General features: G+C 62.2%; 58 protein-coding genes, 1 tRNA gene and 2 pseudogenes (2 of these 61 only partly in view). 39 read left to right on the top strand and 22 right to left on the bottom strand.

Annotation, left to right across the window (positions count from 1 at the left end):
- The 5 genes from AC1RQ5_RS04865 to AC1RQ5_RS04885 all read left to right on the top strand — a co-directional run.
- Positions 1-626: the 3' portion of a helix-turn-helix transcriptional regulator gene (locus tag AC1RQ5_RS04865; RefSeq protein WP_493197322.1), read on the top strand. It extends 313 nt beyond the left edge of the window; only the last 626 of its 939 coding nucleotides appear in the window; its start codon lies off the left edge, out of view; the stop codon is at positions 624-626.
- Between the two features lie 83 nt (positions 627-709).
- Positions 710-2,929, top strand: coding sequence for a TonB-dependent receptor (locus tag AC1RQ5_RS04870; RefSeq protein ID WP_493197324.1), 2,220 nt, complete (start codon positions 710-712; stop codon positions 2,927-2,929).
- Positions 2,930-2,951: 22 nt separating this feature from the next.
- Positions 2,952-3,347 carry a hypothetical protein gene (locus AC1RQ5_RS04875; protein ID WP_493197326.1) on the top strand — a complete coding sequence of 132 codons (396 nt, stop codon included), beginning with the start codon at positions 2,952-2,954 and terminating at the stop codon, positions 3,345-3,347.
- Between the two features lie 82 nt (positions 3,348-3,429).
- Entirely contained in the window at positions 3,430-3,639 is a 210-nt protein-coding gene (locus AC1RQ5_RS04880) for a hypothetical protein (RefSeq protein WP_493197327.1), read from the top strand.
- A 71-nt stretch (positions 3,640-3,710) separates the two neighbouring features.
- Complete coding sequence (locus AC1RQ5_RS04885) at positions 3,711-4,253, top strand: methylated-DNA--[protein]-cysteine S-methyltransferase (protein WP_493197329.1); 543 nt, start codon at positions 3,711-3,713, stop codon at positions 4,251-4,253.
- Here the strand turns inward: AC1RQ5_RS04885 and AC1RQ5_RS04890 are convergent.
- The 3 genes from AC1RQ5_RS04890 to AC1RQ5_RS04900 form a co-directional block, all read right to left on the bottom strand.
- Positions 4,250-4,867 (bottom strand): glutathione S-transferase family protein, encoded by a 618-nt coding sequence (locus AC1RQ5_RS04890; RefSeq protein ID WP_493197331.1) that lies wholly within the window; start codon positions 4,865-4,867, stop codon positions 4,250-4,252. The two genes, AC1RQ5_RS04885 and AC1RQ5_RS04890, sit on opposite strands and share 4 nt — an antisense overlap.
- A gap of 133 nt (positions 4,868-5,000) precedes the next feature.
- Complete coding sequence (locus tag AC1RQ5_RS04895) at positions 5,001-5,843, bottom strand: fumarylacetoacetate hydrolase family protein (protein ID WP_493197333.1); 843 nt, start codon at positions 5,841-5,843, stop codon at positions 5,001-5,003.
- A gap of 117 nt (positions 5,844-5,960) precedes the next feature.
- On the bottom strand, positions 5,961-6,809 hold the full coding sequence (locus tag AC1RQ5_RS04900) for an MBL fold metallo-hydrolase (protein WP_493197335.1): 849 nt from the start codon (positions 6,807-6,809) through the stop codon (positions 5,961-5,963).
- Between the two features lie 124 nt (positions 6,810-6,933).
- Here AC1RQ5_RS04900 and AC1RQ5_RS04905 point away from each other — a divergent pair, with 124 nt between their 5' ends.
- Complete coding sequence (locus AC1RQ5_RS04905; protein ID WP_398483047.1) at positions 6,934-7,347, top strand: DUF3775 domain-containing protein; 414 nt, start codon at positions 6,934-6,936, stop codon at positions 7,345-7,347.
- Between the two features lie 122 nt (positions 7,348-7,469).
- Here AC1RQ5_RS04905 and AC1RQ5_RS04910 read toward each other — a convergent pair whose 3' ends face one another.
- The gene (locus AC1RQ5_RS04910) at positions 7,470-8,252 is read right to left on the bottom strand and encodes an SDR family oxidoreductase (protein ID WP_493197337.1); all 783 of its coding nucleotides are present in this window, start codon (positions 8,250-8,252) and stop codon (positions 7,470-7,472) included.
- Between the two features lie 109 nt (positions 8,253-8,361).
- Positions 8,362-8,871, bottom strand: coding sequence for a CvpA family protein (locus tag AC1RQ5_RS04915; RefSeq protein ID WP_493197339.1), 510 nt, complete (start codon positions 8,869-8,871; stop codon positions 8,362-8,364).
- A gap of 121 nt (positions 8,872-8,992) precedes the next feature.
- Between AC1RQ5_RS04915 and AC1RQ5_RS04920 the strand changes: the two genes are divergently transcribed.
- Positions 8,993-9,754, top strand: a complete 762-nt coding sequence (locus tag AC1RQ5_RS04920) for an SDR family NAD(P)-dependent oxidoreductase (protein WP_493197341.1) — start codon at positions 8,993-8,995, stop codon at positions 9,752-9,754.
- A 195-nt stretch (positions 9,755-9,949) separates the two neighbouring features.
- Positions 9,950-10,026: transfer RNA gene (locus AC1RQ5_RS04925), tRNA-Met, on the top strand.
- Positions 10,027-10,205: 179 nt separating this feature from the next.
- Here the strand turns inward: AC1RQ5_RS04925 and AC1RQ5_RS04930 are convergent.
- Positions 10,206-10,745: a GNAT family N-acetyltransferase gene (locus AC1RQ5_RS04930; RefSeq protein WP_493197343.1), complete on the bottom strand. Its 540-nt coding sequence runs from the start codon at positions 10,743-10,745 to the stop codon at positions 10,206-10,208.
- A gap of 143 nt (positions 10,746-10,888) precedes the next feature.
- Here AC1RQ5_RS04930 and AC1RQ5_RS04935 point away from each other — a divergent pair, with 143 nt between their 5' ends.
- The 5 genes from AC1RQ5_RS04935 to fabI all read left to right on the top strand — a co-directional run bounded on the left by AC1RQ5_RS04935 (position 10,889) and on the right by fabI (position 17,270).
- On the top strand, positions 10,889-11,980 hold the full coding sequence (locus tag AC1RQ5_RS04935; RefSeq protein WP_493197345.1) for an AI-2E family transporter: 1,092 nt from the start codon (positions 10,889-10,891) through the stop codon (positions 11,978-11,980).
- A 64-nt stretch (positions 11,981-12,044) separates the two neighbouring features.
- On the top strand, positions 12,045-14,264 hold the full coding sequence (locus AC1RQ5_RS04940) for a DUF3141 domain-containing protein (RefSeq protein ID WP_493203312.1): 2,220 nt from the start codon (positions 12,045-12,047) through the stop codon (positions 14,262-14,264).
- Positions 14,265-14,299: 35 nt separating this feature from the next.
- Positions 14,300-15,262 (top strand): phosphate acetyltransferase, encoded by a 963-nt coding sequence (locus AC1RQ5_RS04945; RefSeq protein ID WP_493197347.1) that lies wholly within the window; start codon positions 14,300-14,302, stop codon positions 15,260-15,262.
- A 5-nt stretch (positions 15,263-15,267) separates the two neighbouring features.
- Positions 15,268-16,482 carry an acetate/propionate family kinase gene (locus AC1RQ5_RS04950; RefSeq protein ID WP_493197349.1) on the top strand — a complete coding sequence of 405 codons (1,215 nt, stop codon included), beginning with the start codon at positions 15,268-15,270 and terminating at the stop codon, positions 16,480-16,482.
- On the top strand, positions 16,479-17,270 hold the full coding sequence (gene fabI, locus AC1RQ5_RS04955) for an enoyl-ACP reductase FabI (RefSeq protein WP_493197351.1): 792 nt from the start codon (positions 16,479-16,481) through the stop codon (positions 17,268-17,270). Before AC1RQ5_RS04950 ends, fabI begins: the two co-directional genes overlap by 4 nt.
- A gap of 15 nt (positions 17,271-17,285) precedes the next feature.
- Here fabI and AC1RQ5_RS04960 read toward each other — a convergent pair whose 3' ends face one another.
- Positions 17,286-17,936 (bottom strand): 3-oxoacid CoA-transferase subunit B, encoded by a 651-nt coding sequence (locus AC1RQ5_RS04960; protein ID WP_493197353.1) that lies wholly within the window; start codon positions 17,934-17,936, stop codon positions 17,286-17,288.
- A gap of 3 nt (positions 17,937-17,939) precedes the next feature.
- A complete protein-coding gene (locus AC1RQ5_RS04965) occupies positions 17,940-18,587 on the bottom strand; it encodes a CoA transferase subunit A (RefSeq protein WP_493203314.1) in 648 nt (215 codons plus the stop codon).
- Between the two features lie 139 nt (positions 18,588-18,726).
- On the opposite strand from AC1RQ5_RS04965, the gene AC1RQ5_RS04970 reads away from it, so the two are divergent.
- Positions 18,727-19,185: a potassium channel family protein gene (locus AC1RQ5_RS04970; protein WP_493197355.1), complete on the top strand. Its 459-nt coding sequence runs from the start codon at positions 18,727-18,729 to the stop codon at positions 19,183-19,185.
- Here the strand turns inward: AC1RQ5_RS04970 and AC1RQ5_RS04975 are convergent.
- On the bottom strand, positions 19,163-19,846 hold the full coding sequence (locus tag AC1RQ5_RS04975; protein ID WP_493197357.1) for a helix-turn-helix domain-containing protein: 684 nt from the start codon (positions 19,844-19,846) through the stop codon (positions 19,163-19,165). The genes AC1RQ5_RS04970 and AC1RQ5_RS04975 overlap by 23 nt on opposite strands.
- 258 nt (positions 19,847-20,104) lie before the next feature.
- On the opposite strand from AC1RQ5_RS04975, the gene AC1RQ5_RS04980 reads away from it, so the two are divergent.
- Positions 20,105-20,740: a response regulator transcription factor gene (locus tag AC1RQ5_RS04980; RefSeq protein WP_493197359.1), complete on the top strand. Its 636-nt coding sequence runs from the start codon at positions 20,105-20,107 to the stop codon at positions 20,738-20,740.
- 9 nt (positions 20,741-20,749) lie between these two features.
- Here AC1RQ5_RS04980 and AC1RQ5_RS04985 read toward each other — a convergent pair whose 3' ends face one another.
- Positions 20,750-21,352 carry an invasion associated locus B family protein gene (locus AC1RQ5_RS04985; RefSeq protein ID WP_493197361.1) on the bottom strand — a complete coding sequence of 201 codons (603 nt, stop codon included), beginning with the start codon at positions 21,350-21,352 and terminating at the stop codon, positions 20,750-20,752.
- A 23-nt stretch (positions 21,353-21,375) separates the two neighbouring features.
- Complete coding sequence (locus tag AC1RQ5_RS04990) at positions 21,376-22,284, bottom strand: alpha/beta hydrolase family protein (RefSeq protein WP_493197363.1); 909 nt, start codon at positions 22,282-22,284, stop codon at positions 21,376-21,378.
- On the opposite strand from AC1RQ5_RS04990, the gene AC1RQ5_RS04995 reads away from it, so the two are divergent.
- Both AC1RQ5_RS04995 and AC1RQ5_RS05000 read left to right on the top strand, forming a co-directional pair.
- The gene (locus tag AC1RQ5_RS04995; RefSeq protein WP_493197365.1) at positions 22,260-23,063 is read left to right on the top strand and encodes a YoaK family protein; all 804 of its coding nucleotides are present in this window, start codon (positions 22,260-22,262) and stop codon (positions 23,061-23,063) included. The two genes, AC1RQ5_RS04990 and AC1RQ5_RS04995, sit on opposite strands and share 25 nt — an antisense overlap.
- A gap of 15 nt (positions 23,064-23,078) precedes the next feature.
- A pseudogene (locus AC1RQ5_RS05000) lies at positions 23,079-24,166 on the top strand (SulP family inorganic anion transporter); the annotation flags it as partial.
- A gap of 1 nt (position 24,167) precedes the next feature.
- On the opposite strand, the pseudogene AC1RQ5_RS05005 reads toward AC1RQ5_RS05000, so the two are convergent.
- From AC1RQ5_RS05005 to AC1RQ5_RS05015, 3 genes and pseudogenes are all read right to left on the bottom strand, one after another.
- Positions 24,168-24,530: pseudogene (locus tag AC1RQ5_RS05005) on the bottom strand (sorbosone dehydrogenase family protein); the annotation flags it as partial.
- Positions 24,531-24,904: 374 nt separating this feature from the next.
- Positions 24,905-25,873 (bottom strand): tripartite tricarboxylate transporter substrate-binding protein, encoded by a 969-nt coding sequence (locus tag AC1RQ5_RS05010; protein ID WP_493197367.1) that lies wholly within the window; start codon positions 25,871-25,873, stop codon positions 24,905-24,907.
- Positions 25,874-25,949: 76 nt separating this feature from the next.
- Complete coding sequence (locus AC1RQ5_RS05015) at positions 25,950-27,023, bottom strand: tartrate dehydrogenase (RefSeq protein ID WP_493197369.1); 1,074 nt, start codon at positions 27,021-27,023, stop codon at positions 25,950-25,952.
- A gap of 197 nt (positions 27,024-27,220) precedes the next feature.
- On the opposite strand from AC1RQ5_RS05015, the gene AC1RQ5_RS05020 reads away from it, so the two are divergent.
- From AC1RQ5_RS05020 to AC1RQ5_RS05045, 6 genes are all read left to right on the top strand, one after another.
- Entirely contained in the window at positions 27,221-28,126 is a 906-nt protein-coding gene (locus tag AC1RQ5_RS05020) for a LysR family transcriptional regulator (RefSeq protein ID WP_493197371.1), read from the top strand.
- A gap of 58 nt (positions 28,127-28,184) precedes the next feature.
- On the top strand, positions 28,185-28,379 hold the full coding sequence (locus tag AC1RQ5_RS05025) for a twin transmembrane helix small protein (protein ID WP_398482722.1): 195 nt from the start codon (positions 28,185-28,187) through the stop codon (positions 28,377-28,379).
- A gap of 122 nt (positions 28,380-28,501) precedes the next feature.
- Positions 28,502-29,074, top strand: a complete 573-nt coding sequence (locus AC1RQ5_RS05030; RefSeq protein WP_493197373.1) for a cob(I)yrinic acid a,c-diamide adenosyltransferase — start codon at positions 28,502-28,504, stop codon at positions 29,072-29,074.
- 141 nt (positions 29,075-29,215) lie between these two features.
- Positions 29,216-29,965, top strand: a complete 750-nt coding sequence (locus AC1RQ5_RS05035) for an electron transfer flavoprotein subunit beta/FixA family protein (protein WP_398482727.1) — start codon at positions 29,216-29,218, stop codon at positions 29,963-29,965.
- Complete coding sequence (locus tag AC1RQ5_RS05040) at positions 29,965-30,897, top strand: electron transfer flavoprotein subunit alpha/FixB family protein (RefSeq protein WP_493197375.1); 933 nt, start codon at positions 29,965-29,967, stop codon at positions 30,895-30,897. The genes AC1RQ5_RS05035 and AC1RQ5_RS05040 overlap by 1 nt, the downstream gene beginning before the upstream one ends.
- 254 nt (positions 30,898-31,151) lie before the next feature.
- The gene (locus AC1RQ5_RS05045; RefSeq protein WP_398482731.1) at positions 31,152-32,033 is read left to right on the top strand and encodes a 3-hydroxybutyryl-CoA dehydrogenase; all 882 of its coding nucleotides are present in this window, start codon (positions 31,152-31,154) and stop codon (positions 32,031-32,033) included.
- Between the two features lie 104 nt (positions 32,034-32,137).
- Here the strand turns inward: AC1RQ5_RS05045 and AC1RQ5_RS05050 are convergent, their stop codons facing one another.
- Positions 32,138-32,533, bottom strand: a complete 396-nt coding sequence (locus AC1RQ5_RS05050; protein WP_493197377.1) for a rhodanese-like domain-containing protein — start codon at positions 32,531-32,533, stop codon at positions 32,138-32,140.
- 65 nt (positions 32,534-32,598) lie between these two features.
- Between AC1RQ5_RS05050 and ftrA the strand changes: the two genes are divergently transcribed.
- Positions 32,599-33,594: a transcriptional regulator FtrA gene (gene ftrA, locus AC1RQ5_RS05055; RefSeq protein ID WP_493203315.1), complete on the top strand. Its 996-nt coding sequence runs from the start codon at positions 32,599-32,601 to the stop codon at positions 33,592-33,594.
- Between the two features lie 116 nt (positions 33,595-33,710).
- Here the strand turns inward: ftrA and AC1RQ5_RS05060 are convergent, their stop codons facing one another.
- Entirely contained in the window at positions 33,711-34,094 is a 384-nt protein-coding gene (locus tag AC1RQ5_RS05060) for a tautomerase family protein (protein ID WP_398482737.1), read from the bottom strand.
- Positions 34,095-34,203: 109 nt separating this feature from the next.
- On the opposite strand from AC1RQ5_RS05060, the gene AC1RQ5_RS05065 reads away from it, so the two are divergent.
- The 3 genes from AC1RQ5_RS05065 (at position 34,204) to AC1RQ5_RS05075 (ending at position 35,937) form a co-directional block, all read left to right on the top strand.
- Positions 34,204-35,055 carry a LysR family transcriptional regulator gene (locus AC1RQ5_RS05065; protein ID WP_493197379.1) on the top strand — a complete coding sequence of 284 codons (852 nt, stop codon included), beginning with the start codon at positions 34,204-34,206 and terminating at the stop codon, positions 35,053-35,055.
- A 297-nt stretch (positions 35,056-35,352) separates the two neighbouring features.
- Positions 35,353-35,679, top strand: a complete 327-nt coding sequence (locus AC1RQ5_RS05070; RefSeq protein WP_493197381.1) for a hypothetical protein — start codon at positions 35,353-35,355, stop codon at positions 35,677-35,679.
- A gap of 63 nt (positions 35,680-35,742) precedes the next feature.
- A complete protein-coding gene (locus AC1RQ5_RS05075) occupies positions 35,743-35,937 on the top strand; it encodes a putative motility protein (protein ID WP_398482743.1) in 195 nt (64 codons plus the stop codon).
- A 4-nt stretch (positions 35,938-35,941) separates the two neighbouring features.
- On the opposite strand, the gene AC1RQ5_RS05080 is transcribed toward AC1RQ5_RS05075, so the two are convergent.
- The gene (locus AC1RQ5_RS05080; RefSeq protein ID WP_493197383.1) at positions 35,942-36,925 is read right to left on the bottom strand and encodes an AraC family transcriptional regulator; all 984 of its coding nucleotides are present in this window, start codon (positions 36,923-36,925) and stop codon (positions 35,942-35,944) included.
- Between the two features lie 69 nt (positions 36,926-36,994).
- On the opposite strand from AC1RQ5_RS05080, the gene AC1RQ5_RS05085 reads away from it, so the two are divergent.
- Complete coding sequence (locus AC1RQ5_RS05085) at positions 36,995-38,206, top strand: MFS transporter (protein ID WP_493197385.1); 1,212 nt, start codon at positions 36,995-36,997, stop codon at positions 38,204-38,206.
- A 39-nt stretch (positions 38,207-38,245) separates the two neighbouring features.
- Here the strand turns inward: AC1RQ5_RS05085 and AC1RQ5_RS05090 are convergent, their stop codons facing one another.
- Positions 38,246-38,605: a DUF1428 domain-containing protein gene (locus AC1RQ5_RS05090; protein ID WP_398482749.1), complete on the bottom strand. Its 360-nt coding sequence runs from the start codon at positions 38,603-38,605 to the stop codon at positions 38,246-38,248.
- Positions 38,606-38,804: 199 nt separating this feature from the next.
- Positions 38,805-39,512 carry a thiol:disulfide interchange protein TlpA gene (gene tlpA / locus AC1RQ5_RS05095; protein WP_493197387.1) on the bottom strand — a complete coding sequence of 236 codons (708 nt, stop codon included), beginning with the start codon at positions 39,510-39,512 and terminating at the stop codon, positions 38,805-38,807.
- Between the two features lie 104 nt (positions 39,513-39,616).
- Between tlpA and argH the strand changes: the two genes are divergently transcribed.
- The 4 genes from argH to AC1RQ5_RS05115 all read left to right on the top strand — a co-directional run bounded on the left by argH (position 39,617) and on the right by AC1RQ5_RS05115 (position 45,622).
- Positions 39,617-41,062, top strand: a complete 1,446-nt coding sequence (argH, locus tag AC1RQ5_RS05100; RefSeq protein ID WP_493197389.1) for an argininosuccinate lyase — start codon at positions 39,617-39,619, stop codon at positions 41,060-41,062.
- A gap of 190 nt (positions 41,063-41,252) precedes the next feature.
- Entirely contained in the window at positions 41,253-41,537 is a 285-nt protein-coding gene (gene lptM / locus AC1RQ5_RS05105) for an LPS translocon maturation chaperone LptM (protein WP_398482755.1), read from the top strand.
- Positions 41,538-41,543: 6 nt separating this feature from the next.
- Complete coding sequence (gene lysA, locus AC1RQ5_RS05110) at positions 41,544-42,809, top strand: diaminopimelate decarboxylase (protein WP_493197391.1); 1,266 nt, start codon at positions 41,544-41,546, stop codon at positions 42,807-42,809.
- A gap of 242 nt (positions 42,810-43,051) precedes the next feature.
- Positions 43,052-45,622, top strand: a complete 2,571-nt coding sequence (locus AC1RQ5_RS05115; protein WP_493197393.1) for a TIGR02302 family protein — start codon at positions 43,052-43,054, stop codon at positions 45,620-45,622.
- A gap of 787 nt (positions 45,623-46,409) precedes the next feature.
- Here AC1RQ5_RS05115 and recQ read toward each other — a convergent pair.
- Positions 46,410-48,266, bottom strand: coding sequence for a DNA helicase RecQ (recQ, locus tag AC1RQ5_RS05120; RefSeq protein ID WP_493197395.1), 1,857 nt, complete (start codon positions 48,264-48,266; stop codon positions 46,410-46,412).
- A 155-nt stretch (positions 48,267-48,421) separates the two neighbouring features.
- On the opposite strand from recQ, the gene AC1RQ5_RS05125 reads away from it, so the two are divergent.
- The 4 genes from AC1RQ5_RS05125 (at position 48,422) to AC1RQ5_RS05140 (ending at position 50,923) form a co-directional block, all read left to right on the top strand.
- A complete protein-coding gene (locus AC1RQ5_RS05125) occupies positions 48,422-48,745 on the top strand; it encodes a hypothetical protein (protein ID WP_398483371.1) in 324 nt (107 codons plus the stop codon).
- A 285-nt stretch (positions 48,746-49,030) separates the two neighbouring features.
- Positions 49,031-49,375 (top strand): RidA family protein, encoded by a 345-nt coding sequence (locus tag AC1RQ5_RS05130; protein ID WP_398483369.1) that lies wholly within the window; start codon positions 49,031-49,033, stop codon positions 49,373-49,375.
- A gap of 3 nt (positions 49,376-49,378) precedes the next feature.
- Positions 49,379-50,194 (top strand): beta-keto acid cleavage family enzyme, encoded by an 816-nt coding sequence (locus AC1RQ5_RS05135; RefSeq protein WP_493197398.1) that lies wholly within the window; start codon positions 49,379-49,381, stop codon positions 50,192-50,194.
- A gap of 123 nt (positions 50,195-50,317) precedes the next feature.
- A complete protein-coding gene (locus AC1RQ5_RS05140) occupies positions 50,318-50,923 on the top strand; it encodes an NUDIX hydrolase (RefSeq protein WP_398483365.1) in 606 nt (201 codons plus the stop codon).
- An 87-nt stretch (positions 50,924-51,010) separates the two neighbouring features.
- On the opposite strand, the gene AC1RQ5_RS05145 is transcribed toward AC1RQ5_RS05140, so the two are convergent.
- Together AC1RQ5_RS05145 and AC1RQ5_RS05150 are read right to left on the bottom strand one after the other, a co-directional pair.
- Positions 51,011-52,093 carry a methyl-accepting chemotaxis protein gene (locus AC1RQ5_RS05145; RefSeq protein ID WP_493197400.1) on the bottom strand — a complete coding sequence of 361 codons (1,083 nt, stop codon included), beginning with the start codon at positions 52,091-52,093 and terminating at the stop codon, positions 51,011-51,013.
- A gap of 92 nt (positions 52,094-52,185) precedes the next feature.
- Positions 52,186-52,581 carry a response regulator gene (locus tag AC1RQ5_RS05150; RefSeq protein ID WP_398483361.1) on the bottom strand — a complete coding sequence of 132 codons (396 nt, stop codon included), beginning with the start codon at positions 52,579-52,581 and terminating at the stop codon, positions 52,186-52,188.
- Between the two features lie 165 nt (positions 52,582-52,746).
- On the opposite strand from AC1RQ5_RS05150, the gene AC1RQ5_RS05155 reads away from it, so the two are divergent.
- The 3 genes from AC1RQ5_RS05155 to htpG form a co-directional block, all read left to right on the top strand.
- Positions 52,747-53,163, top strand: a complete 417-nt coding sequence (locus tag AC1RQ5_RS05155; RefSeq protein WP_493197403.1) for a hypothetical protein — start codon at positions 52,747-52,749, stop codon at positions 53,161-53,163.
- Positions 53,164-53,269: 106 nt separating this feature from the next.
- Complete coding sequence (locus tag AC1RQ5_RS05160) at positions 53,270-53,476, top strand: hypothetical protein (RefSeq protein WP_398483357.1); 207 nt, start codon at positions 53,270-53,272, stop codon at positions 53,474-53,476.
- A 112-nt stretch (positions 53,477-53,588) separates the two neighbouring features.
- Positions 53,589-54,827, top strand: the 5' portion of a protein-coding gene (htpG, locus tag AC1RQ5_RS05165) for a molecular chaperone HtpG (protein ID WP_493197405.1). It continues 630 nt past the right edge of the window; 1,239 of the gene's 1,869 nt are visible here — the first part of the coding sequence; it begins with the start codon at positions 53,589-53,591; its stop codon lies beyond the right edge, outside the window.

Genomic DNA, 54,827 nt, shown 5'->3' on the forward strand with positions numbered 1-54,827 from the left:
TGCCGAGCCATCCCGTACGGACTGTCGAGCTCGTGGTCACGCCGGACTGGTTCGAGGCTGTTGAAGGCCGCTTCGGCAGCAACAGCGCGTTCGACGCGATGCGGGCTGCGACCCGCAAAGCGATCACCACCCAGCGGCGTGCGCTGGATCCGCGGCTGCGCGAGCTTGCGCTGTCGATCCAGTATCCGCCCGGCCATGGTGTCGCCGCCGCGCTCTATTTCGAAAGTCGTGCGCTGGATCTGCTGGCCGTGCTGATGAGCGATTTCGGTGCGCGCTATGTCGAGACTTCGCATGGCCATCGACGGTCGTCGCTCGATCGCATGATGGCGGTGCGCGATCTGATCGATCAGGCGCCTGGCGCCGAACACACCATCCATGGTCTCGCGCACACATTCGGTATCAGTGCCAGCAAGCTGAAGCAGGATTTCTCGGCGAGCTTCGGCATCGGGATCGGCCGCTATATCACGGAACGTCGCCTGCAATTCGGGCGCGAACTGATCGAAAGTCACGCGCTCTCCATTGCCGAGGCGGCCTATCGCGCCGGCTATGCGCATCCCGCGAATTTCACTGCGGCTTTCAAGCGTCACTTCGGCCATCCCCCAAGCGCCGTTCGACGGCTCTCATAGATGTTTTGTCCGATCTCATAAGCGGCCATCGGCATGCCGGCCGCAAAACGGCTTATGAAAATGGCGCGAATGTGGGGGATCTGATGCGCCGTAAATCACTCTTGGCTCTGTCATTGTCGATCATTGCTCATCCGGCTTGCGCGCAGCAGGCGGTTCAACTCGACGAAATCACGGTCACCGCGCAAAAACGTCCCGAGGCTGCATTCGATGTTCCGATGAGCATCGACGTGTGGTCGGGCGAGCGTATGGCCGACAACCAGCTGACGCGTACCGATCAGGTGCTGAACCAGACGCCGAACGTGCAGATGGGCACGCTCTCCGGCAGTCTCTACACCAATTTCACGGCCATCCGCGGCGTCGGCTCGGCACTGATCGACACCGATCCATCGGTCGGCCTGTATATCGACGGCGTCTCGGCCGGCACATCGCAGTCCTATCGCAGCACGCTGCTCGATGTGGCGCGGATAGAGATCCTGCGCGGCCCGCAGGGCACGCTTTACGGGCGCAACAATCTCGCCGGCTCCATCAATGTGATCTCCAATGTGCCGGATCCGTCGCGCCGTACTGGCGAAATCGGTCTGGAATACGGGCGGTTCAACACCGCGCGCATGTTCGGCGTCTTCAACACGCCGGCGGGCAACAATGGCTGGGCCGTGCGCGGCGCCTTCTCCGGCTCCCGCAATGACGGCTTCACGCCGAACGTCGCCGTCGGGCGCGACGTCAATTCGCTCGAGGATGTCGCCGGCCGCCTCAGTGTCAGTGGTCCCGTCAATGACGTCGTCGATTTCCTCGGCAGTATCGAGCACGAGCATCAGCGCACATTCGACGGCGCGTGGATGACCAATGCCGATTTCAATGCCGGTCGCCGCAGCGTCGATATCCTCAGCCCAGTGAACGGTACCGTCAAGACGACCACGGGCCGCGCCCAGTTCACTGCGCGGCTGGACAATGGCGACCGCCTGGTGTCGCTCACCGGCTTCCGCTCCAATGATCTCGATTTCAACGGCACGCCGTTCCCGCGCGGCTATTTCGCTGCCAATGATGCGCTGTTCCAGTCCTTCGGAATTGCGGGATTCCAGTATCGCGCCAACAACCCATTCAATGGCAGCTATCGCCAGGCCTCGCAGGAGCTGCGCTACGAATCCGATCGGTCCGACCGGGTGCAATGGGTTGCCGGCCTCTATGCCGAGCGCAGCGAAGGCGCGCGCACCTATGGCATCGTCAACACCTTCAATCCCGGCGGCTTTCTGACGGGCAACAGCGTTGCCTTGTCGTCGAAGGGCGTGACCGACACCACCGTCGTGGCCGGCTTCGCCGATGCCACGGTCGCCATCACCGATCACTGGAAGATCTTCGGCGGCGCGCGCGTGGGCTATGACCACAAGGACTTCAACTACAACTTCAGTTCCGACAACGCATCCTTCAACACGCTGTTTGCGCCGGTCGTGGCGGGCTTCGCGCCGGGCTATCAGGCCAGTATCTCGGCGCCCTATGTCACGCCGCGGATCGGGGCGATCTATGACGTCACCGACAAGCTCAATCTCTATGTCAGTGCCAGCCGCGGCTATAAGTCTGCCGGCTTCAATGCGGGTTTCGTGGCACCGGGCGACGAGAAGCCGTTCGAGCCGGAAGCGCTCTGGAGCTATGAGGGCGGCTTCAAGGGCAAATTCTTCGGCGACCGTCTGGCATTGAACGGTGCGGTGTTCTTCATGGACTGGAAGAACCAGCAGGTGCAGACATTCAATGTCGCCACCCTGTCGTCGCCGATCCAGAATGCCGCCAGGAGCCGCTCTTACGGCGCCGAGCTCGATGCGCGCGTGAAGCTCGACGAGCATTGGTCACTGCTCGCCTCGGCCGGCTATGCCGATGCCAGTTATGTGGACTTCCGCAATGCGCTTGCCACCGGTGTGGCCGGCGTCATCGATGCCAGCGGCAAGGAGCAGCAATATATCTCGAAATTCACCGGCTCGTTCGGCATCGGCTATGCGTGGAATGTCGGCATCGACAATCTCGTCGGCAATGCCGATATCACCTGGCAGTATCGCTCCGGTTTCTGGTTCGATGTCGCCAACAGCCTGCGCCAGCCCGGCTACGGCCTGCTCAATGCGCGGATCGGCGTCGAGAACGAGCACTATGCGGCACATATCTGGGGCACCAATCTCACCGATCAGCGCTATCGCGTCAGCGCCACCGATGTCGGCGCCGGCCCGCTCGTCGCTGTCGGCGTGCCGCTGATGGTGGGCGCGACGGTGAAGTTCAAATTCTCCGACCAGGTTGCGGCGGCAGCACTGCCGCGCAAATGACGCAGGCGTCCGGAGTGACCCGATGAGCGATCCCGATCTGATCGATGCCAGCCGCGACCCGATCGTCATGGTCGCGGCGCTTCCGGCGGGGGCAGTCGATCGCGTTTCGCGCTATCACGCTGCTCTGGAATGGCTGATCGCGCGCGGAACGCCCTTCGTCATGATCACGCGTGCGGACGACACTGGGGGCCACGAGAGCCGTGAGGACCAGACAACGCGGACGATCTGGTTCAAGGCCCATGTCGCGACCCTCGCCCGCGTCTGCCGTGGCTTCGTCTATATCGAGCCCGATCCTGCAAAGCGCATACTTTGGGAAAGCCGCGCGAAGGCGATGGCCACGGCGTTTCCGGTTCCCATGGCGATCGCTGCGGACGAGCGTCAAGCCATTGCCTTGGCAGAGGAATTCATCGCGCTCTGACTGCGTCGTGCGGAAGCCGCTTGGCGTTTGCGCCAATGTTGTCTAATCCGTTGCCATCATTTCACTGACGCGGAACACCGACATGTCCAGCAAGCCACAAGACCGCCCCGCTTTGCCGCTCAAGGGCTATAGCCTGATGGACTACCAGCCGGATCCGACCGTGGTGGGCATCGCCTTCGAGACCGAGGACGGGCCCTATATGTTCGTCGCGACCAAGGAAATTCTGGACGCGCTCGGCCAGGCTTTCATTCACAAGGCGGCTGCGATGCCGTCGCGCGAACCACAGGGTTAAGTCCGAAAACGGGTGGCGAATCCGGGCTTTCGGACACACATTGATGCTTCGATCGATGTGAGGAGGCTGTGATGGCCGACATCCAGTTTGCACTTTTCGACACCGCCATCGGCCGTTGCGGCATCGCCTGGGCCGATCGCGGGATCGTCGCGATCCAATTGCCGCTGCCGAGCGAGGCACAGACGCGCGGGCGATTGAAACAGCGCTATCAGGCGCTCATTGAAGCGCCGCCGCCAGCCGTGGTGCAGGTGGCGATCGATCGGATGGTCGCGCTGATGGCGGGCCAACAGGTCGATCTCGCCGATATCGATCTCGATCTATCTGACAGTCCCGATTTCAATCGCGAGGTCTATGCCATCGCCCGCGAGATTCCGCCCGGCAAAACCTTGACCTATGGCGATATCGCCAAACGACTCGGCGGCGTCGAGTTGTCGCGCAATGTGGGGCAGGCGATGGGGCAGAATCCGTGCCCGATCATCGTGCCCTGCCATCGCGTGCTCGCAGCGGGCGGCAAGCCCGGCGGCTTTTCGGCCAATGGCGGTGTCGAGACCAAGCTTAAAATGCTGGCCATCGAGGGCGCGTATGTGAATTACACGCCCTCGCTGTTCGATTAGCCCTTCGGCGGCACGGACACCTTCACCGATTCCCGCTGCAGCATGCGTTCGTGAAACGCATCGAGCTTCGGAAATGCCTTGCGCCAGCCGCAATCCGCGAAGCGGAAGTCCAGATAGCCAAGGATACACACCAGCGAGATCTGTGCGGCGTCGAGCGGGCGGGTGAGAATGTCCGGATGGTTCTCGAACTGGCCGAGGCCGACCCAGGCGCGGTCCCACTGATCGTCGTACCAGCCCTGCCAGAAGAATTCTTTCGGCCGCACGCCCATTTCATAGCGGCACAGCAGCAGCGCGTCGGTCATGCTCTGGATGAGCGTATGCTCCGTCTTCACCTTCCATCGCGCCGGGCCTGAGGCCGGGACGAGTTTGCCGCCGCCGGCGAGCTCGTCGAGATATTCGGTGATGTTGTAGCTGTCGACGATCACCTGGCCGCTATCGAGGATCAGCGCCGGCAGTTTGCGGACGGGGCTGATGTCATGGGCATAGGCTTCGTTCTTCTGCGTCGGCGCCACGGTTGCCGGCACGAGTTCGATCTTGTCGATCAGCCCGAGTTCGATGGCCGCGATGCGCACCTTGCGTGCGAAAGGCGAACCCGGAGAAAAAGTAAGCTTCATGTTAGGTCCTTCTAATCATTATTATCCAACGTCATTGCGAGGAGCGTAGCGACGAAGCAATCCAGTTCTTTCTTTATCTTCTTCTGGATTGCTTCGCTGCGCTCGCAATGACGGTTGAGAGTGTTGTGCGCTCTTAAGCCGCCACGACCTTCTGTTTCTGCTCACCCAGGCCTTCGATGCCGAGGGTCATGACGTCGCCGACTTCGAGGAATTTCGGCGGCTTCATGCCAAGGCCGACGCCGGGCGGGGTGCCCGTGGTGATGATGTCGCCGGGCATCAGGGTCATCATGCCGGAGAGATAGGACACGATCTGCGGCACGTTGAAGATCATGGTCGCTGTCGAGCCGGTCTGGCAGCGCTTGCCATTGACGTCGAGCCACATGCTCAGCTTGTGCACGTCGGCAACTTCGTCGGTCGTCGCGATCCACGGACCGAGCGGGCCGAACGTGTCGTGCGACTTGCCCTTGGTCCACTGGCCGCCGCGCTCGATCTGGAAGAAGCGTTCGGAGACGTCGTTGCAGACGGCATAGCCGGCGACATGCTTCAGCGCATCGGCTTCCGACACATATTTCGCCTTGGTCCCGATGATGATCGCGAGTTCGACTTCCCAGTCGAGCTTGGTGGAGCCGCGCGGCTTTTCGACATCGTCATTGGGGCCACACAGCGAGTTCAGCGCCTTCATGAAGACGATCGGTTCGGACGGGATCGGCATGTTCGACTCAGCGGCATGGTCCGCATAATTCAGGCCGATGGCGATGAATTTCGGCTTGCCGCCGACGGGCGAACCGTAGCGCTGGTTGCCGGAAACTTCAGGGAGGGAGGCCGGATCGATAGCTTTGAGCTTGGCAAGATTGTCGGGCGAGAAGGCGTCGTCGGCGAGATCGGCGATCTTGCCGGAGAGGTCGCGCAGCTTGCCGTTGTTGTCGATCAGTCCCGGCTTCTCGCTGCCGAACGCGCCGTATCTTACGAGTTTCATTGTCGTCTCCCTGGAGCCTTTATTTGGCGGGTGAAGTTGTGGAACACCGCGGAATTAAATTCAACCTGGATTGGGCTCTGGACCGTCGTAGGGCGGATGACGCTGCGCTCATCCGCCCTACGGCAGCGCATCAAAACGCCAGGCATCGCCGTCGCTTTTGATGCGGCCGGCGCCGTAATGGCCACCGATCACCAGCGTCGGCGTATCGGCAAAACGCGCGAATAGTTCACGGCGTGAGCGTGTGGATTGCGCTGGATCGGAATCCGCCGTCGAGGCCCAATCGGGATGCGCCATCTGCACGGGATGATGCGCGGCATCGCCGGTGAGCAGAGCTTCCTCCCCGTCGGATCTGATATGCACGCTCATATGGCCGGGGCTGTGACCCGGTGTCGGAATCAATGTGATTTCATTGGCGACATCGGCATCGGCTGCGATGAGATCGACCAAGCCCGCATCGACCACGGGTTTGATGGAGTCGTTGAACACAGCGATGTGATCCGGGCGCTCGCTATGGTCTTTCCAGTAATTGTATTCGTCGCGTCCAAACAGATAGCGCGCGTTCGGGAAGGTCGGCACCCACTGCCCTTCCACCAGCCGCGTATTCCAGCCGACATGGTCCACATGCAGATGCGTGCAGAGAACCGTGTCGATGCTGTCAGGCGCGAAGCCCGCTTCAGCGAGGTGGCGCAGGAACGGCGTATTGAGATGATTCCAGGTCGGCACCGAGCGGCCTTCCTTGTCATTGCCGAGGCAGGTGTCGACAATGATGCGCCGCGTTGGTGTTTCCACCACCAGCGCATGGATCGACATTTTCAACCGGCCCTCTTCATTGGCAAAATCGGGGATCAGCCAGGGCAGCGCTTTCACCTCGTCGGGACCGGCCTGCGGAAGGATGAAGCGCGTGCTGCCCGTCATCCGGCTCTCGGTAATTTGCGTGATCCTGACCTTGCCGACCGTCCATTGCATGCGTCGTTCACTCCCGTGTTCTTATTGCGGCGGAGCATGCGGGATGTTGCGCTGCGGGCGCAATGGATCATCTCGCAATGCTGCGCGTTGGTGCCGGTACAACAGGTTTTCCGAGGAGCGCATGATGCCAGAACTCGCCATTTCATCCGACAAGGTCGGCTTCCTGATCGAGAAGGCCCGGCAGTTCGACGCCAAGGATATCGAGGTCGATACCGACGAGGGCTCCAATGGGGCCGACGACAAGATGATCGACGTGCTGGAGGATGACGGCAGCGATCCCGTCGTCAAGGAGATCTCCGGCTTCATCGCCGCCTTGAGCGAGGATGAGAAGGTCGATCTCGTGGCTCTGATGCGGCTTGGCCGCGGTGATGGAACCATCGAGGAATGGGCTGATCTGCGCCGCGAGGCTGCGGAGGGCAATAATGGGCGAACCGCGCGCTATCTGCTGGGCGAGCCGCTGCTTGGCGATCTCTTGGCCGAAGGGCTCGAGGAATTCGGGATCGAATGGGCGGATGAGCGCACGACGCCGGTGAATTAACTCCACCCTCATCCTGAGGAGCGGCCCTTGGGCCGCGTCTCGAAGGATGGCCGCAAGCTCTGAGAGCTTGCGGCTCATGGTTCGAGACGGCGCGTCGCGCCTCCTCACCATGAGGGACGGAGTTACATCGTGCCGGGGAACGCGCCGCCATCGAGCAGGATGTTCTGGCCGGTGATGAAGCCCGACTTCGCGCCGCACAGCCATGCACAGGCCTGGCCGAATTCGTCGGCTTCGCCGAAACGGCCGGCCGGATTTTCGCTGGCGCGCTGCGTCAGGATTTCCTCCACCGACTTGCCGCTGTTCTTGGCCTGACCCGCCGCAACGCCGCGGATGCGATCAGTGTTGAACGGGCCCGGCAGCAGGCCATTGATCGTGACATTGTTGCGCACGGTCTTGCGCGACAGGCCGGCGACAAAGCCGGTGAGGCCCGAGCGCGCGCCGTTGGAGAGGCCGAGCACATCGATCGGGGCCTTCACGGCGGCCGAGGTGATGTTGACGATACGGCCGAACTTGCGCTCGATCATGCCGTCCACCGTGGCCTTGATCAGCTCGATCGGCGTCAGCATGTTGGCGTCGATGGCCTTGATCCAGTCGTCACGATTCCAGTTGCGGAAATCGCCGGGCGGCGGGCCGCCGGCATTGTTGACGAGAATGTCGATGATGCCGGCCGCTTTCAGCGCGGCTTCGCGGCCTTCCGGCGTGGTGATGTCGCCCACCACCTCGATGATCTCGACGCCCGGATTGGCCTTGCGCACTTCCGCTGCAGCGGCGGCCAGAACTTCGGCGCCGCGTGCAGTCATGGTGACATGCACGCCTTCGGCGGCAAGCGCTGCGGCGCAACCAAGGCCGAGGCCCTTGCTCGATGCGCACACCAATGCGCGGCGGCCTTTGATTCCAAGATCCACGATATCACTCCCAAAAGGTTGGCTGACGGATGATGCGCACTCTAGCGGTTCCGATTGCATCTGATAAGCGGCGCGGACATGCAAGGCGAGCAGGGGAGCTGCGCCTGCGTCATGGCTCATGCGCGCGCTTCAGCTGCTCGAACCGCGCGGTGACATCCGCGGGTAGCGAGCGAATGCCGGTCTGGCCGATCCGCGACAGCATCGGGCGCAATTGCGACCCGGTGAGATAGGGCGGCTGCAGATGCGCCGGCACCAGCTGATCGAAGATCAGCACCAGGGTCACCGCGATCAGGCCGACACGGATCGCGCCGAGCGCAGCGCCGCCGAGCCTGTCACCGATGCCGATATGCGTGCCGATCAGATCATTGATGGCCAGGCGCAGCAGCGAGCCCAGCACGATGCCTGCGATCAGGAAGATCGCGAAGAAGATCAACGAGTGCTGCACCTGCGAGGTGGCCGCCGGTGCCTGCGGCAGGATCAGGCCGGTGATCCACACGGCGATCGGTGCCGCGACGAGATAGCCGAGAATGGTGATGCCGCTGCGCAGCAATCCTGCGCGGAAGCCGAGCACCATGACGATGATCAGCGCCATGGCGACGACGACGTCGAAACTGTTCATCGCATGCTCACGTCAGGCGGCAATTCCGCAGCAAAGAAATCGGGGTCGGCGCGCAGGTTTTGCGATCGCGGCAAGGTTGGGTATCACTGGGCCAACAGAACAGCCGCAGCAGGGAACGAATATGTCCGCGATCTTCGACGTCAGCAAGGAAGTCATCCTCATCACCGGCGCCTCGCAGGGGCTCGGCCGCCAGTTTGCGCGCGTGCTGTCGGCCCATGGTGCGGCGGTGGTGCTGGCGGCGCGGCAGACCGGGAAGCTTGAAGCCCTGCAGAAGGAGATCACGGACAAAGGCGGCCGTGCCTTTGCTGTCGCGATGGATGTCACCGACAACGCCTCGATCGCAAAAGCCTTCGACGCGGCCGAGCAGGCGCTCGGCCCCGTGACCGTGCTGATCAATAATGCCGGCATCGCGGTGGAGAAGATGGCCATCGAGCAGACCGAAGCCGATTGGGATTCGGTCATCGGTGCCAATCTCAAGGGCGCCTATTTCGCGGCGACGGAAGCGGCCCGGCGCATGATCGCACACAAGGTCGAAGGCAATATCGTCAATGTCGCCTCGGTGCTCGGTTTCGGCCTGACCAAGGCGGTGTCGCCTTATGCGATCTCCAAGGCCGGCATCGTGCAGGCGACCAGGGCGCTGGCGCTGGAACTCGCGGCGCACCGGATCCGCGTCAATGCGCTGGCGCCGGGCTATATCGACACCGAGATCAATCACGCGGCCTGGGACACGCCGGTGGGCGAAAAGCTGGTCAAGCGTATCGCCCAGCGCCGGGTCGGGCACGAGAGCGATCTCGACGGCGCCATCCTGCTGCTGGCCTCCGGCGCCTCGCGCTACATGACCGGTAGCACGGTGACCGTGGATGGCGGATTTCTGCTGAGCTGACGGCGGTTACGGACAATTTTCCCCACCCGTCATAAAAACGCAAAAAGATGCCTCCGGCCCCTTCCCAAAGCCGGCGGGCATTGATAGATACCCCTCATGCCGCGGCATTGCCCGGCAGTCTCTCAGGAACCTTTGGTCTGGGATTTGCTCGCGCCCTTGGCGTCGGCATCCAGGACATGTTCCCGAAAGGTTTGGCGCGGGGTGGAGCAGCCCGGTAGCTCGTCAGGCTCATAACCTGAAGGTCATAGGTTCAAATCCTATCCCCGCAACCAAACATCTAATTGATTTTGCAAATAAAAACAGGCGGCTCCTTTTTGGAGCGGCTTTCTCATTTTTTCGAATCGCCACCCGGTCGCCACGGACATTGAGTGAATGTTCTGATCAAGCGGCATATGCTACGGGAACTACGAAGCGCATACCAACACTTATGCGATCCCCGTAATGCTTCTGATCAGCCAAGCGCGTCGCTGCGGGAGAGTTCGAGCGCCAAACTGACGATTCTGACATCCTTTTGCGGAACCGCCCTGAAGCCGAACTTTGTGAAGATGCTTCGCATCGCACTGTTTTCCGGAAGCACCTCTGCGGTGAATTCTTTCAGTCCGGCGGTTTGCCCCAGCGTGATGAGATGCCGCATCAAAATTGAGCCTATGCCGCGTCCCTGCCAGTCATCGACGACCATAAATGCCATTTCGGCTCTTGCTGGCTCGGACACAATATAGCGGCAGCCGCCGACGAGGACGTTCCGGTCTTCTTCGTCGACGCGTGCGATCAGCGCGACATGTGTTTCGAAATCAACGTCCATGAAGAACGTACGCTCTGCCTCAGAGAAATGACGCTTCATTACAAAAAAGCGTCGCTGAAGCGATTGGGCGCTGGCTTGACCGATCGCTGCCAGCATGTCCGGCTCGTCCTCGCGGCGAAGCGCGCTGACATGCACTGGCGTGCCATCGCGTAACCGGTCACACGCGGCATATTTGGCGATATCGGACATCGGAGCTCCGCTGGCGTGACTTTGCGGCCGAGAAGTTCGGCACCGAGCAGACCGCACCGCCCGGCAGTAGTCTTGATCTGGATCAAGACTGTCGCGGAACGCGGCGCCAACGCTTGCACAACTAAGCAGAGCAAGGCGTGTCCGTGAGAGCTCTCCGTCGCGTTCTATCGGCAGACGATGTCACCCGGCTTGTAGTGCGGCTGGGATTGCTCGCGTTGCTGTTGATTTGGACATTCATCGTGATCCGCTCCTTCGTGCCCATTCTGGCTTGGAGCGGCGTTCTTGCGGTTGCATTCTATCCCGCGTTCAAATGGTTGGCCAAACGACTTGGAAATCGTCCAAGGACAGCGGCAGCAGTTCTGACGATCGTCAATCTCGCGATCATCATCGGGCCTGCCACATGGCTGGGCCTGAGCGCCCTGGATGGAATCCGACAACTCGCCAGCGATCTCACGACGGGCGACTTCGTTATTCCGTCGCCGCCGGAACGGATCAAAGAGTGGCGCCTCGTCGGACCGCGACTGTTCGAGATCTGGAGCAGGGCATCCAGTAATATCGGTGCGGTGCTCCGCGAGGTTGCGCCGTATCTGAAGCCGCTGGCGGGGACGATGCTCGCGCTTGCAGGCAGCGCCGGTGTCGGGACGCTCAAATTTCTCTTCTCGGTGCTGATCGCCGGCTTTCTGTTTCCCTACGGACCCCAATTGATCGCGAATGGGCAGCGGCTTCTGTCACTCGTCGTACATGAGCAGAGCGCGCATTTGCTGGACCTGGCAGGGGCGACGATCCGAGCCGTCTCGCAGGGCGTGATCGGCATCGCGGTTGTGCAGGCGTTGCTGGCCGGGATCGGCTTTAATATGGCCGGCATTCCAAGTGCTGGCCTTCTGGCTTTCGCGGTCATGCTACTGACCATCATCCAGATCGGTGCGATCATTGTTCTTTTGCCAGCCATCATCTGGATCTGGACGGACAAGGATTTCGCCACGGCGTTGCTGTTGACCATCTTCTTTGTCGTTGTCGGGATACTCGACAATATTCTGAAGCCGCTGGTGATGGGACGCGGGCTTACGACGCCGACACTGGTCATCTTTATCGGCGTCATCGGCGGAACACTGGCGCACGGCATTGTCGGACTGTTCATCGGACCGATTGTTCTATCGGTGGCTTGGGAGCTGGTCGCGGCATGGATGCGCAAGGATGAAGCCGGGATGGCGCCCGAACCGATCGCCGATCCTTGATGTAGATCAACGATGCCCGTCACCGGAATTCTTGAATGGGAATGCGCGACGAAGAGGTCGGAACATGCCGGTGGAGTTTTCAAGCCTGCCCGGAGGCCCGATATCCGGGTTGGTTGCCTCAGCGGTGGAATACATGATCGATACCGGGCAGCGAAGTGTGCTGTTCCTCGACGTCATGCGCCAGCGCGGCGATCAGTATTGCGAACATGTCACGCAGACGGCGCCTCATGTCCTGCAGTATGCGGCAGAACTGATCATCGATGGGCGAGGTCTCGATGATCCCGTCAATTATGCGCTGGTTCGCATTGTTCCGCCTGATGGTACCCTGATCGACCAGGAGCGGCGCCCCTTTATCGTCGTTGATCCGCGCGCTGGTCATGGTCCGGGGATCGGCGGCTTCAAGGCCGACAGCGAGATCGGCGTAGCGATGAAAGCGGGGCATTGCTGCTATTTCATCGGCTTTCTGCCCGAACCGGTGCGGGGCCAGACGATCGAGCGCATCGCTCGCGCGGAGGCGCTGTTTATCGAGAAAGTGATCAGCTTGCACCCCGACGCTGATGGCAGGCCCTGTGTCATCGGAAATTGTCAGGCCGGCTGGGCGGTGATGATCCTGGCATCGCTTCGGCCCGAACTGTTCGGGCCTCTTATCATCGCCGGCGCGCCACTCGCCTATTGGGAAGGCGTGCACGGAAGGTATCCGATGCGCTATTCGGGCGGGTTGATGGGTGGAAGCTGGCTCACCGCGATGACAAGCGATCTCGGCGCCGGAAAATTTGATGGCGCCTGGCTGGTGCAGAATTTCGAGAACCAGAACCCGTCAAATACGCTTTGGACCAAGCAGTACAATGTCTATTCCAAGATCGATACCGAAGCGGAACGCTATCTCGAATTCGAGCGCTGGTGGGGTGGGCATGTCAATCTGAATGCCGAGGAGATTCAGTTCATCGTTGATGAGCTTTTCATCGGCAACAATCTCGCCGCAGGCCGGATCAAGATGTCGGACGGCCGGAAGGTGGATCTGCGTCAGATCAAGTCGCCGATTGTGGTGTTCTGCTCCGAAGGAGACAATGTCACGCCGCCGCAGCAGGCGCTGAATTGGATTCTCGAATGCTATGCCGATGTGGGCGAGATGAGGGCGTATGGGCAGACGATCGTCTATACTGTCCATAAGAGCATCGGCCATCTCGGCATTTTCGTTTCCAGCGGCGTTGCCAAGAAGGAACATGCAGAATTCTCCAGCAACATAGACCTCATTGATGTGCTGCCGCCGGGCCTCTACGAGGCGACGTTCGAGGCCAAAGGAGAGACGACCGCCAGCGCCGATCTTGTGGCCGGCCAGTGGATGATGCGCTGCGAGGCGCGAACTCTCGATGACATCAGAGCGATGGGCGGCAATTCGCCGGAGGATGAGCGCCGCTTCGCGGCGGCCAAGCGCGTTTCGGAAATCAATCTCGCGGCATATCGTAAATACGTCCAGCCCTGGCTCAAACACGCGGTGGCGCCGCAGATGGCGGAGGCGATGAGTCATTTGCATCCTCTGCGCCTGCAATATGAGGCCTTCAGCAGCAGAAATCCCTGGATGAGCGCAGTGAAGGCCGCCGCGGAGCGCGTCAATCTGCGTCGCACTCCGGCTGCGAGTGACAATCCATTTCTCGTGTTTCAAGAGCAGATGGGAAAGCAGGTCGTACATGCGCTGGATAGCTGGCGTGACCAGCAGGAGGCGCTCAGCGAAGCCATGTTTCTCAATATCTATGGCTCGCCGGCGCTGCAGGCCATGGTCGGTATCGACCCGCAATCCGAGTCGTCGAGTCAACGGGCGATGTCGGATGAGCATCGCGCCATGCTCGACAGCAGGATTGATGAACTCAAGTCAAAAATCGCCGAAGGCGGCCTGCGCGAAGCTACCTTGCGTGCGCTGCTCTATGTCGGGTCCGAGCGCGGCATGGTCGATGAACGAAGCATCGAGGCGCTGCGGCAAGTGAGGCGCGATCACGAGGTCGAGCGATTGTCGCTGCCTGAATTCAAGACGCTTGTTCGCGAGCAATTCTTCATGCTGCTGCTTGATCCTGAAGCGGCGCTGGCGGCGATACCGAAGCTATTGCCCGCGGACGGCGATCGCATGCGGTCGGTGTTTGCCGCGATGCGCCAAGTGCTTTCCGCGAGCGGTGAGATTTCCGGCGAACGTGCAGCGAGGCTGGAGCGGGTCGCGAAGCTGTTTGGCGCGGAAGGCGAGATTCCGGTGTCGAATATCACGCCGTTCGATCCGAAAGCGAGGGCCTCGTGACGCGGTCTATGTCAACGGGCAGTGGGAGCAACAACATGTCAGCTGATGCGAGCCAAGTGCGATCCTCCGGCAAATATGACCGCCTGATCGCGGCGGCCAAGGCCGTGCCGCCGGTTCAGACGGTCGTCGTCCATCCTTGCGACGAACCCTCGCTGCGCGGCGCCGTCGATAGTGCGGCGGCCGGCATCATCGTGCCGACCTTGATCGGTCCCGCGCAGAAGATCAGGGACACCGCGAGCAAGGGCGGTCTCGACATCGCCGGCTTCGAGATCGTTGATGCCGCGCATAGCGACGATGCCGCCGTCAGGGGCGTCGAGCTGATCCACGCCGCCAGAGCTGAAATGCTCATGAAGGGCAGTTTGCATACTGATGAACTGATGCGCGCCGTGACGGCGAAAGTCGGCGGCTTGCGCACGGATCGGCGCATCAGCCACGTCTTCGTGATGGACGTCCCGGCCTATGCGGAGACCGTCTTTGTTACTGATGCCGCGATCAACATTTTCCCGGATCTTGCAGCGAAGCGGGACATCATTCAGAATGCCATCGATCTCTACAATTTGGCCGGGTTCGGTCAGTCGCCGCGGGTGGCAATCCTCTCGGCAGTGGAGACGGTCACGGCCATGATCCCCTCGACCATCGAGGCAGCGGCGCTGTGCAAGATGGCGGATCGCGGGCAGATTACGGGAGGGGTACTCGATGGCCCGCTGGCATTCGACAATGCCATCGATGTCGAGGCCGCCCGGATCAAGGGCATCAAGTCCGAGGTTGCGGGGCGTGCGCAGATCCTCGTCGTTCCCGATCTAGAATCCGGCAACATGCTGGCGAAGAATCTTGCTTACTTCGCCAAGGCGGACGGCGCCGGTATCGTGCTCGGCGCCCGAGTGCCGATCGTGCTGACATCACGCGCAGATACTGCGCGCGCCCGCATGGCGTCTTGTGCGATCGCGTCGCTTTACGCGCATGCAAGGCGCCAGCAGGCGCCAAAAGTGGCGGCGTGACGGCCATGGATACAGTCCTCGTCGTCAATGCAGGCTCGTCCAGCGTCAAGTTCCAGGTCTTCTCGGTCGAGGGAGAGGGCGCCCTGCAACGGCGCATTAAGGGACAGATCGATGGAATCGGCAGTCGCCCGCGGTTGCGTGCAAGCGGTCAGAGTGGTGACCCGATGGCGGATCGCGCCTATCCGATCGAGGCCGTGGCCGATGTACCGGCGGCAATGACGGTCGCCGGTGCATGGCTGCGTAACGAACTCAACATCAATCCGGTCGCCGTCGGTCACCGGGTCGTCCATGGTGGGCCGGATCATGCACAGCCAGTCTTGATCGATCATGGGGTCGTGGCGAGGCTGGAAAGATACGTGTCGCTGGCGCCGCTGCACCAGCCACACAATTTGGCGCCGGTCAAAACGATTTTGAACAACTTTCCCGACCTTCCACAGGTCGCCTGTTTCGACACGGCCTTTCACCGTGAACACGATGCGTTGGCGGATCACTACGCCATTCCGCATCAACTTCATGCCGAGGGTATCAGGCGCTACGGCTTCCACGGCCTGTCCTATGAATACATCGCCAGGCGGTTGCCGCAAGTCGCGCCGGAGGTCGCTGGTGGTCGGGTGATCGTCGCGCATCTCGGCAGCGGCGCCTCCATGTGCGCCATCAGCGACGGAAAGAGCGTCGAGAGCACGATGGGCTTCACGGCGCTGGACGGCCTCGCTATGGGCACGCGCGCCGGGCAACTCGATCCCGGTGTGGTGCTCTACCTCATCGCGGAAAAAGGCATGTCGGTCTCGAAAGTCCAGGATTTCCTCTATCGCGACTGCGGCCTTAAGGGCCTTTCGGGGATCAGCAATGATATGCGCGAGCTCCAGACCAGCGAGGATCCGCACGCGGCATTTGCCGTAGAGTATTTTGTCTACCGAATTGGTCTCCATGCCGGCATGCTGGCTGCCGCGCTCCAGGGGCTCGACGCATTCGTATTCACGGCTGGGATAGGTGAGAATTCGGCGACGATCCGCGCTCGTATCGCGGCGCACCTCGCGTGGCTCGGCGTCACGCTGGATCCCGATGCCAACGCAGCGCATGCCAGTAGGATATCGGCGGCCGACAGCCGCGTTCCGGTCTATGTCATTCCGACCGATGAAGAACTGATGATCGCGCAGCATACACTGGCGCTGCTGGTGAACGCAAAGACCTCCGGCCAGAAGCGCGAGAGGGTGTCATGACCATCCCGTTGTTTCCCGAAGCCAGCGTCGCATTGAAGGGCAAGAAGGGGCTTGTGGTCGGAATTGCGAACGATCAGTCCATCGCATGGGGCTGCGCCAAGGCGTTCCGTGCGCTCGGTGCTGAAGTGGCTGTCACTTATCTCAACGATAAAGCCAGGAAGCATGTCGAGCCGCTGGCTAAGGCACTGGAGTCGCCCATCTTCATGCCTCTCGACGTGATGGCCGAGGGTGAGACGGAGAAGGTGTTCGAACAGATCGGCAGGGAATGGGGGCGTCTCGATTTCATGCTGCATTCCATCGCCTTCTCGCCGAGAGACACATTGCAAGGACGGGTGGTCGATGTGGATCGCGACGGATTCCAGAAGACCATGAATGTGTCGTGCTGGTCGTTGATGCGCATGGCGCATCTAGCAGAGCCGCTCATGATGAATGGCGGAACAATCTTCACCATGACCTATTACGGCAGCCAGATGGTGGTGAAGAACTACAATGTCATGGGCGTTGCCAAGGCGGCGCTGGAAGCTGCGGTGCGCTACATCGCGGCAGAACTCGGTCCCAAAGGCATCCGTGTCCATGCAATTTCGCCGGGTCCGCTGGCGACTCGCGCCGCATCCGGCATTCCCGAATTCGATGAACTTATGGACAAGGCCCAGTTGGAGGCGCCGGCACGCACCCTCGTGAGCATCGATGATGTCGGGCGAGCGACAGCATTCCTCGCGCTCGACGGCGCCAAACTGATGACCGGCGGTGTGCTCTATGTCGATGGCGGCTATCACATTATCGATTGATGAAGCGGGCCGACCTCATAGACACATCACCGGGACCTGATCCGGGATCACCAGTTCCGCCTCGGTCACTGCCAGGACTTCGGCAATGGTAACGCCCGGAGCGGTTTCCTGCAGCATTGCGCGGCCACCCGGAAATGCGATAACCGCCAGTTCTGTGACGACGAGATCGATCGGCCGTGCCGATGTCAGCGGTAAATTGCATCGGACGACGATTTTCGACTTCCCCTTGGCGGCATGCTGCATGGCGACGATGACGCGCTTGGCGCCGCTGACGAGATCCATGGCGCCTCCCATCCCCGGCACCATCTTGCCCGGGATCATCCAGTTTGCCACGCGTCCGGAGGAATCGACCTGGAGGCCGCCAAGCACAGTAAGATCGACATGACCGCCGCGGATCAGGCCGAACGATGTTGCGCTGTCGAAGGTCGCGGCGCCGGGTAGGGCGCTGATCGGCTTGCCGCCTGCATCGGTGAGTAGCGGATGCGCTATGCCTTGCTCGGGGATCGGTCCAGTGCCTATCAGGCCGTTCTCGGATTGGAAATAGACGTGCAACCCTACCGGCACGTAACTCGTGACCAAGGTTGGAATGCCAATGCCGAGATTGACAAGATTGCCCGGTCGGAGCTCCTTCGCTACCCGGCGGGCGATGACGGTCTGCGCGTCCATGATTCACCCATTCGCGACGAGATAATCTACCAAAGGTCCAGGCGTCATTACGTGGTCTGGAGCGATGACACCGACCGGCACGATATGCTCGGCTGTGACGATCACAGTGTCGGCTGCCATTGCCATCACCGGATTGAAGTTGCGAGCAGTCAGAGCGTAGGACAGGTTGCCGGCGTAGTCGGCAAGGAAAGCCTGAACTAGCGCAAAATCAGCACGCAAGGCGGTCTCAAGCAGATAAGTTTTGCCGCCGACATCGATCGTCTGCTTGCCTTCCGCAACAAGCGTCCCGACGCCGGTCGGGGTGAGAACACCGCCTAGTCCGTGTCCCCCGGCGCGAATACGTTCGGCAAAAGTGCCTTGAGGCACGAGATCGACAACGATCTGATTGCCGAGCATCTGTTGCTGGACCTTCCCGTTAAGTCCGATATGGGTCGCGATCATCCGCGCGACCTGCGCCCCCTCGAACAATTTTCCGACGCCTTTCCCAGGCGTGGCCGCATCATTGCTGATGAGGCACAGATGCGACTTCTTCTGCCGCACCAGTTCATCGAGCAAGCGTTCCGGCGTGCCGACACCCATGAAGCCGCCGACCATGACGCTGGCGCCGGTCGGGATCAGTGCGATGGCCTCGGCGAGGGAAACAGCCTTCATCCTCAAGCTCCGATCAACGGCAATGAAGAAGCAGATATGTTGCGGCGTGATCCGCGTGCTCCCTTGATCTGGGTCAAGCTCCTCGGGCAATTTGCTTATGGAGATGGCGAGGATCTCTGATCGCAGACGAGGCAGAACGATGGCGCTTCAGTTTCTGGTTGGGTCGCTACTGACCGTGATCACGATCATCATCCATGCACTGGTGACGGTTGGAGCGGTGGGCATTGCGCGAACTGCAGGATTGCAGCACACGCTGCGGCCGAAGCTCCATCTCATGATGGTGATGGTCGTGGTGGCGGCTGTCTTGATGATTGCTCATACCCTGGAAGTGATGACTTGGGCCGTGACCTTCGCGATCGTCGGCGCCGCGCCGCATGGCAGCGATCTGCTCTATTTCGCTTTCGTGAATTATACCACGCTCGGCTACGGTGACATCGTGCCGGTGCCGGCCTGGCGGCTGATCGGGCCGATGACCGCCATGAACGGCGTACTGATGTTCGGCTGGTCAGCCGCGGTACTGTTCGAGGTATTGCGCAAGACGCTGGATCATCTCGCCGCCATCGGTGCGCCCGGCTTTAGCTTGGCAGATCGAATCTAGCGAGGCGGACACGATCCAGCAGCACGATCTGACGCTGCGTGGTACCTTTAAAGCCCAGAGCGCCGAGGGCCTGCAGCCGGGACAACACGCGCGAAACTGTCTCGAGCGTTAAGCCGAGATAGTCAGCGATATCGCGTCGGGACATGGGCAGCGCAAGAATCCCGGTCGGGGTGAGGCGCTTATCCATTTCGAGGAGGAATGCGGCGACACGCTCTAGAGATGTCTTGCGGCCGAGCAGGAGCATGTGGTCTTCGGCGTGCTGCAGATTGCTGGTTGTCATGCTGAGCAGATTGCGCGCGACCATCGCGTCGCTCTCAGCCACAATCTCTAAACTTTGTCTCTTAATGAGTCGAACCGTGGTGTCCACGATCGCTTCGGCAGTGAAGCGATGCTCTGCACCGTTCTCCAGTCCAAAAATATCGCCGGCGAGGTGAAATGCCCCGATCTGTCGGCGGCCGTCGGCAAGTAGCTTATGGCTGCGGACCGCGCCAGACTTTACTTGATAGATATATTCTGCCGGCTCTTTCTCACCATAAATCTCCGATCGTTTCTTGTAGGTGAACTCATTTAAGCTAACGAGCGGATGTGTGGTACTATCCAGACCAAGCGCGTGAAGCGCGTTTGGACGGGATGGCGGGTTCATTGTTGAACGAGAGAACATGGACCAATCCCCCATCGTTACCCGACAATCTTCGGCGATGTTCTGCACTGCAATGTAGAGCGAGGCGATGATATTTCTCGCGCCAAGGTAGATTTAAAGGTAGAATGACGATGTCGGCCATTGTCTCAAGGTACATAGCACCAAGGTACAACATAACTCGGCATAATCGGAGAGACGCGCGTCACAGCCCACGAGCGTTCGTTTCGATGTCGCTGCCGTAAGTGAAATCGCTATCGATCATTGGGAGTTCTAAATCTCATGAGCGTCGTCCATGTTGTTGATGACGATGTTTCTTATCGCAATGCGATTCAGCGGCGGCTGAAAGTGGAGGGATATGATGTCGTCGTCTACGAATCGGCGGCGCAGTTGCTGGATTGCCTTCCAGATTTGGCTATACCCGGCTGCATATTGCTAGACGTGCAAATGCCTGGATTCACTGGACCGGAGCTGCACAGTATCTTAATTGAGCGGGGATTTAACATACCGGTCATATTCGTTTCTGCACATATGGAGTCTGCAACCATCGTGAAGGCAATCAAGTCTGGTGCAGAAGACTTTCTGATCAAGCCAGTGACGTCGAGGCAATTAATCGATGCGATCGCACGCGCCCTATCACGTCAAGAAATGGAAAACGTGCGCCAAAGCGAGCGCGCGTCGTTTCGCAAGCGCGTGGCGTCTCTTACGCCGCGAGAGTGGCAGGTGTTCGATTCTATGGTGCGTGGCAAAATGAACAAACAGATTGCTTACGATCTGGGAACGACTGAGCGCACCATCAAAGCGCATCGCCATAAAGTGATGGAGAAGATGCAGGCCGCTTCGTTCGCCGATTTGGTTTCCAGCGCAGAACGCGTCGGCATGAGGACGACAGCGAGTCGTAATTCTTGCGCAGATTAATTTCGGCAGTTATTCGTCGATATCCTGCTTGTAGGTCTGAGAGGGAGGTCCGTCATATGTTGTCGCGAAAGATGCGAGCGGTACTGACGTGGTCAGCAGCAGTAGGCTCGAATCCGTGAAGCGGAGCTGCAGGATGCGGCCCGTCTGTAAGTCGCTCATAAGGGATGGTGAGGCGATAGCACCTGCGATGCAGGCATTGGCCATGCACCACGTATAAGGCAGCCGATGAGGTCCGCTTCGGTCGATGATAAGCTCGACCTGATTTGGCAGATACATTCCGACGGGAGAGAAGATCTGCATTCGCTTGACCGTATCGCCTTCGCGCTCGATCACATCGAGCCGCACAGCCATTTGTCCTGTTGGAAAGGTGCCGGTGATCGAGGTGCGGCATAGCGTCGTTGCGCCGCCCGGGCTGAAGCAGAGCTTTGTCCATTTGCCAAAGGTGACGTCCGTCACGTCGCGCTGGCCGCGTGGTTTCATGATGTCACCTGACGGGGCGAAGTTTGGAGTTTGCGCTGCGGCCGAATGGCTGAAGAGGGCGGCCATCAGCAGCGCATGTGGCAGCAGACCTGCGTAATTGCGGTGCAGGCTGTGGGGGGATGGGGATGTCATGGGCACTCCAGCGATTGACGCACCTATTTTCGGTCATTCAGGAAGCGCGACACCAGCGGCGACCAGATCGGAATGGCCTCCGGCGAGCCGATGAAGAAGTGCCCCTCGTTGCCGAATGGCGGTAACAAGTAATATTCGGCGTTGCCTCCTGCCTCCGTGAAGGCCGTATGCATGCGCCGCGAGAGCATCGGGCCGAAGAACGTATCGTTCTCGATATAGATCCACAGCATCGGAATCCGCGACGTGCGGCCGAACTCGGCCGTGGCCTCGACGAGCCGATCAGGCGCACAGTTATTGTTGGGCTTGCCGTCGACCCGGCCGCCGCGCCCCGCTGCGAACGTGATGATCGCCTTCACCGGCGCTGGATTGACGCTTGACAAGGCGATCGACGCCCAGCCGCCCGCGGATTGACCGATGACGATCACGTCGTTTGGTAAGGTTCTCTTCTCGGTCGTGAAATAATCGATGATCCAAAGATTGACCTTGGCGATGGCAAGGCCTGCGTCGCTAAAATTAGGATTTCTGCATGCGCCAATTTTGGAAAAGAACGGTCCGTAGACACCGCGTTCGGGAATGTCGATAGCCGATGCACCGTAGCCGCTTCCAACCGGCGCCACTACCAGATAGCCGCGCCTGGCAAACCACTTAGCTGCGTCGCGAAATTCGACGAGCGGAAAGAAGCCTCGGTCCGTCGGGTTGAGCGCAACGCCGTGTGTCATGATGGCTAGCGGGAAGGGACCATTGCCGACGGGGTGGACCACATAGGCGAGCATCGGCAAGGGCAAAGGTAAGGCCCAGACCTGCTCTTGAATCCGCAGATCACCTACTTGAGCAGGCGCCTCGGCGGCTAAAGTGACGACACGTAGCAACACCGCCGCTGCGATCACGTAGCAGAATGCGCTTATGCGTGCACTGGCCCGAAGTTGAAGCATTTGTGGAGTTGAGGGCCACTGCGTCGAAAACGATTGATTCAGATCAACAGGTCGATGCCGAAGCGGCGTTTTCTGTTCCGATGTGGGTGAGGATCCATGAAGCGAGTATCGACGATCCGCCGATGCGTCGTGAAGAGACCCTGTCGGCGGCGCTGCTGCTGGGCTTCGCCGGCGGTTATCTCGATGCCTATACCTGGATCAGTCACGGTATTTTGGCGAATGCGCAGACGGCCAATCTGGTTTTCTTATGGGTGAATGCAACGGCCGGGAAGTGGAAGGAGGCCTTTCACTTCGTACCGTCCCTTTTTGCTTTCATGGTCGGCGTGGTGATCGCCGCGTATCTGCGGCGTGCCGCTGGCCCTCGTGCGGGGCCGATCGGCATTCTCATCGAGATCGCCGTTCTCATTCTTGTCGGCGTGCTGCACAACCGGTTGCCCGATGTCGCAGGTACGCTCGGTGTGTCCATGGTCGCTGCAGTACAGACATCGCTGTTCACCAAAGTGGAGGGCGCAAACTACAGCTCTGTGATGATCACTGGCAATCTTCGTCAGTCGATCGAAGGAGCGGTGGCGCTTATCGCGGGAGATTCGGAGGTCGGCCTGCTGCGGAAATCATGCATCTTCATTGCGGTTTGCGCCACCTTCGGCACAGGCGCGGCGGTCGGCGCCTTCGTCACCGAGAGAACGTCGTGGCTGACACTGGCCGTCCCTGTCGCGGTGCTGTCGCTGGCTCTCGCGCGTTGTGGATGGTTTCGCAGCGGTTCTGCGGGCGCGAATTGATCGGAGGAAGCGGGCGTGAGCTGGCAATCGATCTTTCCTCCGGCAAAGTGGCTCGCCGGATACCGCTCCGGGTGGTTGCGCCACGATATGGTTGCAGGCGTCACGCTTGCTGCCTACGCGGTCCCGGTGTCACTTGCTTACGCGGCGTTGGCAGGGTTGCCGCCACAGGTCGGGATCTACGGCTATTTACTGGGCGGGATCGGATACGCGCTTTTGGGATCGTCGCGGCAGCTAGCTGTCGGACCGACATCCGCAATTTCACTGATGATCGTGGCAACAGTCAGCGGCCTCGCTGCCGGTGACGCTATGCGCTACGCGCAGATAGCTAGCGTTGCAGCCCTGGCGGTGGCCTGCCTTTGTGTGATCTGCTGGACGCTGCGGCTGAGCATGCTGGTGCGTCTTATCAGCGACACCATTCTTGTTGGCTTTAAGGCCGGTGCTGGACTCACCATTATGATGTCGCAACTGCCGGGTCTGTTCGGTTTGGCGGGCGGCGGCCGCAATTTCTTCGATCGCCTCCTGACGCTTATCGGACAACTCGGTCACATCCACTGGATCGTGCTGGCGGTCGGGCTCGTTGCGTTGCTGCTGCTCCAGACCGAGCGCCTGCTGCCCGGCCGCCCGGTCGGCCTTGTCGTGGTTGTACTTTCAGTCGTCGCCGCAACCATGCTCGGCCTTCCGACGCTCGGCGTTCCTGTCACCGGCGAGATTCCGAAGGGGCTACCGAGCATGGCCGTTCCGACCTTCGGGCTGCTGGAATTCGACGAAATGTTTCCTCTCGCGGCCGGAATCATGTTGCTTGCCTATGTGGAGGGCGTCGCTGCGGCTCGCAGCTTCGCCGCCAAGCATGGCGAGACGATTGATGTCCGACAGGATTTCTCGGGCTTGCCGCGGCGAATGTCGTGGTGGCATTCGGCCACGGCTATCCCGTCGCTGGCGGATTGTCGCAATCTGCCGTCAACGATCAGGCCGGCGCGAAGACGCCACTTGCTCTCATCGTCTGCTCGATGACTCTCGCGATCTGCCTTCTGTTCCTCACCGATATCTTCACCAATCTGCCCAAGGCCGTGTTGGCTGCGATCGTCTGCACGGCGGTCTATCGACGGCGCGGCGCATGGTGGCCTGCATGGCATAGCTGAACAGGCTGCCGATGCGGGTCGCCACTTGCGTGGCTTCGGCAATCAGCACGTCGCCATTGGGCAGCACGCTGATCCAGCGCGGATGCTTCAGGCCGGTGGCGAAGGCATTGACCTTGAGGCCCGGCGCCACAGTGGGTTTCTGGCCGGGATCCCAGCCGCGTGCGGTGGGCATCTTCAGCGTGGGGATGGCGCCTTGCGGTTTCGCTTCGGGAAACACGGGGGCATGGCCCCAGGCCGGCGCCGGCGTGTCGCCCTGGGCGCGGCGCCACAAGACGGCGCCCGCGCCGATCAGTGCGACCACGCGCGCGAATGTGCTGGTTAGTGACATGCAAGTCCCCCGGAAGATCGGGCCGAAGCGGCCAATGGGAGAGGTTATAGATCAATTTCCCGATACGGAAATGTCATGACACCCGTGCATTGCGGCCCACCCTTCGAGACGCTCGCCTGCGGCGAGCTCCTCAGGGTGAGGGAAGAGTTTGCGGAAGCAAACCCACTCCACCCCTCATGGTGAGGAGCGCGCCCCTTGGCGCGCGTCTCGAACCATGAGCTGGTGGGCATCAATCCGTGAACTGCCCGCTTGGCTCCGCCGTCATTGCGAGGAGCGTAGCGACGAAGCAATCCAGTTCTTGGCTTCTGGATTGCTTCGCCCTGAAGAATTGGCTTTGCCAATTCTTCAGGGCTCGCAATGACGGAAAGCGACGATCAATCCGCGAACTGCCCGCTCGCCTTGATGATCGGCGCCCAGCGATCCACCTCGCTGTCGAGCTGCTTCTTGAGCGCGGCCGGCGTCGCCTGGTCCTGCGGCACCGGGTCGGTGTTGATGTCGTTGAAGCGCTTGATCAGCTCGGGATCGCGCAGCGACTCCTGCAGCACCTTGGCGAGCTTCTGCACCACATCATCCGGCGTGCCCTTCGGCGCATAGATGCCGTGCCAGGCGCCTGCTTCGAAGCCTTTCAGTCCGGCTTCGTCCGCGGTGGGCAGATCCGGCATCGACGACAGTCGCGTCTTGGTGGTGATGGCATAGGCTTTCACCAGCTTGCCGTTGATCGGCCCGGTGGTGTTGGTGGTCTGGTCGCAAGTGAGGTCGATCTGGCCGGCGATCAGGTCGTTCATGACCGGGCCGTTGCCCTTGTAGGGTACCGCAAGCACCTGCTTGTCGATGGCATTCATGAACATTAGGCCGCAGAGCTGCGATGCGGCGCCGAGGCCGGCATTGCCGAAGGTCATCTTGTCGCCATTGGCCTTGATATAGGTGATCAGCTCGGCAAGGTTGTTCGGCGGCAGGTTCGGCCGCGCGATGATGGTCATCGGCGCATTGGTGACGAGGCCGATCGGCGCGAACGCGGTCTTGGTGTCGTAAGGCAGCTTGCGATACAGCGTCGCCGCGGTGGAAATGCCGATGTGATGGATCAGGAGCGTGTAGCCATCGGGCTCGGCGCGTGCCGCACGCGCAGCGGCGATGGTGCCGCCGGCGCCGGTGGCGTTTTCGATGATGATGGTCTGCCCGAGAATTTTCGACATGGTCGCGGCGGTGACGCGTGCGACAGTGTCGGTGGCGCCGCCCGCGGCGAACGGCACCAGCATGGTGATCGGTTTGCTGGGATAGCCCTGCGCGAAGGCGGCGGTGCTTGCGAGCGTCAATGCAAAGGCAAGTGTGGCGGTGATTTTCATCGTATCCTCCCGGACTATTGATTTTGTTTTATGGAAGACGATCGCCCCGGTGATGGTCGGGGCGATCGGACATGCGTCAGACGTTCGAGCTGTGGATCGCGTCCACCACGGCGTCGGTGACTTCTTTCGTTGTCGCCTTGCCGCCGACATCCGGCGTGATGATGCCTGCTTCGCACACCTTCTCCACGGCGCGCATGAGGCGCGCTGCCGCATCGGGCTCGCCGAGATGCTCGAGCATCTGCGCCGCGGTCCAGAAGCTGGCGACGGGATTGGCAATGCCCTTGCCGGTGATATCGAAGGCCGAGCCATGGATCGGCTCGAACATCGAGGGGAAGCGGCGCTCCGGATCGATATTGGCGGTGGGCGCCACGCCGAGGCTTCCGGCCAGCGCGCCGGCGAGATCGGACAGAATGTCGGCGTGAAGATTGGTGGCGACGATGGTGTCGAGGCTCTGTGGCTTCAGCGTCATGCGCACGGTCATCGCATCGACAAGCATCTTGTCCCAGGTGACATCCGGAAATTCCTTCGAGACTTCTTCCGCGATCTCGTCCCACATCACCATGCCATGGCGCTGCGCGTTGGACTTGGTGACGACCGTTAGAAGCTTGCGCGGGCGCGACTGCGCCAGCTTGAAGGCGTAGCGCATGATGCGCTGCACGCCGACGCGGGTGAAGATCGCGACTTCGGTACCGACTTCCTCCGGCAGGCCGCGATGCACGCGGCCGCCGCAGCCGGCATATTCGCCCTCGGAGTTCTCGCGCACGATCACCCAGTCGAGATCGCCGGCCTCGACACCGCGCAGCGGCGAGGTGATGCCGGGCAGGATCTTGGTCGGGCGGACATTGGCGTATTGGTCAAAGCCCTGGCAGATCGGCAGGCGCAGGCCCCACAGCGTGATGTGGTCGGGCACGTCGGGCGCGCCGACGGCGCCGAAATAGATGGCATCGAACTTTTTCAGCTGCGCCGGTCCGTCGGCCGGCATCATCACGCCGTGCTTGCGGTAATAGTCCGAGCCCCAGTCGAAGGTGGTGACATTGAAGGCGACGTCGCCGACGCGCTTCTGCAGCGCTTCCAGCACGCGGGTGCCGGAGGCGATGACTTCGGGGCCAATCCCGTCGGCCGGAATGGCCGCGATGGAATATTCACGCATGGAGTGTCTCTGCTGGTGAAGAAAAGATGCGCCACCCTGCAGCCGAGCCAGATGTGGCTCAATCGCGTTTGATTATATAAATAAATGAGATAATGGAATGTAGGGCGGATGAGGCGAAGCCGTCATCCGCCGTGGAGTTTCAACTTTGAATTCGGCCGGCGGATGACGCTGCGCTCATCCGCCCTACGAGGGGCTTCATGGATCTTCACCAACTCCGCTGCTTCGTCACCGCTGCCGATGAGCTTCATTTCGGCCGTGCGGCGCAGCGGCTGGAGATGATGCCGTCGGCGCTTGGCCGCCATATCCGCCTGCTGGAGGACGATCTCGGCACGCGCCTGCTCACGCGCACCACGCGCAGCGTCGCGCTGACCGATGATGGTGCGGCCTTTCTCAAACAGGCGCGCGATCTGCTCGGCCAAGCCGATCAACTTGCAGCGTCGTTCCGCGAACGCGTGCGCGCCCGTGCGGCGACCATCCGGGTCGGTGCCATCGACAGCGCTGCAGCCGGGTTGATACCGGCATTGCTGCATGACCTGCGTGCGCGGCATCCCGAGGTGACGGTGAAGCTCGTGGAGGACAAGACCATCCGCCTGTTGCCGCGGCTGCTGTCCGGCCGGCTCGATCTCGCTTTCGTGCGGCCGCCGGTGAGTGCAGACAAGCGCATCGATTTCATGCCGCTATTTCACGAGACCGCTGTCGTGGTGCTGTCCGAACGGCATCCGTTGGGGCAAAGAAAGCGTCTGACCATTGCCGATATTGCTGATGAGCCGTTGATCGTGCCGGAACGGCGTTCGCGTCCACATAGTCATGATCTGACGATGAAGCTGTTCGCAGAGGCAGGGTTGGATGCGAATGTGGTGCAGATCGCCGATGAGAAGCAGACCATCGTCAATCTCGTCGCGGCCGAGATCGGCGTCGCCATCGTGCCACGCTGGACTCAGCGGATGGCGGCGCGGGGTGTTTGTTACGTGCCGTTGAAGGTGTCCGAGATGCGTCGCTTGCCGCTCGCAGCGGCGTGGATACGCGGGACACGCGATCCCATGCGGGATGATGTGCTCGCGATGTTGCAGGGCAATCTGGAGCGCTATGCGAAAGAGGCGTGAGATTCATCCGGTTCCGCGGGGATGGCATCAGCCCATTCGCGATGCTATCTAGCAACCCATGGGATCATTTCTCTCCACCTTCATCCTTCCGATCGCCCTCGGTGCCGTAACGCTGGTGTTGCTGCTGGGCTTGTTCAACATGATGCGCGGTGGTTCGCCGAACCGCTCGCAACAGCTGATGCGCTGGCGCGTGATGCTGCAGTTCGTCGCCATCGTGCTGACCATGGCGACGCTGTTCTTCCTGGGGCGGTGATCGTAGGATGGGTTGAGCGTCTTCGCGAAGACCCATCATTCCGTCGATTGCGGCAGGCTCGGCCGATGGGTTATCGCTGCGCTCAACCCATCCTACAGGGCTAGAGATAATCGGATTTCTGCATGGTCGTTCTCAACAAGATCTACACCCGCACCGGCGATGACGGCACCACGGCGCTCGGCACCGGGGAGCGGCGGCCGAAATACGATCTGCGCGTCTCCGCCTATGGCACCGTGGATGAGACCAACGCCGCCATCGGCGTGGTCCGTCTGCATCTTGCGCACGCGCCCGAGCTCGACCGCATGCTTGGCCTGATCCAGAACGACCTGTTCGATCTCGGTGCCGATCTCGCGGTTCCGCAGCGCGAGGGCAAGGCGGAGCGGCTGCGGCTGCTCGCCAGCCAGGTCGAGCGGCTGGAGCGCGATATCGACACGCTGAACGCATCGCTGGCCGAACTCACTTCCTTCATCCTGCCCGGTGGAACCCCGGCCGCGGCCCATCTGCATGTGGCGCGCACGGTTTGCCGCCGCGCGGAACGGATGATGGTGGAACTCGCTGCCAATCCCGACGAACCCGTCTCCGATGCTGGCATCCAGTATATGAACCGGCTGTCGGATTTCCTGTTCGTGGCCGGTCGTTCAGAGAACGACAATGGCGCCCGCGATGTGCTCTGGGTGCCCGGCGCCAACCGGTAATCCGGCGGGTAAAAATACCGCGCCTAGAGCCCTTCGATTTTCAGGTCTGGCGCGTTGACCCCGGTTGGCGGGCGCTCTAGGTTCCGCGCCAAGCCAGCTTCAAAAGCTGCACTTACTCAAAATTCAACCGAAAGAGGATCGATGAAGGTTCTGGTACCGGTCAAGCGGGTGGTCGATTACAACGTCAAGGTTCGCGTCAAGAGCGACGGATCGGGCGTCGAACTCGCCAACGTGAAGATGTCGATGAATCCGTTCGACGAAATCGCCGTCGAGGAAGCCCTGCGTCTGAAGGAAGCCGGCAAGGCGACGGAAGTTGTCGTCGTGTCCATCGGGCCGCAACAGGCCACCGAGACACTGCGCACCGGTCTCGCCATGGGCGCCGATCGCGGCATCCTGGTGAAGGTCGACGGCACCGTCGAGCCGCTCGCCGTCGCCAAGATCCTCACGAAGATTGCCGAAGAAGAAAAGCCGGGCCTCATCATTCTCGGCAAGCAGGCGATCGACGACGACTCGAACCAGACCGGCCAGATGCTCGCCGCATTGCTCGGCTGGGCCCAGGCAACCTTCGCCAACAAACTCGTGGTCGAGGGCGACGATGTCACCGTGACCCGTGAAGTCGATGGCGGCCTGCAGACCGTGAAGGTCAAGGCACCGGCGATCGTCACCACCGATCTTCGTCTCAACGAGCCGCGTTACGCCTCGCTGCCGAACATCATGAAGGCGAAGAAGAAGCCGATCGACGAAAAGACGGCCGATGCGCTCGGCGTCGATGTCGCGCCGCGTCTCGAAGTCATCAAGACCTCGGAGCCCGCAGGCCGCAAGGCTGGCGTCAAGGTCAAGGACGTCGCCGAACTGGTGTCGAAGCTCAAGACCGAAGCCGGGGTGCTCTAATGGCTATTCTTCTTCTCGCCGATCACGACAACGCCTCGCTCAAGGACTCCACCAACAAGGTGCTGACCGCCGCCACCGAAATCGGTGGTGACGTGCATGTGCTGGTGGCCGGTCAGAACGCCAAGCCTGCTGCGGAAGCCGCTGCCAAGCTGAACGGTGTCGCCAAGGTTCTGCTCGCGGACAACGAAGCCTATGCCCATGATCTCGCCGAGCCGCTGGCTGCGCTGATCGTGAAGCTGGCGCCGGCCTATGATGTGATCATCGCGGCCGCCACCACGCGCTCGAAGAACACCCTGCCGCGCGTGGCAGCTTTGCTCGACGTGGCGCAGATCTCGGAAATCACCAAGGTCGTCGCGCCCGACACGTTCGAGCGTCCGATCTATGCCGGCAATGCGATCCAGACCGTGAAGTCGAAGGATGCCAAGAAGGTCATCACCGTCCGCACCTCCACCTTTGCCGCTGCCGGCGAAGGCGGTAGCGCGTCGGTGGAAGACACCGCGGCGGCCGAGAATCCCGGCCTGTCGACCTTCGTCAGCGAGGACATGGCCAAGAGCGATCGTCCGGAACTGACCTCGGCGAAGATCATCGTCTCCGGTGGCCGCGCCATGCAGAGCCGCGAGAACTTCACCAAGTATATCGAGCCGCTCGCCGACAAGCTCGGTGCCGGCGTCGGCGCCTCGCGCGCCGCGGTGGATGCCGGCTATGCGCCGAACGACTGGCAGGTCGGCCAGACCGGCAAGGTCGTGGCTCCGGAGCTCTATGTCGCCATCGGCATTTCCGGCGCCATCCAGCATCTCGCCGGCATGAAGGACTCCAAGGTGATCGTCGCGATCAACAAGGACGAAGACGCGCCGATCTTCCAGGTCGCGGATTACGGCCTGGTGGCAGATCTCTACCAGGCGGTGCCGGAACTGACCGACGCGCTGAAGTAAGGCTCATTTTTGTCGTCACCCGGCCGTGCGCGCAATTGCGCGCTAGGACCGGGTGACCCAGTAGACACCGAAGTCGCGGTGTTTACTGGATTGCCCGGCCAAGCCGGGCAATGACAGGGGGAGTTTCAAAGCCACACCATCCCGCAAATTAACGACATCGGCCGGAGTACCTGACTCCGGCCGGTTTTTTATGGCATGATGCGCTCTTCCTGCTGCGCGGTGCGCGGCATCCAGGTTTCTCAGATAAAGACAAGATGGCGGTTATGATCAAGAAAGTCGGCGTGATCGGCTCGGGCCAAATGGGCAACGGCATCGCGCATGTCGCGGCACTCGGTGGCTTCGATGTGGTGCTGAACGACGTCTCAGCCGATCGCCTGAAGTCCGCGATGGCCACCATCACCGGCAACCTGACCCGTCAGGTCTCCAAGAAGCTGATCACCGAAGACGCCAAGAAGGGTGCGCTCGAGCGCATCTCGCTGGTCGATACGCTGGAAGAGCTCGGCAGCTGCGATCTCGTGATCGAATCCGCGGTCGAGAAGGAAGAGACCAAGCGCAAGATCTTTTCGGATCTTTGTGCGGTGCTGAAGCCGGAGACCATCGTCGCCTCCAACACCTCGTCGATCTCGATCACGCGCCTGGCGGCCTCCACGGATCGCCCGGAAAAGTTCATCGGCATTCACTTCATGAATCCGGTGCCTGTGATGGAGCTGGTCGAGCTGATCCGCGGCATCGCCACCGATGATGCGACTTTCGAGTCGTCGAAGGAATTCGTCAGCAAGCTCGGCAAGCAGATCGCCGTCTCGGAAGATTTCCCGGCCTTCATCGTCAATCGTATCCTGCTGCCGATGATCAACGAGGCGATCTACACGCTGTATGAAGGCGTTGGTAACGTCGAAGCCATCGACATGGCGATGAAGCTCGGCGCGCATCATCCGATGGGGCCGCTCGAACTCGCCGATTTCATCGGCCTCGATACGTGTCTGTCGATCATGCAGGTGCTGCATGAGGGCCTCGCGGACTCGAAGTATCGTCCGTGCCCGCTGCTGGTGAAATATGTCGAAGCCGGCTGGCTCGGCCGCAAGACCCAGCGTGGCTTCTACGACTATCGCGGCGAGAAGCCGGTACCGACGCGGTGATATTTCGTAGGATGGGTTGAGCGCAGGCGCGACAGCGCCGGAGCGATACCCATCGCCGCATGCTCCGTGCTTGTTGTGATGGGTATCGCTTCGCTCAACCCATCCTACGGGAGCTGCGCCAACTCAAACCCTTCATCCACCCATCCCGTGATCCCGCCGGCCATGATCTTGACCGGCAGTCCCAGCTCCGCGAGCCGCAAGGCGCCGCGGGCGGCGCCGTTGCAATGCGGGCCGGCGCAATAGGTCACGAAGATCGTCCCCTCCGGCCATTCGCCCATCTTCGAGCGCACGATCTTGCCGTGCGGCAGGTTGATCGCCCCCGGCACATGGCCGCGGGCAAATAGCGCAGGGCCGCGGACATCGAGCAGCACGAAATCGGCGCCCTTGCTGAGTGAGTCATGGACATCCCAGCAATCAGTCTCGAAGCTGAATTCAGCGGCGAAATGCTCCGCGGCAAGCGCGCTTGGGGCAGGCGGGATGGCGGTGACGGCTGTGGTCATGGCGGCTCTCCTTTGCCCGCCAGATCAGCGTTCCCGCGCCCATCTTGCAATTGGCGCGAATGACAATGTACGTAAAGATCATGCCAAACCGCACCGGACCCTTGGTGGCCGCGCTTTTGTATGACGGCCTCTGCACCTTCGAATTCGGCGTCGTCGCCGAGATCTTCGGCCTTTCCCGGCCGGAACTGGGGCCGGGCTGGTACCGGTTCGCAAGTTGCGCGATTGAGGACGGCCCCCTGCGTGCCCATGGCGGATTTTCGATCACCGCCGATTGCGGGCCGGAGACGATCGACGAAGCCGATATCATCGTTGTCCCTGGCTGGCGCGGCGTCGATCACCCCGTGCCTGACGCGTTGTGCGACAAGCTCCGCGCTGCCCATGCCCGCGGTGCGCGGCTGGCCTCGCTCTGTTCCGGCGCTTTCGTCCTGGCCGCGACCGGCTTGCTCTCAGGCGGCACCGCGACGACGCATTGGCGCTACGCCGAAAAACTCCGCCAGCGCCATCGCGATATCGTCGTCGATGACGCCTCGCTTTATCGCGTGCATGACCGCGTCTACACCGCGGCTGGAAGTGCGGCCGGGATCGATCTCCTGATCGAGATCGTCCGTCAGGACTTTGGACCGGCGGCCGCGAACTCAGTGGCGCGCCGTCTCGTGATGCCCGCGCATCGCACCGGCGGGCAGGCGCAATTCCTCGAGCGCCCGGTGGCGATCCGTGACGGGCTGGAGATCGCGCCGCTGCTGGACCGTGTTCGCGCCGATCTCGCGAGCACGTGGAGTGTGGCGCGCATGGCAGGGCAGGCGCGCATGAGCCCGCGCACCTTCCTCCGCCGCTTCTTCGAGGCGACAGCGCAGACGCCCGGCGACTGGCTCGCCGCCGAGCGCGTCAATGAAGCGAAACGCCTGCTGTGCCAGGGGCAGGCTGATATGGAGACGATCGCAATGGCCGTCGGCTTCGGCAGCGCGCACACGCTCCGCCATCACTTCCGCGGCAAGGTCGGTCTCAGTCCGGGCGATTATCGTGCGCGCTTCATGAGCGAAGCACCAGCCGCAACATCGTGATTGTTACGGATTGAGCATCCGCATCACCTGCACGACGCCCGGCACCATCGTCATGATCGTCGCCATGCCCATGGCGACACCGCACAACTGCGCGACCACCATCTCGCGCAGCGTAATCATGTCACATACTGCGCGACGCCGTGGCCGAACGACCAGTTCTCCGGCAGCACCTCGACGAGATTGATGAAGATGTCTTCTGGCCGCAGGCCGGGTTTGTCGGTCAGCTTCTCGACGATCCGCTTGTAGAGCGCCTGCTTCTGCTCGCGCGCGCGCGTGTTGCTGACGGTGGCCTGGATGATGACCAGGGCGTCGCTGCGCTGGATGCCCATGTAAGTGGGGTCGTAGATGAAGTCGCCGTCGCCATGCTCGTGGATGGTGACGAAGCGGTCGTTCTCCGGGACGTTGAACGTCTCGCGCAACGCCTCATAGACGCCATCGGCAATGGCGGCGCGATGCGCCTGCGACGTGCCCTTTTGCAGTGAAATGCGGATCAGCGGCATCGTGGTCTCCTGTCGATCAATCTCGATGACGAAAATCTAGCGCCGCATTGATCATTGGAAAATGATATGAAATAATATTTCAATGATAACGATTTGAAATGGTTGGCCAATGAAGACGCTCGACATCGAAGCCGTGCAGGCCTTCGTGCTGGTGGCCGACCTCACCAGTTTCACCCGCGCTGCCGAGGCGATGGGAAGTACCCAGTCTGCCATCAGCCTCAAGATCAAGCGGCTGGAAAGCGGACTCGGCAAGCGGCTTCTGGACCGGACGCCGCGGCTGGTGAAACTGTCAGCCGAGGGCGCCGCTTTTCTCGGTTCGGCGCGCAACCTCGTGGCGGCGCATCAGTCGGCCATCGGTTCCTTCACGGCTGAGCGCCGGCGGCTGGTGGTCGGAATCAGCCATCATCTCGTCGGCGCAGATCTGGCTGATGTCCTCAAGCGCATGAACGAAACGGACCCGTCGCTGGTCATCGAATTGCGGATCGAGACATCGCGTGTCCTGCTGTCAGCCTATGACGCCGGGGATCTCGATGCGGCGATCGTGCTGCGCATCGACAAGCGACGCGGTGACGGCGAGGTCCTGATGGAAGAGCCATTTGGCTGGATGGGCGCGCCGGATTTTCGGCATACGCCCGGCGAGCCGCTGCGCCTCGCGGCGCAATCCGCACCATGCACGGTGCGTGCGGCTGCAATCACAGCACTCGATGCAGCGGGTATTCCATGGACCGAGGCTTTTGTCGGCGGCGGCGTGGCGACCATCGGCGCGGCGATCTCAGCTGGTCTTGCGGTGGGGGCGCTGGTCCGCCGTGTGGCTCCTGCCGGCAGCATCGATCTCGGTCCGCGCCTTGGCCTGCCGAAATTGCAGGATGCCGAGACGATGCTGCATTCCAGTCTGACAGATGCCCGCGCCCGCAGCGCGCTGCGGACACTGGGCGCGGCGTTCAGGGCGGCGAGTGCCTGACATTTCCTTAAAGTTGCATCATATATTATAATACCCCATAGGTTATCCGGTTCTGGAAACCGGCGAACGAGCGTATGTTTCGGCAGGATCAATGGATTGTCGAGCTGCGTGACGTCCAGAGCAAAACGTTGCTTGTCGAGGTCTGGACACTTGCCGGCAGGATCGAGATCATGGGCGAGGTGGAGCGCGTTGGACGCGTTCTCTATGTCACTGGTACGCATATCAATGGGCCGAGACCCGAGGTGCTCGGTCGAAGCGGACTGAATGCCATTGGGCAGACGCTTATGGAGGCCGCTGATGTCGATGAAATTGTCATTGAAGGAAGCACTCGCACGACAGGCCGAATGGCGGGACGCGCCCCCCGAACCATCAGATTCCCGCACACCTAATGTCTGGATAACGCCGGTCTACATTCCAAAGACAATCTCGCTGGCGAAGGCGATGATGACGTTCGGTGTTCGCCTGACCGTTGCCCACGACGCCATCAATCGCCTTGCTGCGCGTGAAACCATCGCGATGGCGATCCCCGGCGACATCACCGCCATCGCCGCCGTGCTGGAACCCTACGGAGTGACTGTCACAGCCTATGAGTCCGCTGATACGCCGGCGTCCCTCGCGCGTTGAGACTCAGTTTTCGTTAACCCCGCATCGCTATACCGTCCGCACCATGTTTCGGAGTGTTTCGTGATGGATATGGCTCTTGTCGCCAGCGTGATGGCCATGAAGGCTGCGGGAACGCAGCAGCAGATCGCAACCTCGGTCATGAAGCAGAATGCCGACATGGAAAAAAACACCGTGCTGACGTTGCTCGGTGGTGCCCAGCAATCCTCGCAGGCCAATCTTGGCGCCGGCGTCGGTGGCAATCTCGATATCGCCGCCTAAGGCCTTACGAAGCCGCTCTTTCGCCATCGGGTGAAGCAACCGCCGCTGTCGCACGAAATTGGCTGGGTGGCGCGCCAATGATGCGCTTGAATGCACGACTGAACGCTGCTTCCGATTCATAGCCCAACCGGCGTGCGACCACCGCGATCTTCAGCCGATCGCGCACCAGCCATTGCTTGGCTTCCTGCATCCGCAATTGCGTCACGTAACGCGCCGGCGTCTGGCCCACCACTTGCGCAAACCGCAGCGCAAAGGCCGAACGCGACGCATGCATGACCTCCGCCAGCGCTTCGACGCTCCAGTCCCGTGTGGGATCGCGATGGATCGCGGCCAGGACCCGGCCGATACCGGGATCGCGCGCGGCGGCGACCCAGCCCGCGGAGCCGCAGCCCTTCTCCACCCAGTTGCGAATCAGCGCAGCAGCAATGACATCGGCCAGCCGGGTCAGCATGCCGCCGGCACCGACGCGGTCCAGCGCCAGCTCCGCTGTCATCGCCTCTAGCAAATGGGGAATGGCCGGTTCGTCGGTGGCGAGTTCGTGCATCTGCATCAGCTCGGGCATCATCAGAAGCAGCGGATGCTGGCTGTCGAGATTGAAGCTCATGCCGGCGCCGAACAGCACGGTCTCTCTGTCCGCGCCATTGCCGCCGACGCATGTATCGAGAATACCGCAGCAGACCGGCTCGAACTGGCAGTTCGCCACCGGGGCAGGAAAGGCATCGGGTGAACTCGCCAGCGCGTGTTCGGCGCCGCGCGGCAGCAGCACCGCGCCACCTTCCTCAAGGCGCGTCCAGGGCTTGTCCGGCGTCCGCAGCCAGCAGCCTTGTCCCGCAATGAAGTGGAACTGCGCCCTTGGCTGGGCCGGAAATGTCAGGCCCCACGGGGCCGTCATCCGGCAGCGCTTGTAGTCAACGCCCTCGAGCTTCAGGCCGCGCAGCATCTCTGTCAGCGGGTGCGTCACGGCATCTCTGGACGAATGGTCAAGCATTGCGGTGTTTCTAACATGGAAACTCCAGCAGGTCACGGCCATCTCCGGGTTCCACCCTGGAGACTGCCCATGACTGATTCTGCGACCACCGCGCTTGACGCCGATATCCCGCCCCTCACGACCGAGCGCGCGACGCCGGCCTGGGCAGCTGTCTTTTCGCTGATGCTCGGTGCTTTCAGCCAGGTCACCGCGGAGTTCCTGCCGGCCAGCCTGCTCACGCCGATCGCCATCGATCTCGGCGTCTCCGTCGGCACGGCCGGTCAGGTGGTCACGGCGACATCGCTGATCGGTATCGTCGCCGGAGTCGCGGTGACCATCGTGACACGGGCCTTGGATCGTCGCCTCGTCCTGTGGCTGCTGACGACGCTGTTGATCGTGTCCAACCTGCTGTCGGCAACTGCAAACAGCCTGCCGGTCCTGCTGTTTGCACGCGTGCTGCTCGGCATCAGCCTCAGCGGCTTCTGGGCGATGGCGACGGCCACTGCCATGCGGCTCGTGCCGGCGGAGGCGCTGCCGCGCGCGATCTCGCTGATCTTCAGCGGCGTCTCCATCGCCACCGTCAGCGCCGCACCGATCGGCGCCTATCTCGGCGATCTCTGGGGCTGGCGCAACGTGTTCATGCTGGCGGCCGTCGTCAGTGTCGTCGTGCTGGTGTTTCAGATGCTGACATTGCCGCGCCTGCCGCCGCTGACGTCACCGGATGTGCGCACGCTGCTCGTGCTGTTGCGCCGGCCGAGCGTGCGGCTGGTGATGATCGCCGTTGCGCTCAGCATTTCCGGCCATTTTGCCGGCTTCACCTATGTCCGGCATTTTCTCGAACAGGTGCCGCATCTGCCGGTCACTGCGATCTCGCTGGTCCTGCTGGCCTTTGGCGTCGGCGGCTTCATCGGCAATTTCGTCGGCGGTGCGCTGGTCGCGCGCAGTGTGAAAGGCGCCATCATCGCCGGCTCTGCGGCCATCGCCGCGCTGGCGCTGGTATTGTTCGTGGCCGGCAGTTCGGGTGTTGTCGCGGGGATCGCAGTCGGCCTCTGGGGATTTGCTTTCGGTGCGTTGCCGGTGGGCTTCCAGACATGGATGGTGCGGGTCGCGTCGGATGAAGCGGAATCCGCCGGTGGCCTCCTGGTCTCCGCATTCCAGATCGCGATCACGCTGGGCGCGGTGATCGGCGGCATTCTGGTGGATGGTTTCGGCCCGTTCGGTGCCATCGGCTATCTCGCGGCGGCGACACTGGCCGGTGCACTGCTGGTGTCGCTGTCGCGCAATGGCGTGGCAAAGGCGTGATGTGATTTAGCCGATCCGGCTGACGCCGGATCGGCGCCTTCACATATCCACGATCGTCTTGAACCCGCCAAAGATCATGCGCTTGCCGTCAAATGGCATCGCGCCCGGCGTCATCATCTTTGCCAGTCGGGGATCCGCCATCACCTTCTTGTTGATGCGATCGCGATCCCGCCGGGACTTGTAGAGGATATAGGCGAAGATCACCGTCTCGTCGGGTTTCTGCTTCACCGCACGTGGAAACGACGTCACTTTGCCGACCTGCACATCGTCGGCGACGGCTTCGCGATAGTCGAGCGCGCCGAATTCGCGCCAGATCTTGCCGGCCTTGCGCGAAATCTTGCGATAGGCGTCGATATTCTTCTTCGGCACCGCAATGATAAATCCGTCGATATAGGGCATCGCTGATCCTCTCCTGACATGTCGCATCTTCAAGACGAATGCGTGCGCATTGGTCCGACAGTCGATGGAAAGAAGAAACGGCGACGAGGTGTCGCAGGGGCCCGGCCGTAGGGCGGATAAGCCGAAGATGTCATCCGCCGGCCGACTTGATGGTGGAAGCTCCGCGGCGGATGACGCTTCGGCTCATCCGCCCTACGGCTCAGAGCCCCGCTGCCTTTGGCGTCACCGTCGCCTTGATCAGCTTCACGGCATCTTCGCTGGCCCATTCGGCCGGCCCGGCAATCGTCGCGATCTCGCAGCCTTTGGCGTCGATCAGCACTGAAGTCGGCATGCCCAAGGCACGGCCGACGCCCTTCAGCTCCTGAAACACTTTTGCCGATGCATCGGTGAAGTAGTCGAGCCGGGTCAGGTTGCCGTCCTTCAGGAAAGCCTTCGGCTTCTCCGCATCACGGGTGTCGATATTGATCGCCACCACCTGGAAATCGGAGCCGCCGAGTTTCTGCTCGAGCTCGTTCAGCGCCGGCATTTCCTTGCGACAGGGCACGCACCACGTGGCCCACAGATTCAGCAGCACCGTGCGGCCGCGCCAGTTCGAGAGTTTTGTCGGCTGGCCCTCGGCATCCTTGAATTCGAGATCGGGCAGTTTCAGCGGCGTCTTGGCGATGGTCAGCCCGGCCACCTCGCCGCGCACCAGCGGCTCCAGCCGCTTGGCGGTCTCCACCGCCGGGAAACAGGTCGGATCGCCGGGCTTGCCGCGCCAGAGGTCGTCGATCCGCGCCACCACGGCATAGCCGATGATCACGCCCACCAGCACCGCGCCGAGCACGATCACGCGGCGTTTGCTGGGACGGGGGGCGGAGGAGGCGGGCGTCTGGTCAGGCGCCTGGGGGGGCTTGGGGTCTGTCATTCAGTCTCGGTTATGGCTATGCAGGGGCGCAAATGACATGCGGCAGATCGCGCGCGATCACCCGGTCCGATTGGGCCGGCCCGCAACAGGATGAGTGATAATTCATGGCTTCAGGCAAGGGCGGCAAGTCCAACAGCAAGGCGTCCAGCAAATCGTCCACCAGCAACAAGATGTGGGGCGGATTGTTCTCCGACAGCCCCGACGCGATCATGGAGGAAATCAACGTCTCCATCGACGTCGATCGCGCTTTGTATGCCCAGGATATTACCGCTTCCAAGGCCCACGCGGCGATGCTCGCCAAACAGGGCATCATCACGGCGAAGGATGCGAAAGATATCGCGGCGGGTCTAGACACGATCCTGTCAGAGATCACCGCCGGCAAATTCACCTTCAAGCGCGCCCTCGAAGACATCCATATGAATGTCGAGAGCCGGCTCGGCGAGCTGATCGGCCCCGCCTCCGGCCGCCTGCACACCGCGCGTTCGCGCAACGATCAGGTCGCGACGGATTTCCGCCTGTTCGTGCGCGACACCATTGACGAGCTGGACAGCGCGTTCGCCGCCCTCCAGCAGGCGCTGGTCGATCGCGCGCTGGAACATGCGGACACAGTAATGCCCGGCTTCACCCATCTGCAGACGGCGCAGCCGGTGACCTTCGGCCACCATCTGCTGGCTTATGTGGAAATGGTGGCGCGCGATCGCGGCCGGTTTGCCGATGCGCGCAAACGCCTCAATGAAAGCCCGCTGGGCGCGGCCGCGCTCGCCGGCACCTCGTTCCCGATCGATCGCCACGCCACCGCCAAGGCGCTCGGTTTCGACCGGCCGATGAACAATTCGCTGGATGCCGTGTCGGATCGCGATTTCGTGCTGGAGACGCTGTCGGCAGCCTCGATTGCCGCCGTGCATCTGTCGCGCTTCGCCGAGGAGATCGTGATCTGGACCTCGCCGCTGGTCGGTCTGGTCCGTCTGTCGGACAAGTTCACCACCGGCTCCTCGATCATGCCGCAGAAGCGCAACCCGGACGCTGCCGAACTGGTGCGCGCCAAGACCGGCCGCGTCATCGGTTCCCTCACCGGCCTGCTGATCGTCATGAAGGGTCTGCCGCTGGCCTATCAAAAGGACATGCAGGAAGACAAAGCCGGCGCCATGGAGGCCTATACGGCGCTGTCGCTGTCGATCCGCGCCATTGCCGGCATGGTCCGCGACCTCGTGCCGAACGAGGCCGCCATGAAGGCGGCGGCGGGCGAGGGCTATGCCACCGCCACCGACCTCGCCGACTGGCTGGTGCGCACGCTGAAGATGCCGTTCCGCGACGCCCATCACGTCACCGGCCGCATCGTCGGCATCGCCACCAAGAAGGGCGTTGCCCTGCATGAGCTCGATCTGGCCGAGATGCAGGCGGTCGAACCGAAGATCACCAATGAGGTGATGAAGGTCCTGTCGGTGGAATCCTCGGTGAAGAGCCGCGTCAGCTATGGCGGCACCGCGCCAAAGAATGTGACCGCGCAGGCCAGGGCCTGGCTCAAGCGTCTGGAAAAAGAGGGGAAATAGCCTCTGTCGTCCCCGCGTAGGCGGGGACCCATACCCTCCGAGCCCGCAGCCCGCATCGACGCCCGGGCGGATCTGCCTTTTTCCCTTCACTTCTTGAGGTTATGGGTCCCCGCCTGCGCGGGGACGACGTGAGCCTCTCGCCTTAGTCAGCCATTCTTTGTATGGTGCCCGCGCATTTGGGGATTCCGCTGTGACACGATCGACCCGCCCGGCACGTGCGCCTCGCGCATCTTGGGCTCTTCTTGTTCTGACTGCCGCCGCACTGGCGCTCGGCGCCTGTGGCCGCAAGGGCGGCCTCGACCTGCCGCCGCAGGCTGCAGCGACGCCGATGGGCACGGCGGCGCCCGCGAGTGATCCCGATGCCAATTCGGCGGCAGCCAAGGGCAGCGCCATGACCTCGTCCAACGAGCCGGACGAAGTGCGGGCCGCGCGCGGCCGCAAGCGATCGTTCTTCCTCGACCCGATCCTGGACTAGGACGTCATGCGCCATTTTGACTATCAGAACGGCGTGCTTCACGCCGAGGGCGTCGATATTGCCGCAATGGCCGAGGCCGTCGGCACCCCGTTCTATTGCTATTCCACCGCCACGCTGGAGCGGCACTACAAAGTGTTCGCGGATGCCTTTGCCGACACCAAGGCGCTGGTCTGCTACGCCATGAAGGCGAATTCCAATCAGTCGGTGCTGCGCACGTTGGCCAAGCTCGGCGCCGGTGCCGATGTCGTCTCCGGCGGCGAATTGAAGCGCGCCCGTGCGGCCGGCATTCCGGCCAGCAAGATTGTATTCTCCGGCGTCGGCAAGACCGAAGCCGAGCTGCGTTTGGCGCTCGACGAAGACATTCTCTGCCTCAATATCGAATCCGAGCCCGAGCTCGAAATGCTGTCGCAGCTCGCGACCGAGATGGGCCGCACCGCGCGCATCTCGATCCGCGTGAATCCCGATGTGGATTCCGGCACGCATGCCAAGATCTCGACCGGCAAGTCCGAGAACAAGTTCGGCATTCCGATCAGCAAGGCGCGCGAGGTTTATGCCCGCGCCGCAAAGCTGCCGGGCATCAAGGTCACCGGCGTCGATATGCATATCGGCAGCCAGATCACCGATCTGGCGCCGATGGAGCAGGCATTCCGCATTCTCGCCGATTTCGTCACCGTGCTGCGCAGTGATGGCCACGGCATCGATCACGTCGATTTCGGTGGTGGCCTCGGCATTCCCTATTATGAAGACCGTGCGGTGCCGCCGGAGCCATCGGCCTATGCCGCGATGGTGAAGCGCGTCACGCATAATCTCGGCGCCACGCTGATGTTCGAGCCCGGCCGCATGATCGTCGGCAATGCCGGCATTCTGGTCGCGCGCGTGATCCATGTGAAGCACGGCGACGGCAAGACCTTTGTGATCATCGACGCCGCGATGAACGACCTGATCCGCCCGACTCTGTACGAGGCCTATCACGAAATTTTGCCGGTGGCTGAAACAGCCCCCGGCGCGAAGCTCGCCGCCGTCGATGTGGTCGGCCCGGTCTGCGAGACCGGCGACTATCTGGCACTGGATCGCAAGCTGCCGGATCTGAAATCCGGCGACCTCATCGCCATCATGACCGCCGGCGCCTATGGCGCTGTGCAGGCCTGCACCTACAACACCCGCGCGCTGATACCGGAAGTGCTGGTGAAGGGCGACCAGTACGCCGTGGTGCGGCCGCGGATCGAGGTCGAGGAGCTGATCGCGATGGATAAGCCCGCGCCCTGGCTGTGAGCCGTAGCCGACCTCTGACTGTCGTCGCCCGGCTCGACCGGGCGATCCAGTGACTCGGACATTGCGGTGTCTACTGGGTCACCCGGTCAAGCCGGGTGACGACAGGCGGTAACGCCATCGTGACCCGCTGCCGGTTCCCCGTTGCCCCGGCCCCGCCTTTGCATGTGACTTCCCGCCCCATGGCCGATGCCTCATTGCCGCCGCCGTGCTAGGCTGAGTTTCGGTAACCGCGGAGATCGTCGTTGAGCGCCACGCCACCCGTCCGCCCAGACACCCCACCCGACGCGCAGACCACCGCGCAGCTTCAACTCGCGCAGGCACTCCAGCGAGCCCGCTGGTCGATCGGCTGGGAGCGTGCCTGGCCGTCGCTGGCCCGCATTCTGAGCGTCATTGGCCTGTTTCTCGTCGCCTCATGGGCCGGCCTCTGGCTCAATCTGTCGCCGATCCCCCGCAGCATCGGCCTCGCGCTGTTCGTCGTCGCGCTGATCGCGACGCTTTACCCTTTGATCCGCTTCCGCTGGCCCACCCGCGACGAAGGCCTGGCCCGGCTCGACCGCGGCTCGGGCATCCGCCATCGCCCGGCCACCGCGCTCACCGATACGCTGTCATCGCAGGACCCGCTCGCGCGTGCGCTGTGGCTGGCGCAGCGCGAGCGCACGCTGGCGTCATTGAAGCGCATCCGTGCCGGCCTGCCGTCACCGCGTTTGCCCTTGCATGATCCATGGGCGCTGCGCGCGCTGGTCGTCGTGCTGCTGGTCGCCACCTGGTTTGCCGCCGGTGGCGAGCGCGGCGCGCGTATCATGGCGGCGTTCGACTGGAAGGGCATCGTGACGCCGTCCAATGTCCGCGTCGATGCCTGGGTCAATCCGCCGCCTTATACGGCAAAGCCGCCGATCATCCTGTCCGCTGCCAACAAGGATGCCGCCGAAGCCACCGCGATGGCCGTGCCATCGGCCTCGACGCTGATCGTGCGCTCCAGCGGCGGCGCGCTCGATGTCGCGCTCACAGGCGGCGTCGCCGAAGTGGCGCCTGCAGGCGATGCGCCGGCCGGCACCAATGAGAAGCACTACACCATCACCGGCGACGGCACCGCGCAGGTGCGCGCGCCCGCCGGCCAGCCGGTGTGGAAGTTCACCTCCACCGGCGATCGCCCGCCGACCATCTCGCTGGCCAAGGATCCCGAGCGTCAGGCGCGCGGGTCGCTGCTGCTCGCCTACAAGCTCGAGGACGATTACGGCGTCACCGAAGCCCATGCGCAATTCGCCGCGAAGCCAGCCGACAGCAAGGTCAAGCCGCGTCCGCTGTTCGATCCGCCGTCCTTCTCGCTGGTGCTGCCCAATGCGCGCACCCGCAATGGCGTCGGTCAGACGGTGAAGGATCTCTCCGAGGATCCCTATGCCGGCGCCGACGTCACGCTGACCCTCACCGCCAAGGACGAGGCCGGCAATGAGGGCAAGAGCGACGCCATCGCCACGCGCCTGCCGGAACGGCTGTTCACCAAGCCGCTGCCGCGCGCGCTGATCGAGCAGCGCCGCAATCTCGCGCTGGACGCAAACTACAAGGACCAGGTCGTGTTCGCGCTGGATGCGCTGATGATCGCGCCCGAAGCCTTTACGCCGGATGCCGGCCAGTATCTCGGCCTGCGCAGCGTGCTCACCCAGGCGCAGCGCGCGCGCACCGACGCCGCCTTGAAAGAGGTCGTCGCCAGCCTGTGGTCGCTCGCCGTCACCATCGAGGACGGTGACATCACCGATGTGGACAAGGCGCTGAAGGCTGCGCAGGACGCGCTGAAGCAGGCGCTGGAGCGCGGTGCCAGCGACGAGGAGATCAAGAAGCTCACCGAGAATCTGCGTGCGGCGCTGGACAAGTTCCTCAAGCAGCTCGCCGAGCAGATGAAGCAGAATCCGCAACAGCTTGCGCGTCCGCTCGACAAGAACACAAAGGTGATGCGGCAGCAGGATCTCAATAACATGATCGAGCGCATGGAGCGGCTGTCGCGCTCCGGCGACAAGGATGCTGCCAAGCAGCTGCTCGAACAGATGCAGCAGATGCTGGAGAACCTGCAGATGGCGCAGCCCGGCCAGGGCGGCGACGACGAGATGCAGCAGTCGATGAACGAACTCGGCGACATGATCCGCAAGCAGCAGCAGCTTCGCGACAAGACCTTCAAGGAAGGCCAGGATCAGCGCGGCGAGCGCCGCCGCGGCAAGCAGGGCGACAAGAGCATGGGCGATCTGCAGCAGGATCAGCAGAACCTGCGCGAGCGCCTGAAGAAGCTGCAGGACCAGCTCGCCAAGCAGGGCATGGGGCAGGGCCAGAAGGGGCAGAAAGGCCAGGGCCAACAGGGCCAGGGTCAGCAGGGTCAGCAAGGCGAGCAGGGCCAGAACGGCGGCGATCAGGATGGTGACGGCGATGGCCTCGGTGATGCCGATGGCGCCATGGGCGATGCCGGCGGCCAGCTCGGCGACGGCGATGCCGATGGTGCCGTAGGCTCCCAGGGCCGCGCGCTCGAAGCCTTGCGCAAGGGGGCGCAGAGCCTCGCCCAGCAGATGCAGCAGGGCGAGGGCGAAGGCGGGCAGGATGGCCCCGGCAACAATCCCGGCCGCCAGCAGGGCGCCGCCCGCAACAGCGATCCGCTCGGCCGCCCGCTGCGTGGCCGCGATCTCGGCGACGATTTCTCGGTGAAGATCCCCGGCGAGATCGATGTCCAGCGCGTGCGACGGATTCTGGAAGAGCTGCGTCGGCGGTTGGGCGATACGACGCGCCCGCAGCTCGAGCTCGACTACATCGAGCGGCTGCTGAAGGATTATTGAGGCGATGAAGCCGTAGGATGGGTTGAGCGGCGGCCGAAGGCCGGCGCGACAACCCATCGGCGGAGTTTGCCGCGCGGTTCGGCCGATGGGTTTTCGCTCCGCTCAACCCATCCTACGGCTTCGAGATTCGTTCCATTTTTGTTCTTGACAAAATTCCCATAGCCACCATTATCCCTCCCGTCTCGTTCGCGAGGGGCGCTCTCATGAGGCGTCTTTTGGGCGGAACGTGGATGCGGCGCCTGCGGGCGGGAGGCTCACGCGGCCTCACGCACTCGGGTGGTCGAGGGTCACCGTCCGACCCCACTATGGGGGTCTGCCGCTAGAGCGCGGCTGGACGTGGTGCGGGCGAAGGCGGAGAAATCCGTCGGATGGCTCTCTTGCGAGAGAGCGCCCAGTACCCGGAAGAACGGTCCTTCGACTAGCAAGACGTCGCGGTGGCGCGCCGTAAGGCGTTGCGCGGCTCAGGTTTGCTGGCGATCCAGCAGGCAGGAGCAGCGTCCAGTCCCACCCAGTGCGCCTTGCGGCGTGCCACCTCCCCTCATGTCTCGAGGGGAGACCTGCTCACACCTCGGACGCCACCGGGCGCCGCGAGAACGAGAATGCTCGTTCGTAGGATGGGTTGAGCACAAGCGCGCAGCGCTGCAGCGATAACCCATCAGCGGAGCCAGCGGCAAACGACGGAAGGATGGGTTTTCGCGGAGTTTATCATCGGGCGCGCTTCGCGCGACCCGTTGGCTCAACCCATCCTAGGGCAGCGTGGCTACGCAGCTTGGAGGAGAAGACAACCTCACCCGTTCACGATCGCCAGAATATCCGCGCCGTAATGCTCCAGCTTCTTGTCACCGATCCCCGCGATTTCGCGCAGCTGGCTCAGCGTGGTCGGATGCTCGCTGGCGATGCCGTCGATGGTGGCGTCATGCAGCACCACATAGGCCGGCACATTGCGTTCGCGAGCAACACCGGCACGCCACGTGCGCAGGCGCGTGACGAGATCGGCATCCGCATTATTGCCGGCAGGCGTTGCCAGTTCGCCGCGCCGTGAATTCCTGCGCGGCGCACGCACGCGGCCGGTTTCCTCGCGGAACATCAGCTCGATCTCGCCCTTGAGCACGCCGCGCGCCTCTTCGGTGAGTTTCAGCGCATTGAAGTTCTCGGCATCGGCATAGAGAAAGCCGCGCGCCACCAGTTGGCGCATCACGGCGCGCCATTGCTTCTCGTTCAGTTCCGAGCCGATCGCAAACACCGATAGCTTGTCATGGCCGAACTGCTTCACCTTGTCGGTGAGCCGGCCGATCAGCACGTCGATCAGATGCATGGCGCCAAAGCGCTGCCCGGTGCGATAGGCGCAGGACAACAGTTTTTGCGCAGCGACCGAGCCGTTCCAGAGTTTGGGCGGCGAGACGCAGTTGTCGCAATTGCTGCATGTGGTGCCGGTGGTCTCCTCACCGAAATAACGCAGCAATCGCACGCGCCGGCAATCCACGGTCTCGGCGAGGCCGACCAGGGCATCTAGCTTGCCGATGGAGACGCGCTTGAACGCGTCAGAGCCCGTGGACTCATCGATCATGCGGCGCTGCTGCACGATGTCCTGCAGGCCATAGGCCATCCATGCCGTCGATGGCTTGCCGTCGCGGCCCGCGCGGCCGGTCTCCTGATAGTAAGCCTCGACACTCTTCGGCAGGTCGAGATGGCAGACGAAGCGCACGTCGGGCTTGTCGATGCCCATGCCGAAAGCCACGGTGGCAACGATGACCACGCCGTCCTCGTTGATGAAGCGGTCCTGATTGGTGGAGCGCGTGCGCGCATCGAGCCCGGCATGATAGGGCAGCGCGCGAATGCCGGCCTTGTTGAGCGCGATCGCGGTATCATCGACCTTGGCGCGCGACAGGCAATAGACCACGCCGGCATCGTTCGGATGGCGTTCGCTGATAAAGGCCTGCAATTGCTTCTGCGAACTCGTCTTGTCGACGATCTCGTATTTGATATTGGGCCGGTCGAATGAGGAGACGAAACGTGGTGCGTCCGTGAGCCCCAGCCGCTGCGCGATCTCCTCGCGGGTGAGATCATCGGCGGTGGCCGTCAGCGCGATGCGCGGAATCTGCGGAAAGCGCTCTGCGATGATCGACAGGCCGATATATTCAGGGCGGAAGTCATGCCCCCATTGCGAGACGCAATGCGCCTCGTCGATGGCGAACAGCGCGATATCGGCTTGTTCCAGCATCGCCAGGCAACGCGGATTCACGAGGCGTTCGGGTGCGACGTAAAGCAGATCGAGATCGCCGGCGAGCAATCGTCGCTCGACCTCGTTGGCTTCCTCCCACGACAGCGTGGAATTCAGCACCGCGGCATTGACGCCGAGTTCGAGCAGGCCTGCGACCTGATCACGCATCAAGGCGATCAGCGGCGATACCACGATGCCGCAGCCTTCGCGTAACAGGGATGGCAGCTGATAGCAGAGCGATTTACCGCCGCCGGTCGGCATCAGAACGAGGCAACTACCACCATCGGTGACGTGGCGGACGATCTGCTCCTGTTCGCCGCGGAAACCGGGCAGGCCGAACACCGCATGCAGTCGCGCCAGCGCATCGGCCCCGAGTGCATCGGGAGACACAGCAGATTTACGCGCGGGACCAGTAACGGACATGGGTGGTGGTCTATTCCTGATTCGTTGGAGCGTATATCGGGGAACAAGCCGGTTCGCCTTGATCACGCCGCTTTACCGCTGTGAATGCAAGTTCTATGACATGGAGACGCGCGAGCAGGCCAGCCGCGCCGCAACCGGGCAAATAGAAAAGCCGTATGCCATTCATTTTGCGCCTCTTTTCCTGGCTTCTCAATCGCAAGCCGCGACCGCGTGTCCGCTGGCAGGCCGCGAACGAGAATGCTGCGCGCAAAAATCGCCGGCGGTTTGGCAAAGGACCGAAGACGACCGTGCTCGCCCATGTAATCGCGCATCGACCGCCGGTCGAATTGCTCGGCCGTTTGCCTGCGGTGGAATTGTGGAATCTGTCCGATCCCAAGCGCGTGGCGCTGCTCTATCTGCAGCATGGTCGCCGTTTGCGCCTGCCGGCGCCGAAGGCGCTGATGGACGATGCGGTGAAACGCGCACGCGCCGCGGAGTAATTTTGGGGGGGGGGGACGGCATCACACGTGATCGCCAAACCGGCCTGCTGCCATCCTTCGAGACGCGGCCAAGAAGGCCGCTCCTCAGGATGAGGGCAGAGTATGGGCTCCCGTAGACGACCCTCATGGTGAGGAGCCCGCAAAGCGGGCGTCTCGAACCATGCAGGCCGGGCATTATCCCCATCGCGCAAGCCCACCCTCACGCAGTGACGTCGCTCTTGACGTCGGTTGCCTGAGCGGGAATGGTCGCGGCGTTTTTCTGCTCCAGCAATGAAAGAGCTCCGCATGATCAAGCGTCTCGGTCCCGGCAAGCGTCTCAGCCAGGCTTCCATCCACGGCAACACCGTCTATCTCGCCGGCCAGGTGCCAGATGACTACAGCGGCGACATCAAGGCGCAGACCAAGCAGGTGCTCGACAAGATCGATGCGCTGCTCAAGGAAGCCGGCACCGACAAGAACAACATTCTCAGCGCCACCGTCTGGCTGCCGAGCATCAATGATCGCGACGCGATGAACACGGTCTGGGATGCCTGGGTGCCCGAAGTCGGCCCGGCCCGCGCCTGCGTCGAATCGAAGCTCGCCGATCCGGCCATCCTGGTCGAGATCGCCGTCATCGCAGCGATTCCATAAGTCATGCGGCCCACAGCCATTGCGGTCGCTCCCAATGGTGGCCGCAAGGTCAAGGCGGATCACCCCGCCGTTCCGCTGACCCCAGCGGAACTGGCGGTGGTGGCCGTCCACTGCTTCGACGCCGGCGCGGCCATGATCCACGCCCATGTCCGCAATGCCGATGGCAGCCATCTGCTCGATGCCGATGCCTATCGCGCCGCCATTGCCGCCATCCGCAGCGCGCTCGGCGATCGGCTTGTCATCCAGATCACCTCCGAAGCGCTTGGCAAATATACGCCGGCACAACAGCGCGCGGTGGTGCAGGCCGTGAAACCGGAAGCCGCCTCGCTGGCGTTGCGCGAGCTGGTGCCGGATGCGAGCGAGGAAACGGCATTTTCCGATCTGCTCGGCTGGATGAAGCGCGAAAGCGTGGTGCCGCAGATCATTCTCTATGACGTCAATGATGCGATCCGGCTGGCCCAACTACAGAAGCGCGGCCTGATCCCGTTCGAGCGCGTGCCAGTGTTGTATGTACTCGGCCGCTACACTGCTGGGCAGGTATCGAGCCCGTCGGATCTGCTGCCATTCCTGGCGCCCGACGCACCAAAATTCGCCCATTGGAGCGTCTGTGCTTTCGGTGCGCAGGAGACGGCGTGCGTCACGGCGGGCGCACTGCTCGGCGGCCACATCCGGGTCGGCTTCGAGAACAATGAGCTGTTGCCGGACGGTGCGCGCGCCAGGGGCAATCAGGACCTGGTTGCCGCGGCACATAGCGCGATTGCGGCGGTGGGGCTGACGGCGGCCACTGCAGACGGGTTGCGTGCCGCCACCACGGACTAATCTGCCTGGCGGATTCTGTGACATGTGTATGACGGTTCTGCTGGCCCCGGTTGCATCCCGCCCTGCATTCACCGCGTGTCACAGATTGGTTGTATTCGCCGGCAATCCGGTTATGTGAGCATCATGGCACGCGATATCGTGATGGCTGCAGGAGGCATCGTCGTGCGGCGTGGAGCCACGCCGCTGTTCGCGGTCGTGTGCATGCGCAAGCGCGGCGACTGGGTGCTGCCGAAAGGCAAGCTCGACGACGGCGAGACGCCGCTCGATGCCGCCCGGCGCGAGGTGCTGGAAGAGACCGGCCATTCCGCATCCGTGCAGCAATATCTGGGGACGCTGGCCTATCCGCTCGGCGAGCGCACCAAGGTCGTGCATTTCTGGCACATGGAAGCCGATAGCCGGCCGCCGCAGCGCCTCATGAAGGACATCGCCGAAGTCGCCTGGCTGCCGCTCGATCAGGCCTTGAAGCGGCTGACGCGGCATCACGAACATGCGTTCCTCGCTCAGGTCGGGCCGATGGCGCTGGCGACGACGCAGGAGGCTGCGGCCTTCACCGAAACGCCGCAGATCATCGAGCCTGACATGGCGCCCGTGGTGCCAGACGAAACGTTCGAGCCGATAGAGCCTGCAGGCTGGTTCGCGAAGTTGCGGCGCTTGTTCGGGCTGTCATCCAAACGCTCCCCTCACCCGCCGCGCTTCGCGCGACGACCTCTCCCCGGTGGGGAGAGGTGAAGGTCCCCTCGCATTGACGCTCGGATCACCTCTCCCCGCCGGGGAGAGGTCGGATTGCGTAGCAATCCGGGTGAGGGGGGCGCTTCTTCAGCTCCCGCGAATGATCACGCCATACCAGCCGAGACCTTTGTAGGTCTCGTAGCCGGGCGTGGCATGGAAGGCGATGAGGCTGCCCGAGCGATCCTGATAGAAGCCGTTGCTGCGGCCGTTCTGGGTCAGTGTGATACGCTCGCTCAGCAGCCCCTGTCCGTCGGAGGAGGCGATGATCCGCAGGTTGGAATCCACCAGCAGCACGCGGGTCTTGTCGTCATCGACGCGAACGCCCTCGACGATGGCGCGGGCCTGCGCTTCCCAATCGAAATGAATGGCCAGCACGCCGATGGCGCGGCCATTGGCCTTGCCGCCCTCGCGCACGCTGGCGCAATAGGTCGCGACCTGCGCATTGCCGAGCGCTGGCTGGCGTTCCACATCACCGGCGACATAGTCGTCGCCCGTGCGCAGGATACGCGCATCGCGAAACCACGACGTGCCGGCTATGTTCTGGCCGCGCACCGCATAGCGGTCGCCACGGCCGGTGGCGATGATATTGCCCTGCATGTCGCACAGCCACAGATCGAGATAGACAGTGTAGGCGCCAAGGATCACCGCGAGGCGTTCCGATACATGGGCAATCGTCGCCTCATCGGGATGGGCTGCGGCATCGACCACGGCGGAGTCGGTTGCCCACCAGCGCACATCGCAGGTGCGCTCATAGAGATTGCGGTCGATCAGCTCGATGGCATTGAGGGCGAGATCGACCATGCGTTCGCCGCGGGAGCGGTCGGTCATCTTCTCGATGGAGGACATCAGGCTGCCGGTGCGCGCGGTGAGCTGTGATTCCAGATCGCGCGCGATGGCCTCGACCTGTTGGCCGACATTGCGCACTTCCTGCGCCACCACCGCAAAGCCCGCGCCCTGCGCGCCGGCGCGCGAGCTTTCGATCAGCGCGTTCAGCGCCAGCATCTTCATCTGGTTGGTGATGTGCTGGATCGCCCTGGTCTTCTCGCAAGCGATCTCGTTGACCTCGCCGGTCAGGCGCGCGATGAGCGCGGAGATATCGGCGACATCCTCGTTCTCGCCAGTTGCTGCGGGCGCCGCCGAATGAGCGGTGCGGTTCATCGCCAAAACCATGGTCGCGTCCTCGTTGACAGCAATCAAGTACCTTTAGTTTTCGCCGATTATGCTTAATGGCCCCTTAATTTCCGTCTCGCGGACCGAACGCTCTATGCGGCAGGCACGACCGGGACCAGGCAGTTTTCGATGACAGTCAGCAGGTCCCGCGGTTTGAACGGCTTGCGGATGCAGCGCGTCGCACCGAGCGCGAGCGCCATGCGCAGGAAATCCGGTGCCGGCGAATGGCTCTCGGCAAAGGCGTAACCGGACAGCGCGATCAGCGGCACATCCGGGGCCTCGCCGTGAAACAGCCGAACGGACTCGAAGCCGTCCATATGCGGCATGAAGATATCGACGATGAGCAGATCGAAGGGGCAAACGTGGAGTTTCTCCAGCGCGTCGGCAGCACCGGCGGCGATGACCACGACATGGCCCCGCTGGGCCAGCCAGAATTGCACCGAGCGCGAGATCAACACGTCGTCATCGATCATGAGAATGCGCGACATCTCCAAGGCTCCCCAGCCCGACCGGTACGGGGGGCGGCTGGCCACCGCCTTCTGTCGCCGGCATCGACGCGAATCGAATGCCGAGGGTGACGGCAAGCCGACTGCGTGTCTGTGCAAGTTTGCACATATTAAAGTTGTATTAACCATAAATATCGCTAGATACGCGTGGCCGGCGGAAAACAATGGGATATCAACCCCATGCAGGTAGTCAGGTCGCATCACCACCACGACCGGATGACGGCTGCCATGCCCGTGATTGACGCTCACATCGACGACCGCACCAGCGATGCCAATCAGGATCCGTTGGGCGCCACCACGTCCGAATTGTCCGAGGAACTGATCTTCCTGATCGCCTCGGCGGCGACGGATGATCAGCGCAAACGCGCCACCGAACTGTTTCGTTACTTCAGCCGCAAGCTGGAAGACGAAGCCTATCGGCGCGGCCAGGATAGCGTCGCGCCGCGTCAATTGCCGGCGCCCGCGATGCCGCTCGCGCTGGAAGCACCGACCATTCAGCCGACCGAACAGGCTTCCGACGAAGTGCAGGTCAGCTTGATTCCGCAGGTGCGCTGGCTGCGCTGAGCTACGGAACGACGCGAGCCCGTGCGTTAGCCATTCGCTTAACCATTCGCTGGCCAAATGTGCCTCTGTGATTCGTGAGTGTCCCTTCGTGCAGAGTGGTCGTCCAGTGAGCGTAGTCATTCCTTTTCCGAAGCGTACGGCCCCTGTGATCGACATGGCCGATGAGTGCGACATCGATATCTTCACCGCCGTCGATCTGGCGATCCGCGACCTCCGCGAGATTTCCGAAATCGCCAATGAAGTTGGTCGTGCGCGCGCCCGCGAATGCCTGGCGATGCTTGAAAACGCCTATGCGGTGGCTCTGGAAGCCTGAGCCCGACATCACTAGTTAAGGGGAAGCGTGGAGCCGTGGTTGTGGCCATGGACTCCGCAAAATCGCGTCGTTATATGCGGCGCATTCCCCTTTATCGTGATCAGGCTCATTCATGACGACCACCGACACCGCTGCACCCGTTTCCCAGCCGTTTCAGGCCGAAGTCGCCGAATTGCTGAACCTGATGGTTCACTCGGTCTATTCCGAGACCGACATCTTTCTGCGCGAACTGGTCTCCAATGCGTCGGACGCTTGCGACAAGCTCCGCTATGAGGCCATCGCCAATCCGCAGCTGGTGCCCGACGGCCAGACGCAAAACATCACCATCATTCCTGACAAGGAAGCGAACACGCTCACCATCGTCGATACCGGTATCGGCATGGATCGTCAGGAACTGATCGACAATCTCGGCACCATCGCCAAGTCCGGCACCAAGTCGTTCCTGTCGCGCCTGACCGAAGCCAAGGACGGCGCCGGCCTGATCGGCCAGTTCGGTGTCGGTTTCTATGCCGCTTTCATGGTGGCTGAGAAGATCATCGTCACCTCGCGCCGCGCCGGCACCCATGATGCCTTCACCTGGACCTCGACGGGCGGTGCCGGTTTCGAGATCGCGCAGCTCAATGACGGCATGAGCGTGCCCGCCGGCACCTCGATCGAGTTGCAGCTCAAGGACGACGCCAAGAAGTATCTCGAAAGCTGGGAGATCGAGCGGATCGTCACGTCCTATTCGGACAACATCCAGTTTCCGATCCTGCTCAAGGACGGCGATGGCGAGCCGAAGCAGATCAACTCGGCCAGCGCGCTGTGGCAGCGCTCCAAGTCGGAGCTGACGTCGGAGGACTACAGCAAGGCCTACAAGTCGATCGCCAATGCCTATGACGAGCCGGCGATGACGGTGCATTACCGCGCCGAAGGCCGCTATTCTTATGCCGTGCTGCTGTTCGCCCCGGAGTCGAAGCCGTTCGACCTGTTCGAGCCCGAGCGCAAGGGCCGCGTGAAGCTCTATGTGCGGCGCGTGTTCATCACCGACGATGCGGATCTCTTGCCGTCCTATCTGCGCTTCATTCGCGGCGTCATCGATGCCGAGGACCTGCCACTGAACCTGTCGCGCGAGATGCTGCAGAACAATCCACAACTCGCCCAGATCAAGAAGGCGGTAGCGACGCGGGTGATCGGCGAATTCGAGACGCTGGCTGAAAAGGACGCCGAGACCTTCACGAAAATCTGGGACGCGTTCGGCCCGGTGCTGAAGGAAGGCATCTATGAGGATTTCGAGCGCCGCGAGAAGCTGCTCGCACTGTCGCGTTTCACGACCACCTCTGGCGAGAAGCGGACGCTGAAGCAGTATGTG

Source organism: Tardiphaga sp. GW821-FHT12E02, assembly GCF_058807155.1.

Coding starts and splice junctions, on each gene's coding strand:
- AC1RQ5_RS04900 (WP_493197335.1), bottom strand. CDS start 6,809: ATGCAATGGACGGTCGGCAAGGTCAGGATCACGCAAATTACCGAGAGC.
- AC1RQ5_RS04885 (WP_493197329.1), top strand. CDS start 3,711: ATGGCCGACATCCAGTTTGCACTTTTCGACACCGCCATCGGCCGTTGC.
- fabI (WP_493197351.1), top strand. CDS start 16,479: ATGACCATCCCGTTGTTTCCCGAAGCCAGCGTCGCATTGAAGGGCAAG.
- AC1RQ5_RS04975 (WP_493197357.1), bottom strand. CDS start 19,846: ATGTTCTCTCGTTCAACAATGAACCCGCCATCCCGTCCAAACGCGCTT.
- AC1RQ5_RS05085 (WP_493197385.1), top strand. CDS start 36,995: ATGACTGATTCTGCGACCACCGCGCTTGACGCCGATATCCCGCCCCTC.
- AC1RQ5_RS05090 (WP_398482749.1), bottom strand. CDS start 38,605: ATGCCCTATATCGACGGATTTATCATTGCGGTGCCGAAGAAGAATATC.
- argH (WP_493197389.1), top strand. CDS start 39,617: ATGGCTTCAGGCAAGGGCGGCAAGTCCAACAGCAAGGCGTCCAGCAAA.
- AC1RQ5_RS04905 (WP_398483047.1), top strand. CDS start 6,934: ATGCCAGAACTCGCCATTTCATCCGACAAGGTCGGCTTCCTGATCGAG.
- AC1RQ5_RS04920 (WP_493197341.1), top strand. CDS start 8,993: ATGTCCGCGATCTTCGACGTCAGCAAGGAAGTCATCCTCATCACCGGC.
- AC1RQ5_RS04875 (WP_493197326.1), top strand. CDS start 2,952: ATGAGCGATCCCGATCTGATCGATGCCAGCCGCGACCCGATCGTCATG.
- ftrA (WP_493203315.1), top strand. CDS start 32,599: ATGTACGTAAAGATCATGCCAAACCGCACCGGACCCTTGGTGGCCGCG.
- AC1RQ5_RS05045 (WP_398482731.1), top strand. CDS start 31,152: ATGGCGGTTATGATCAAGAAAGTCGGCGTGATCGGCTCGGGCCAAATG.
- lysA (WP_493197391.1), top strand. CDS start 41,544: ATGCGCCATTTTGACTATCAGAACGGCGTGCTTCACGCCGAGGGCGTC.
- AC1RQ5_RS04965 (WP_493203314.1), bottom strand. CDS start 18,587: ATGAAGGCTGTTTCCCTCGCCGAGGCCATCGCACTGATCCCGACCGGC.
- tlpA (WP_493197387.1), bottom strand. CDS start 39,512: ATGACAGACCCCAAGCCCCCCCAGGCGCCTGACCAGACGCCCGCCTCC.
- AC1RQ5_RS05150 (WP_398483361.1), bottom strand. CDS start 52,581: ATGTCGCGCATTCTCATGATCGATGACGACGTGTTGATCTCGCGCTCG.
- AC1RQ5_RS05125 (WP_398483371.1), top strand. CDS start 48,422: ATGCCATTCATTTTGCGCCTCTTTTCCTGGCTTCTCAATCGCAAGCCG.
- AC1RQ5_RS05060 (WP_398482737.1), bottom strand. CDS start 34,094: ATGCCGCTGATCCGCATTTCACTGCAAAAGGGCACGTCGCAGGCGCAT.
- AC1RQ5_RS04870 (WP_493197324.1), top strand. CDS start 710: ATGCGCCGTAAATCACTCTTGGCTCTGTCATTGTCGATCATTGCTCAT.
- AC1RQ5_RS05030 (WP_493197373.1), top strand. CDS start 28,502: ATGGTCGTTCTCAACAAGATCTACACCCGCACCGGCGATGACGGCACC.
- AC1RQ5_RS04980 (WP_493197359.1), top strand. CDS start 20,105: ATGAGCGTCGTCCATGTTGTTGATGACGATGTTTCTTATCGCAATGCG.
- AC1RQ5_RS04945 (WP_493197347.1), top strand. CDS start 14,300: ATGTCAGCTGATGCGAGCCAAGTGCGATCCTCCGGCAAATATGACCGC.
- AC1RQ5_RS05025 (WP_398482722.1), top strand. CDS start 28,185: ATGGGATCATTTCTCTCCACCTTCATCCTTCCGATCGCCCTCGGTGCC.
- AC1RQ5_RS05140 (WP_398483365.1), top strand. CDS start 50,318: ATGGCACGCGATATCGTGATGGCTGCAGGAGGCATCGTCGTGCGGCGT.
- AC1RQ5_RS04930 (WP_493197343.1), bottom strand. CDS start 10,745: ATGTCCGATATCGCCAAATATGCCGCGTGTGACCGGTTACGCGATGGC.
- AC1RQ5_RS05015 (WP_493197369.1), bottom strand. CDS start 27,023: ATGCGTGAATATTCCATCGCGGCCATTCCGGCCGACGGGATTGGCCCC.
- recQ (WP_493197395.1), bottom strand. CDS start 48,266: ATGTCCGTTACTGGTCCCGCGCGTAAATCTGCTGTGTCTCCCGATGCA.
- AC1RQ5_RS04985 (WP_493197361.1), bottom strand. CDS start 21,352: ATGACATCCCCATCCCCCCACAGCCTGCACCGCAATTACGCAGGTCTG.
- AC1RQ5_RS05135 (WP_493197398.1), top strand. CDS start 49,379: ATGCGGCCCACAGCCATTGCGGTCGCTCCCAATGGTGGCCGCAAGGTC.
- AC1RQ5_RS05065 (WP_493197379.1), top strand. CDS start 34,204: ATGAAGACGCTCGACATCGAAGCCGTGCAGGCCTTCGTGCTGGTGGCC.
- AC1RQ5_RS04960 (WP_493197353.1), bottom strand. CDS start 17,936: ATGGACGCGCAGACCGTCATCGCCCGCCGGGTAGCGAAGGAGCTCCGA.
- AC1RQ5_RS05130 (WP_398483369.1), top strand. CDS start 49,031: ATGATCAAGCGTCTCGGTCCCGGCAAGCGTCTCAGCCAGGCTTCCATC.
- AC1RQ5_RS04880 (WP_493197327.1), top strand. CDS start 3,430: ATGTCCAGCAAGCCACAAGACCGCCCCGCTTTGCCGCTCAAGGGCTAT.
- AC1RQ5_RS05035 (WP_398482727.1), top strand. CDS start 29,216: ATGAAGGTTCTGGTACCGGTCAAGCGGGTGGTCGATTACAACGTCAAG.
- AC1RQ5_RS05145 (WP_493197400.1), bottom strand. CDS start 52,093: ATGGTTTTGGCGATGAACCGCACCGCTCATTCGGCGGCGCCCGCAGCA.
- AC1RQ5_RS04890 (WP_493197331.1), bottom strand. CDS start 4,867: ATGAAGCTTACTTTTTCTCCGGGTTCGCCTTTCGCACGCAAGGTGCGC.
- AC1RQ5_RS05075 (WP_398482743.1), top strand. CDS start 35,743: ATGGATATGGCTCTTGTCGCCAGCGTGATGGCCATGAAGGCTGCGGGA.
- AC1RQ5_RS05010 (WP_493197367.1), bottom strand. CDS start 25,873: ATGAAAATCACCGCCACACTTGCCTTTGCATTGACGCTCGCAAGCACC.
- AC1RQ5_RS05070 (WP_493197381.1), top strand. CDS start 35,353: ATGTCGATGAAATTGTCATTGAAGGAAGCACTCGCACGACAGGCCGAA.
- AC1RQ5_RS05050 (WP_493197377.1), bottom strand. CDS start 32,533: ATGACCACAGCCGTCACCGCCATCCCGCCTGCCCCAAGCGCGCTTGCC.
- AC1RQ5_RS04915 (WP_493197339.1), bottom strand. CDS start 8,871: ATGAACAGTTTCGACGTCGTCGTCGCCATGGCGCTGATCATCGTCATG.
- AC1RQ5_RS04940 (WP_493203312.1), top strand. CDS start 12,045: ATGCCGGTGGAGTTTTCAAGCCTGCCCGGAGGCCCGATATCCGGGTTG.
- AC1RQ5_RS04950 (WP_493197349.1), top strand. CDS start 15,268: ATGGATACAGTCCTCGTCGTCAATGCAGGCTCGTCCAGCGTCAAGTTC.
- AC1RQ5_RS04895 (WP_493197333.1), bottom strand. CDS start 5,843: ATGAAACTCGTAAGATACGGCGCGTTCGGCAGCGAGAAGCCGGGACTG.
- AC1RQ5_RS04970 (WP_493197355.1), top strand. CDS start 18,727: ATGGCGCTTCAGTTTCTGGTTGGGTCGCTACTGACCGTGATCACGATC.
- AC1RQ5_RS05040 (WP_493197375.1), top strand. CDS start 29,965: ATGGCTATTCTTCTTCTCGCCGATCACGACAACGCCTCGCTCAAGGAC.
- AC1RQ5_RS04990 (WP_493197363.1), bottom strand. CDS start 22,284: ATGCTTCAACTTCGGGCCAGTGCACGCATAAGCGCATTCTGCTACGTG.
- AC1RQ5_RS05080 (WP_493197383.1), bottom strand. CDS start 36,925: ATGCTTGACCATTCGTCCAGAGATGCCGTGACGCACCCGCTGACAGAG.
- AC1RQ5_RS05020 (WP_493197371.1), top strand. CDS start 27,221: ATGGATCTTCACCAACTCCGCTGCTTCGTCACCGCTGCCGATGAGCTT.